Source organism: Nonomuraea terrae (assembly GCF_004348995.1).
Taxonomy (GTDB): Bacteria; Actinomycetota; Actinomycetes; order Streptosporangiales; family Streptosporangiaceae; genus Nonomuraea; species Nonomuraea terrae.
Genome location: NZ_SMKQ01000032.1, coordinates 1 through 55042, shown reverse-complemented (window position 1 = coordinate 55042; position 55042 = coordinate 1). Strand labels below are relative to the sequence as shown.

At 69.6% G+C, this 55042-nt stretch carries 60 protein-coding genes, 1 tRNA gene and 2 pseudogenes; 25 read left to right on the top strand and 38 right to left on the bottom strand.

Features of this window, described 5'->3' with window-relative positions; genetic code table 11:
* Positions 1–2001: 2001 nt before the first annotated feature.
* Positions 2002–2781 carry a Fic family protein gene (locus E1286_RS14110; protein ID WP_132612491.1) on the bottom strand — a complete coding sequence of 260 codons (780 nt, stop codon included), beginning with the start codon at positions 2779–2781 and terminating at the stop codon, positions 2002–2004.
* Between the two features lie 847 nt (positions 2782–3628).
* On the opposite strand from E1286_RS14110, the gene acs reads away from it, so the two are divergent.
* From acs to E1286_RS14090, 4 genes are all read left to right on the top strand, one after another.
* Complete coding sequence (gene acs / locus E1286_RS14105) at positions 3629–5602, top strand: acetate--CoA ligase (RefSeq protein WP_132612489.1); 1974 nt, start codon at positions 3629–3631, stop codon at positions 5600–5602.
* A gap of 320 nt (positions 5603–5922) precedes the next feature.
* Positions 5923–6363: a phage holin family protein gene (locus E1286_RS14100; RefSeq protein ID WP_132612488.1), complete on the top strand. Its 441-nt coding sequence runs from the start codon at positions 5923–5925 to the stop codon at positions 6361–6363.
* Positions 6353–7273 carry an alpha/beta fold hydrolase gene (locus E1286_RS14095; RefSeq protein WP_132612486.1) on the top strand — a complete coding sequence of 307 codons (921 nt, stop codon included), beginning with the start codon at positions 6353–6355 and terminating at the stop codon, positions 7271–7273. The genes E1286_RS14100 and E1286_RS14095 overlap by 11 nt, the downstream gene beginning before the upstream one ends.
* The gene (locus E1286_RS14090) at positions 7270–7713 is read left to right on the top strand and encodes a DUF309 domain-containing protein (RefSeq protein ID WP_132612484.1); all 444 of its coding nucleotides are present in this window, start codon (positions 7270–7272) and stop codon (positions 7711–7713) included. Before E1286_RS14095 ends, E1286_RS14090 begins: the two co-directional genes overlap by 4 nt.
* On the opposite strand, the gene E1286_RS47810 is transcribed toward E1286_RS14090, so the two are convergent.
* From E1286_RS47810 to E1286_RS14075, 3 genes are all read right to left on the bottom strand, one after another.
* Positions 7710–8315, bottom strand: coding sequence for a TetR/AcrR family transcriptional regulator (locus tag E1286_RS47810; protein ID WP_165969726.1), 606 nt, complete (start codon positions 8313–8315; stop codon positions 7710–7712). The two genes, E1286_RS14090 and E1286_RS47810, sit on opposite strands and share 4 nt — an antisense overlap.
* Positions 8316–8324: 9 nt before the next feature.
* Entirely contained in the window at positions 8325–9287 is a 963-nt protein-coding gene (locus tag E1286_RS14080; protein WP_132612482.1) for an aldo/keto reductase, read from the bottom strand.
* An 88-nt stretch (positions 9288–9375) separates the two neighbouring features.
* Entirely contained in the window at positions 9376–10566 is a 1191-nt protein-coding gene (locus E1286_RS14075) for a MarP family serine protease (protein WP_132612480.1), read from the bottom strand.
* An 82-nt stretch (positions 10567–10648) separates the two neighbouring features.
* On the opposite strand from E1286_RS14075, the gene E1286_RS14070 reads away from it, so the two are divergent.
* Positions 10649–11161, top strand: a complete 513-nt coding sequence (locus tag E1286_RS14070; protein ID WP_132612478.1) for a HEAT repeat domain-containing protein — start codon at positions 10649–10651, stop codon at positions 11159–11161.
* Here the strand turns inward: E1286_RS14070 and E1286_RS14065 are convergent.
* Both E1286_RS14065 and nth read right to left on the bottom strand, forming a co-directional pair.
* Positions 11158–11805: an NUDIX hydrolase gene (locus tag E1286_RS14065; protein ID WP_132612476.1), complete on the bottom strand. Its 648-nt coding sequence runs from the start codon at positions 11803–11805 to the stop codon at positions 11158–11160. The genes E1286_RS14070 and E1286_RS14065 overlap by 4 nt on opposite strands.
* Positions 11806–11845: 40 nt before the next feature.
* Positions 11846–12568 (bottom strand): endonuclease III, encoded by a 723-nt coding sequence (gene nth / locus E1286_RS14060; RefSeq protein ID WP_132612474.1) that lies wholly within the window; start codon positions 12566–12568, stop codon positions 11846–11848.
* An 85-nt stretch (positions 12569–12653) separates the two neighbouring features.
* Between nth and E1286_RS14055 the strand changes: the two genes are divergently transcribed.
* Together E1286_RS14055 and E1286_RS14050 are read left to right on the top strand one after the other, a co-directional pair.
* Positions 12654–13073, top strand: a complete 420-nt coding sequence (locus tag E1286_RS14055; RefSeq protein WP_132612472.1) for a hypothetical protein — start codon at positions 12654–12656, stop codon at positions 13071–13073.
* A gap of 169 nt (positions 13074–13242) precedes the next feature.
* The gene (locus E1286_RS14050) at positions 13243–13923 is read left to right on the top strand and encodes a Crp/Fnr family transcriptional regulator (RefSeq protein ID WP_246074851.1); all 681 of its coding nucleotides are present in this window, start codon (positions 13243–13245) and stop codon (positions 13921–13923) included.
* Here E1286_RS14050 and E1286_RS14045 read toward each other — a convergent pair.
* Genes E1286_RS14045 through sp36 form a run of 4 tightly spaced genes read right to left on the bottom strand, consistent with a single transcriptional unit; the run spans position 13905 to position 16162 of the window.
* Entirely contained in the window at positions 13905–14696 is a 792-nt protein-coding gene (locus E1286_RS14045) for an MBL fold metallo-hydrolase (RefSeq protein ID WP_132612468.1), read from the bottom strand. The two genes, E1286_RS14050 and E1286_RS14045, sit on opposite strands and share 19 nt — an antisense overlap.
* Positions 14693–15487, bottom strand: coding sequence for an NUDIX hydrolase (locus E1286_RS14040; protein ID WP_132612501.1), 795 nt, complete (start codon positions 15485–15487; stop codon positions 14693–14695). The genes E1286_RS14045 and E1286_RS14040 overlap by 4 nt, the downstream gene beginning before the upstream one ends.
* A 55-nt stretch (positions 15488–15542) precedes the next feature.
* On the bottom strand, positions 15543–16010 hold the full coding sequence (locus tag E1286_RS14035) for a RidA family protein (protein ID WP_132612466.1): 468 nt from the start codon (positions 16008–16010) through the stop codon (positions 15543–15545).
* On the bottom strand, positions 16007–16162 hold the full coding sequence (gene sp36, locus E1286_RS48845; RefSeq protein ID WP_132612464.1) for a Sp36 family protein: 156 nt from the start codon (positions 16160–16162) through the stop codon (positions 16007–16009). The genes E1286_RS14035 and sp36 overlap by 4 nt, the downstream gene beginning before the upstream one ends.
* A gap of 176 nt (positions 16163–16338) precedes the next feature.
* On the opposite strand from sp36, the gene bagA reads away from it, so the two are divergent.
* Both bagA and bagB read left to right on the top strand, forming a co-directional pair.
* Complete coding sequence (bagA, locus tag E1286_RS14025; protein WP_132612462.1) at positions 16339–17340, top strand: ATPase BagA; 1002 nt, start codon at positions 16339–16341, stop codon at positions 17338–17340.
* Positions 17337–18464 carry an ATPase BagB gene (gene bagB, locus E1286_RS14020; protein WP_132612460.1) on the top strand — a complete coding sequence of 376 codons (1128 nt, stop codon included), beginning with the start codon at positions 17337–17339 and terminating at the stop codon, positions 18462–18464. Before bagA ends, bagB begins: the two co-directional genes overlap by 4 nt.
* A 49-nt stretch (positions 18465–18513) precedes the next feature.
* Here bagB and E1286_RS14015 read toward each other — a convergent pair whose 3' ends face one another.
* Positions 18514–18810 (bottom strand): WhiB family transcriptional regulator, encoded by a 297-nt coding sequence (locus E1286_RS14015; protein WP_090771382.1) that lies wholly within the window; start codon positions 18808–18810, stop codon positions 18514–18516.
* Positions 18811–19052: 242 nt separating this feature from the next.
* Between E1286_RS14015 and E1286_RS14010 the strand changes: the two genes are divergently transcribed.
* Entirely contained in the window at positions 19053–21341 is a 2289-nt protein-coding gene (locus E1286_RS14010; RefSeq protein ID WP_246074849.1) for a transglycosylase domain-containing protein, read from the top strand.
* A gap of 240 nt (positions 21342–21581) precedes the next feature.
* Here E1286_RS14010 and E1286_RS14005 read toward each other — a convergent pair whose 3' ends face one another.
* Complete coding sequence (locus tag E1286_RS14005; protein ID WP_132612456.1) at positions 21582–22040, bottom strand: GatB/YqeY domain-containing protein; 459 nt, start codon at positions 22038–22040, stop codon at positions 21582–21584.
* 69 nt (positions 22041–22109) lie between these two features.
* Here E1286_RS14005 and E1286_RS14000 point away from each other — a divergent pair, with 69 nt between their 5' ends.
* On the top strand, positions 22110–23003 hold the full coding sequence (locus E1286_RS14000; RefSeq protein WP_132612454.1) for a metallophosphoesterase: 894 nt from the start codon (positions 22110–22112) through the stop codon (positions 23001–23003).
* Positions 23004–23068: 65 nt separating this feature from the next.
* Positions 23069–23142, top strand: a tRNA-Pro gene (locus E1286_RS13995).
* A 706-nt stretch (positions 23143–23848) separates the two neighbouring features.
* Here the strand turns inward: E1286_RS13995 and E1286_RS13990 are convergent.
* From E1286_RS13990 to E1286_RS50185, 5 genes and pseudogenes are all read right to left on the bottom strand, one after another.
* Positions 23849–24071, bottom strand: a pseudogene (locus E1286_RS13990) (transposase); the annotation flags it as partial.
* Between the two features lie 66 nt (positions 24072–24137).
* Entirely contained in the window at positions 24138–24356 is a 219-nt protein-coding gene (locus tag E1286_RS13985) for a helix-turn-helix domain-containing protein (protein ID WP_132612452.1), read from the bottom strand.
* The gene (locus E1286_RS51260; protein WP_281282675.1) at positions 24353–24484 is read right to left on the bottom strand and encodes a hypothetical protein; all 132 of its coding nucleotides are present in this window, start codon (positions 24482–24484) and stop codon (positions 24353–24355) included. Before E1286_RS51260 ends, E1286_RS13985 begins: the two co-directional genes overlap by 4 nt.
* Positions 24485–24981: 497 nt before the next feature.
* Positions 24982–25584: a protein-L-isoaspartate(D-aspartate) O-methyltransferase gene (locus tag E1286_RS13980; RefSeq protein ID WP_246074846.1), complete on the bottom strand. Its 603-nt coding sequence runs from the start codon at positions 25582–25584 to the stop codon at positions 24982–24984.
* A gap of 124 nt (positions 25585–25708) precedes the next feature.
* A complete protein-coding gene (locus E1286_RS50185; protein WP_246074844.1) occupies positions 25709–25972 on the bottom strand; it encodes a transporter associated domain-containing protein in 264 nt (87 codons plus the stop codon).
* Between E1286_RS50185 and E1286_RS50180 the strand changes: the two genes are divergently transcribed.
* Positions 25943–26188, top strand: coding sequence for a hypothetical protein (locus E1286_RS50180; RefSeq protein ID WP_246074842.1), 246 nt, complete (start codon positions 25943–25945; stop codon positions 26186–26188). The two genes, E1286_RS50185 and E1286_RS50180, sit on opposite strands and share 30 nt — an antisense overlap.
* Positions 26189–26464: 276 nt before the next feature.
* Here E1286_RS50180 and E1286_RS13970 read toward each other — a convergent pair whose 3' ends face one another.
* From E1286_RS13970 to E1286_RS13935, 8 genes are all read right to left on the bottom strand, one after another.
* Positions 26465–27112: a histidine phosphatase family protein gene (locus E1286_RS13970; protein ID WP_132612446.1), complete on the bottom strand. Its 648-nt coding sequence runs from the start codon at positions 27110–27112 to the stop codon at positions 26465–26467.
* Positions 27109–27852 (bottom strand): phosphotransferase, encoded by a 744-nt coding sequence (locus E1286_RS13965; RefSeq protein ID WP_132612444.1) that lies wholly within the window; start codon positions 27850–27852, stop codon positions 27109–27111. Before E1286_RS13965 ends, E1286_RS13970 begins: the two co-directional genes overlap by 4 nt.
* Before the next feature lie 58 nt (positions 27853–27910).
* The gene (locus tag E1286_RS13960; protein WP_132612442.1) at positions 27911–28423 is read right to left on the bottom strand and encodes a P-loop NTPase family protein; all 513 of its coding nucleotides are present in this window, start codon (positions 28421–28423) and stop codon (positions 27911–27913) included.
* Between the two features lie 62 nt (positions 28424–28485).
* Positions 28486–28839 (bottom strand): hypothetical protein, encoded by a 354-nt coding sequence (locus E1286_RS13955; RefSeq protein ID WP_132612440.1) that lies wholly within the window; start codon positions 28837–28839, stop codon positions 28486–28488.
* Positions 28840–29059: 220 nt separating this feature from the next.
* On the bottom strand, positions 29060–30145 hold the full coding sequence (locus tag E1286_RS13950) for a serine hydrolase domain-containing protein (protein ID WP_132612438.1): 1086 nt from the start codon (positions 30143–30145) through the stop codon (positions 29060–29062).
* Positions 30145–30573, bottom strand: a complete 429-nt coding sequence (locus tag E1286_RS13945; protein ID WP_132612436.1) for a YybH family protein — start codon at positions 30571–30573, stop codon at positions 30145–30147. The genes E1286_RS13950 and E1286_RS13945 overlap by 1 nt, the downstream gene beginning before the upstream one ends.
* Entirely contained in the window at positions 30570–31013 is a 444-nt protein-coding gene (locus E1286_RS13940; RefSeq protein ID WP_132612434.1) for an SRPBCC domain-containing protein, read from the bottom strand. Before E1286_RS13940 ends, E1286_RS13945 begins: the two co-directional genes overlap by 4 nt.
* On the bottom strand, positions 31010–31348 hold the full coding sequence (locus E1286_RS13935) for an ArsR/SmtB family transcription factor (RefSeq protein WP_132612432.1): 339 nt from the start codon (positions 31346–31348) through the stop codon (positions 31010–31012). The genes E1286_RS13940 and E1286_RS13935 overlap by 4 nt, the downstream gene beginning before the upstream one ends.
* Positions 31349–31824: 476 nt before the next feature.
* On the opposite strand from E1286_RS13935, the gene E1286_RS13925 reads away from it, so the two are divergent.
* Positions 31825–32571, top strand: a complete 747-nt coding sequence (locus E1286_RS13925) for a sensor histidine kinase (protein WP_132612428.1) — start codon at positions 31825–31827, stop codon at positions 32569–32571.
* A gap of 753 nt (positions 32572–33324) precedes the next feature.
* Here the strand turns inward: E1286_RS13925 and E1286_RS13920 are convergent.
* Complete coding sequence (locus E1286_RS13920; protein WP_187368161.1) at positions 33325–35943, bottom strand: ATP-binding protein; 2619 nt, start codon at positions 35941–35943, stop codon at positions 33325–33327.
* A gap of 64 nt (positions 35944–36007) precedes the next feature.
* On the opposite strand from E1286_RS13920, the gene E1286_RS13915 reads away from it, so the two are divergent.
* Positions 36008–37129, top strand: coding sequence for an epoxide hydrolase family protein (locus E1286_RS13915; protein WP_223189940.1), 1122 nt, complete (start codon positions 36008–36010; stop codon positions 37127–37129).
* Positions 37130–37630: 501 nt separating this feature from the next.
* On the opposite strand, the gene E1286_RS13910 is transcribed toward E1286_RS13915, so the two are convergent.
* The 3 genes from E1286_RS13910 to E1286_RS13900 all read right to left on the bottom strand — a co-directional run bounded on the left by E1286_RS13910 (position 37631) and on the right by E1286_RS13900 (position 39722).
* On the bottom strand, positions 37631–38371 hold the full coding sequence (locus E1286_RS13910) for an ABC transporter permease (protein WP_132612424.1): 741 nt from the start codon (positions 38369–38371) through the stop codon (positions 37631–37633).
* Complete coding sequence (locus E1286_RS13905; RefSeq protein WP_132612422.1) at positions 38364–39245, bottom strand: ABC transporter ATP-binding protein; 882 nt, start codon at positions 39243–39245, stop codon at positions 38364–38366. Before E1286_RS13905 ends, E1286_RS13910 begins: the two co-directional genes overlap by 8 nt.
* Positions 39246–39344: 99 nt before the next feature.
* Positions 39345–39722 carry a DUF6069 family protein gene (locus tag E1286_RS13900; protein WP_132612420.1) on the bottom strand — a complete coding sequence of 126 codons (378 nt, stop codon included), beginning with the start codon at positions 39720–39722 and terminating at the stop codon, positions 39345–39347.
* Between the two features lie 131 nt (positions 39723–39853).
* Here E1286_RS13900 and E1286_RS13895 point away from each other — a divergent pair, with 131 nt between their 5' ends.
* A complete protein-coding gene (locus tag E1286_RS13895; protein WP_132612418.1) occupies positions 39854–40243 on the top strand; it encodes a hypothetical protein in 390 nt (129 codons plus the stop codon).
* A gap of 54 nt (positions 40244–40297) precedes the next feature.
* Here E1286_RS13895 and E1286_RS13890 read toward each other — a convergent pair whose 3' ends face one another.
* Positions 40298–40657, bottom strand: a complete 360-nt coding sequence (locus E1286_RS13890; RefSeq protein ID WP_132612416.1) for a MerR family transcriptional regulator — start codon at positions 40655–40657, stop codon at positions 40298–40300.
* Positions 40658–40721: 64 nt separating this feature from the next.
* Here E1286_RS13890 and E1286_RS13885 point away from each other — a divergent pair, with 64 nt between their 5' ends.
* Both E1286_RS13885 and E1286_RS50175 read left to right on the top strand, forming a co-directional pair.
* Complete coding sequence (locus tag E1286_RS13885) at positions 40722–41051, top strand: putative quinol monooxygenase (protein ID WP_132612415.1); 330 nt, start codon at positions 40722–40724, stop codon at positions 41049–41051.
* A 185-nt stretch (positions 41052–41236) separates the two neighbouring features.
* A complete protein-coding gene (locus tag E1286_RS50175; RefSeq protein WP_223189944.1) occupies positions 41237–41554 on the top strand; it encodes an alpha/beta fold hydrolase in 318 nt (105 codons plus the stop codon).
* A 344-nt stretch (positions 41555–41898) separates the two neighbouring features.
* Here the strand turns inward: E1286_RS50175 and E1286_RS13875 are convergent, their stop codons facing one another.
* On the bottom strand, positions 41899–42732 hold the full coding sequence (locus E1286_RS13875) for an SDR family oxidoreductase (RefSeq protein ID WP_132612413.1): 834 nt from the start codon (positions 42730–42732) through the stop codon (positions 41899–41901).
* An 84-nt stretch (positions 42733–42816) separates the two neighbouring features.
* On the opposite strand from E1286_RS13875, the gene E1286_RS13870 reads away from it, so the two are divergent.
* Together E1286_RS13870 and E1286_RS13865 are read left to right on the top strand one after the other, a co-directional pair.
* Entirely contained in the window at positions 42817–43413 is a 597-nt protein-coding gene (locus tag E1286_RS13870) for a TetR/AcrR family transcriptional regulator (protein ID WP_132612412.1), read from the top strand.
* Between the two features lie 333 nt (positions 43414–43746).
* Positions 43747–43965: a pentapeptide repeat-containing protein gene (locus E1286_RS13865; protein WP_165969724.1), complete on the top strand. Its 219-nt coding sequence runs from the start codon at positions 43747–43749 to the stop codon at positions 43963–43965.
* On the opposite strand, the gene E1286_RS13860 is transcribed toward E1286_RS13865, so the two are convergent.
* Both E1286_RS13860 and E1286_RS13855 read right to left on the bottom strand, forming a co-directional pair.
* Positions 43937–45466, bottom strand: coding sequence for an aldehyde dehydrogenase (locus E1286_RS13860; RefSeq protein ID WP_187368160.1), 1530 nt, complete (start codon positions 45464–45466; stop codon positions 43937–43939). The genes E1286_RS13865 and E1286_RS13860 overlap by 29 nt on opposite strands.
* 8 nt (positions 45467–45474) lie before the next feature.
* On the bottom strand, positions 45475–46794 hold the full coding sequence (locus E1286_RS13855) for an O-acetylhomoserine aminocarboxypropyltransferase/cysteine synthase family protein (RefSeq protein ID WP_246074840.1): 1320 nt from the start codon (positions 46792–46794) through the stop codon (positions 45475–45477).
* A 108-nt stretch (positions 46795–46902) separates the two neighbouring features.
* On the opposite strand from E1286_RS13855, the gene E1286_RS13850 reads away from it, so the two are divergent.
* Complete coding sequence (locus E1286_RS13850) at positions 46903–47463, top strand: Lrp/AsnC family transcriptional regulator (protein WP_246074838.1); 561 nt, start codon at positions 46903–46905, stop codon at positions 47461–47463.
* Between the two features lie 95 nt (positions 47464–47558).
* Here E1286_RS13850 and E1286_RS13845 read toward each other — a convergent pair whose 3' ends face one another.
* A complete protein-coding gene (locus E1286_RS13845) occupies positions 47559–48149 on the bottom strand; it encodes a TetR/AcrR family transcriptional regulator (RefSeq protein ID WP_165969723.1) in 591 nt (196 codons plus the stop codon).
* A gap of 51 nt (positions 48150–48200) precedes the next feature.
* Here E1286_RS13845 and E1286_RS13840 point away from each other — a divergent pair, with 51 nt between their 5' ends.
* Positions 48201–48743 (top strand): GNAT family N-acetyltransferase, encoded by a 543-nt coding sequence (locus E1286_RS13840; RefSeq protein ID WP_132612404.1) that lies wholly within the window; start codon positions 48201–48203, stop codon positions 48741–48743.
* A 282-nt stretch (positions 48744–49025) separates the two neighbouring features.
* Here E1286_RS13840 and E1286_RS52030 read toward each other — a convergent pair.
* Both E1286_RS52030 and E1286_RS13825 read right to left on the bottom strand, forming a co-directional pair.
* Positions 49026–49160, bottom strand: a pseudogene (locus E1286_RS52030) (hypothetical protein); the annotation flags it as partial.
* A 326-nt stretch (positions 49161–49486) separates the two neighbouring features.
* A complete protein-coding gene (locus E1286_RS13825; RefSeq protein WP_132612402.1) occupies positions 49487–50437 on the bottom strand; it encodes a LysR family transcriptional regulator in 951 nt (316 codons plus the stop codon).
* A 71-nt stretch (positions 50438–50508) separates the two neighbouring features.
* Here E1286_RS13825 and E1286_RS13820 point away from each other — a divergent pair, with 71 nt between their 5' ends.
* On the top strand, positions 50509–51441 hold the full coding sequence (locus tag E1286_RS13820; RefSeq protein ID WP_132612400.1) for a DMT family transporter: 933 nt from the start codon (positions 50509–50511) through the stop codon (positions 51439–51441).
* Here E1286_RS13820 and E1286_RS13815 read toward each other — a convergent pair.
* The gene (locus E1286_RS13815) at positions 51381–51905 is read right to left on the bottom strand and encodes a TetR/AcrR family transcriptional regulator (protein WP_223189938.1); all 525 of its coding nucleotides are present in this window, start codon (positions 51903–51905) and stop codon (positions 51381–51383) included. The two genes, E1286_RS13820 and E1286_RS13815, sit on opposite strands and share 61 nt — an antisense overlap.
* A 98-nt stretch (positions 51906–52003) precedes the next feature.
* Entirely contained in the window at positions 52004–52903 is a 900-nt protein-coding gene (locus tag E1286_RS13810) for a LysR family transcriptional regulator (protein ID WP_132612398.1), read from the bottom strand.
* 119 nt (positions 52904–53022) lie between these two features.
* Here E1286_RS13810 and E1286_RS13805 point away from each other — a divergent pair, with 119 nt between their 5' ends.
* Together E1286_RS13805 and E1286_RS13800 are read left to right on the top strand one after the other, a co-directional pair.
* Positions 53023–54171: an FAD-dependent monooxygenase gene (locus E1286_RS13805; RefSeq protein ID WP_132612396.1), complete on the top strand. Its 1149-nt coding sequence runs from the start codon at positions 53023–53025 to the stop codon at positions 54169–54171.
* 135 nt (positions 54172–54306) lie between these two features.
* Positions 54307–55042 (top strand): serine hydrolase domain-containing protein (locus E1286_RS13800; protein WP_132612394.1); only part of this gene is annotated, 736 nt, incomplete at its 3' end.

The following is a 55042-nucleotide window of genomic DNA, read 5'->3' as shown; positions in this document are numbered from 1 at the left end:
CAGCTGTGGACGACGGGTCTTCGCCGACGCATGGCCGATGGTCCCTGTTGGCCCGCAGGCCCTGGACCAGGTCACGTCCACGGCTCGCGGGCCCCAACCCCGGTCCGCGAGTGAAGCGCCGGGCAGACGCACAGACCTGCCGCTGGATGGCGTCCGTGGCAGTAGGTCCTCGTCCTTGTGCGAACGACCTCGGCCGCGAAAGAAGGCTGGGGCACGCGATCGGCAAGCGCAAGCGAAGCACGATCTTCGACCCGGACGGCAGATCAGCATGCGGGTCCACTGCTTAGGAATCACGGCGTGCGCAACCGGATGTGGCCGGAGAAGGGCGGCGGCAGCATGAAGGCGGGTGCGCTGGACGGCGCTGTCAGCCGCGGGTCATGAAGAACGGTGAGACGCAGGCGCACAGCCTCGGTCATGGGTGGCACACAGGTTCACGGCACGCATGGGTTGTGGCAAGCAGACGTCCGTGCAGGCGTGCAGGCGTGCAGGCGGCGGCCACGACCGGCTCGCCTGGTGGACTCTCCGCCACCCGGCCCGCCCATGGCGGTGATCCGGAGGGTGCGGGCGGAGAGAATCTTGAGCGATCCGCGCCGAGGACTCGTTCGGCGGCAGGGTGCTGAACCCGAGACCGCTGGAGCGCGGTGAGCCGCAGAGGCATGGCCCTGGGATGTGGTTCGCGGGCGGCGAACGGATGTGGAGTGGCCGCTGCGTGAGGCGGGAGGCTTGCCCTGGAAAAAGGGCGACCCCCGCCGGGGGGGAGAGCGGGGGTCGCCTGCCGGTCCGGCTCCGGGGGGGTAGAGCCGGTCCCGTTTCAGAAGAAAGCTTTCATCACCTAACCGGAACCTGGCAAGGGAGTTGCAAAGCAATCCCGTGCGCGTCGCTCCAGTTTCAGGCGATACCAACGTATGCTGCCCGATCGACTCGAGTTACGTCGAGGAGCAATCTCGCTTTTTCGCCAAGTTTTTTTCGTCGACTCATAACGATCACATAAAGCTGATCACCCTCTGTGATCGGTGACCATCGCGGATCCACGACTCCTCGTTCCGGATCGCCATAACGCGCGACGGCCCGGTGCACACTCGGGTAAAGGTCTTGGCCGGAGGGGTTCCCATCAGGGCGGATCGGACGTAGAAAGTAGATACGGACTCCGGTCCGGGTGCATCAGTCGGGTACCCACGCGCGACCAGCCGCGGGAGGCGCGTCGAGACGGGCTTGACCCGGTCCGACGGATACAGGTGCACGCTTGGTAACCCGGCGTGGTGCGCAAAGCGACGGCGTCTCAGGATTGAGACGCCGTCCGCTATGTCGGGAAATATCCGTATCGCCAGCCCGTGGGAGGCTCGGGAGGGCTCGGATCACGAGCTTTGAACAGCGGCACGGCCACGGTTCATGAAAGGTCCGGGCGGTGACACGGCCCAAGATCTTGAGGGTTCGGGCAGTAGCACGGCCGAGAGTCGCCGAAAGCCACGACCTCAGCGCACGGCGCAGGATTCCAGAGAGCTTCGCTGCGAAAGGTCCTCAGCTACGGGACCGTCAAGCACGGGTCCCGAACTACCGCACCGCCGCAAGTCCCGGGCTATCGCGCCGCCACAGGTCTTGAGCTGCGGCGGCACCATGGCCGCCCGGGTCAGGGCCGCAATGGGCACCGGAACAGCCACGTCGCGAAATGCCCCCCAACGCGCCGTAGGAACCGCCGCGCCTCCGCAGGTCCCTGACTGCCGCACCGCCGCAGGTGGCAGCGCCCACACCACGAAACCCAGGGACAGCCGTACCGAGAAAGAACCTTACGAAACGCACCCCCGAAAGACACCGAACCACCGCAGGTCCCTCAACTGCCGCATCACCGCAGGTACAGGCGTCGTCCCGGTGACGAAGGCCCCGGAACGGCCGTACCGCGAGCGGGTCGTATCGCGGATGGTGCTGAACGGCCCGGCCACCGAGGCGGCGGGACTGGCACGACGCCAAGGGTTCGAAGGCCGGTAAGGGCCGGCGAAGTGGGGGTCAGCCTCGTTGCATGGCCTCGCAGATCGCCGTGGTTTCGCGTACGCCGAGGGTTACCGCGGAGGCGCAGTGTTGTATCCACTGCGCCACCCCCTCCGGGCTCCCGCTCAGGTACGCCCGCAACGCCTCCGCGTACGGCAGCTCCTGATGCCCCACCTCCACCGCCACCAGCGACTTCGGATCGAGCCCGTACTCGACCAGTGTCAACCGCCCGGCCGAGCGCGCGACGACGCCGTCGGCCGTGCCGAACGGGCGCAGTACCGCCAGCTCCGCGTGCACCACGGCGGAAAGGATGATCGCGGGCGCCTTCGCCGACTGTTCCAGCAGGTCGAACAGGCTCTCCATGCGTACGGACGTGTCGGCCGCGGCGGGCGCGGGGCCGAGGCCGAGCGGGTCGGGGGCGTCGTCGGAGTCGCGGGGACGGCCCAGCGCCGCCTCCGGGGCGAGCCCGGCCGCCGCCACGGCGTGCAGCCGGGCCAGCACCTGCCTGGGCGCCTTGCGCCAGGTCGGGCCCAGCCGTCCCATCTCGGCCGACGCGCGCAGCGCACCCTGTACGACGGGATCGTGGATCTCGTCCCTGCGCAGGGCGTCGAGGGGTACGTCCACACCCTCGATGGCGGCCGAGGCTCGGGCGCCGCGCAGGGACGACTCCGTCGAGACCGCGGGGCTGGCCCGGCGCAGGACGCGGTGACGGTACAGCCGGTCGACGGCCTGCCGGGCCTCGTCCACCGCCTCCGCGACGCCGGGGAACTGGGCGATGACGGCCAAGGGGTCACTCACGTGACCTGACCTTACCTGCGGGTAGCGGTCAAGCGGTCCCAGGGGCGTCGGGCCAGGAAACACGGTGCGGGTAGCGATCACCCCCGCGCATGGAAAGAAGTCCGGTGCGGACAGCAACCCGCCGCAGCCGCAGACGAAAGGCCCTGCACAAGCAGCGGCCGACCCGCCACCGGACGCCGGCCAAGACGTCCAGTCCGGGTAGCGGTCGATCCGCCACAGAGGCGCTCGCCAGGAGGCCGGTGCGGGTAAAGGTCAATCCGGCCGCGCCGACCAGGAAGCACAGCGTGGATGGCGGTCAATCCGCCGCTGGGCGCCGGCCGAGAAGACCAAGACGGTAGGCCGCCAACCCACCGCAGCCGACGAAGCAGCCCACCGCAGGGCACCGGCCGAGAAGACCAGCACGGGTAGCGGCCAACCCGCCGCAGGACACAGAGCGAGAAGACCAGGACGGACAAGCCACCGCAGCCGACGAAGTAGCCGGGTCCGAGTCGGCCGATCGGTCGTAGGCGCGGACGGAGAGGGCCGAGCGCCGAACATGACCCTCGGTAACACGCCGCCGTTCCGCCCCGCCGCGAGGCCTCAATGCACCCTGGGACGCTCCCCGTACCGCGAGAAAGGACCGTGGAGGGGGCCCATAAAGCGCTGGGAACCCGCCTCCTGCCCCACCCACACATTCCCCTTATTTCAGGATGACAACATTTCAATAGCGTTTGTCATGCGAAGTGATAAGACGCACCCCGCCTTCGACCCCGAGGTACAGACCTGTCTAGACCTCTTGTGTACGGAGGTCCTGAGCTGGTGAAGTGGGACACGACCTATCCAAATCTGGCCATAGAAGGAGCACGAGGTGGCCCCGGAGACCGCTGGTAACGAAACCCAGGCGCTGTCCAACCTGCTGCAGGAGAACCGCCGGTTCGAGCCGCCGGCTGACCTGGCGGCGGCCGCTAACGTGACCGCGGCCGCTTACGACGAGGCCGCCGCCGATCGCCTCGCCTTCTGGGAGCGCGCCGCCGAGCGGCTGACCTGGGCCAAGCGGTGGGACACGACGCTCGAGTGGAACCCCCCGTTCGCGAAGTGGTTCGTCGGCGGTGAGCTCAACGTCGCCTACAACTGCGTCGACCGTCACGTCGAGGAGGGGCGCGGCGACAAGGTCGCCTACTACTGGGAGGGCGAGCCCGAGGGCGACTCCCGCGTCCTCACCTACAACGACCTGAAGACCGAGGTCTCCAAGGCCGCCAACGCGCTGCAGGAGCTGGGCGTCGGCAGGGGCGACCGGGTGGCCATCTACATGCCGATGATCCCCGAGCTGCCGATCGCGATGCTGGCCTGCGCCCGCATCGGGGCGATCCACTCGGTGGTGTTCGGCGGGTTCTCGACGCAGGCGCTGAAGAGCCGGATCGAGGACGCCGACGCCAGGCTGGTGATCACCGCCGACGGCGGCTACCGCAGGGGCAAGCCCAACGCGCTCAAGCCGACCGTCGACGAGGCCGTCGCCGAGTGCCCGCAGGTGGAGCACGTCCTGGTCGTACGGCGTACCGGCGGGGACGTCACGATCGGCGAGAAGGACGTCTGGTGGCACGACGTGGTCGACCGCCAGAGCGACGAGCACACCGCGGAGCCGCACGACGCGGAAGACCCGCTCTACATCCTCTACACCAGCGGCACCACCGGTAAGCCGAAGGGCATTCTGCACACCAGGGGCGGCTACCTCACCCAGACGGCCTGGACCCACGACGCGGTCTTCGACCTCAAGCCAGAGACCGACATCTACTGGTGCACGGCCGACATCGGCTGGGTGACCGGCCACTCCTACATCGTGTACGGCCCCCTGGCCAACGGCGCGACCAGCGTCATCTACGAGGGCACCCCCGACACGCCGCACCGTGGCCGGTTCTGGGAGATCGTGCAGAAGTACAAGGTCACGCTGCTCTACACGGCGCCCACGACCATCCGGACGTTCATGAAGTGGGGCGACGACATCCCCGCCAAGTACGACATGTCCAGCCTGCGCATCCTGGGTTCCGTCGGCGAGCCGATCAACCCCGAGGCGTACGTCTGGTACCGCGAGCACATCGGCGACGACCGCTGCCCCGTCGTCGACACCTGGTGGCAGACGGAGACCGGCGCCGTCATGATCAGCCCGCTGCCCGGCGTGACCGCGGGCAAGCCGGGCGCCGCGATGCGCCCGCTGCCCGGCATCGTCGCCGACGTGGTGGACGACCAGGGCAACAGCGTCCCCAACGGGGGCGGCGGCTTCCTCGTCGTACGCGAGCCGTGGCCGGCGATGCTCCGCACGATCTGGGGCGACGACCAGCGCTACATCGACACCTACTGGAGCCGCTTCGAGGGGATGTACTTCCCCGGCGACGGCGCCAAGAAGGACGAGGACGGCGACCTGTGGCTGCTCGGCCGCGTGGACGACGTCATGCTCGTCTCCGGCCACAACATCTCCACCACGGAGGTGGAGAGCGCTCTGGTCAGCCACCCGAAGGTGGCCGAGGCGGCGGTCGTCGGCGCCACCGACCCGTTGACCGGCCAGGGCATCGTGGCGTTCGTGATCCTGCGCGGCTCGGCGGAGGAGAACGACGACATCGCCACCGACCTGCGCAACCACGTGGCCAGGACGCTCGGCCCGATCGCCAAGCCGCGCCAGATCCTCGTGGTGCCCGAGCTGCCGAAGACCCGTTCCGGCAAGATCATGCGCCGCCTGCTGCGTGACGTGGCCGAGAACCGCAGCATCGGCGACGTCACCACGCTGGCCGACAGCACGGTGATGAACCTGATCTCGGAGAAGCTCCCGTCCGCCAAGCAGGAGGACTAGACCCGACACGAGAGCGCATGCCCGGAGATTTCCGGGCATGCGCTCTCGCTGTTCGGGGAGAGGGGAACCAAGACGTTCGGGGATCACACCCGGGCGCTATCTTGTCCGATCGGGTAGTTCTGGAACGGGACCCGTGCTCGCCAGGAAACTCCCCGGCGTGTTCGGCGGAGCCTGGCCGTCATCACGGCCCGGCCTGGCGAGACTGTCGGACATCGCACCCGCCCCGGGGATCGGGCGGTGCCGGCACACGGGTACGCAGGCGTCGCCAGGGCGCTGGATGATGTTTGACACGGCCACCCGGCCCCGATAGGAGACGTTTCATGCCGCAGACTCCCGAGGAAGACTCCCTGGGCTCGCTGGTCGCCGAGGCGACCAGCCACATCTCGTCCCTGGTCCGCTCCGAGATCGAGCTGGCCAAGGCCGAGTTCAGGTTCGACGCCAAACGGGTCGGCACGGCGGCCGGGATGTTCGCCGCCGCCGCGTTCATGGCCCACCTGTGCCTGATCCTCGCCTCGTTCGCGATCGCGTACGCGCTGGCCCAGGTGATGCCCCACTGGCTGGCCTTCCTCATCGTGACGGTCATCTACCTGCTGGCCGCGGGTCTGGCGGTGTTCCTCGGGGTGCGGCGGCTGAAGGGCCTGGCCGGGATGAAGCGCACCGCCCGGTCGATCAAGGGGTTGAAGGAGATCGCCGCCCCTGACGGTGAGGTCGTGCCCGCGCGCGGCCCAGACCGCGAGCCGGTGACCCGTGATGGCGCCTGACGAGTCCGTCGTCCAGGTCGAGGGCCCTTGGACGCACCGCGCGGTGCACGCCGGCGGCACCCGCTTCCACGTCGTCGAGGCCGGCGAGGGCCCGCTGGTGCTGCTGCTGCACGGGTTCCCGCAGTTCTGGTGGACCTGGCGCCACCAGCTGACGTCCCTGGCCGGGGCCGGATACCGGGCGGTGGCGGCCGACCTGCGCGGCTACGGCGGCAGTGACAAGCCGCCGCGCGGCTACGACCTGCCCACGCTGGCCGCCGACGCGACCGGGCTGATCAGGGCGCTGGGCGAGACGTGCGCGACCGTCGTGGGGCACGACTGGGGCGGCCTGCTGGCCTGGACGATGGCCGTGCTCGACCCCAAGTGCGTCCACCGGCTGGTCGTCGTGTCGGCCCCGCATCCGCTGCGGGTGCGCAGGTCGCTGGTGGCCGACCCGTTCGGGCAGCTGAAGGCGAGCCGCCGGGCGATCGGGTTCCAGCTCCCCCTGCTGCCCGAACACCGCCTCACCCGCCACGACGCGGCCCTGGTCGGCAGGCTGCTGGACGAACGTTCCCGGCCCGGCTGGCCCGCGCCCGACGAGTCGCGCACCTACCGCGAGGCGTTCCGCATCCCTGCCGTGGCGCACTCGGCGCTGGAATACCACCGCTGGTTCGGCCGTTCTCAGCTTCGACCCGACGGCCGGCGCTACGCCAGGGCGATGCGCACACCGGTCGAGGCTCCGACCCTGCAGGTGCACGGGGCGCTCGACCCGGTGGTCCTGCCGCGCACGGCTATCGGTTCGAGCCGTCATGTGGCGGCCCCGTACCGGTGGAGGCTGATGGAGGGGGCCGGCCACTTCCCGCACGAGGAGGTTGCCGACGTGTTCGACACCGAGCTGCTCGGCTGGCTGAACGATCCGGAGCCCGACCGATGAGAGACCGCGACCCCGAGGGCAGGCCGCGCAACGCCCGGCCCCGCGACACCTTCGGCCGCCCGCTCCCGTACGGCTCCCCCGGCGTCGCCCGCGTCCCCGACGACTACGCGCCGACCACCGAGCAGGCTCTCGCCGACGGCCGCCGGTTCCTCGGCGATGGCCTGCCCTTCAACGCCCACGAGGTGTTCGAGGGCCGCTGGAAATGCGCCCCCGACGACGAGCGCGAGCTGTGGCAGGGTCTCGCGCAGATCTGCGTCGGCCTGACCCACCTGCAGCGCGGCAACGGGCGCGGGGCCGTGACCCTCTTCAGCCGCGGCGCCGCCAAGGCCCAGTCGTACGGCGGAGCATACGACGCCGTCGGCAAGGCGGCCTCGACGCTCACCCAGGACACCGATCCCGGCGAGGCCATCGCCCTGATCCTGGCCAAGCTTCCCGGTTAGCTCAGCGCCGACCGGCCCGCGATCAGCGCCCGGGTGGCGGCTTCGGCCCGCGCCACCGCCAGCTCCACGGCGTCGTCTCCCGCTCCGAGCATGCCCAGGTTGAGCAGCCCGGCGTACCCGTGCGCGACGGCGGCCACGGCGGACCCCAGCAACTCGGCGGCCACCGGGTCGCCGCCCGCCAGGGCGGTCGCGGCCGTCTGGAAGACCCCCTTCACCGGCTGGGTGGCGCGCTCGAACTCCGGCTCGCCCGCCGGCATCAGCGTGCCGAACAGTGCCTCGAACAACGCCCGGCGCCGGGCGGCGAAGCGGACGTATCCCCTGGCCACCGCCACCAGCCGGGCCTCGTGGGAGTCGCCGCCGATCTCGGCCGAGACGGCCGTGGCGAGCAGCTCGCCCGCGCGTACGCCGACCGCGAGCAGCAGCTCGTCGCGGTCGGCGAAGTGGCGGTAGGGGGCGCTGACGGCGACCCCGAGCCGCCTGCTCGCCTCCGCCAGCGAGAAGCCCTGCACCCCCTGCTCGGCGATCAGCTCCATCGCGGTGTCGATGAGCGCGGCCCGCAGGTCGCCGTGGTGGTAGCGGTCGCGTCTGGTGGTCCGGGGCACGGCCTCAGGTTAGCGTGACAGCTCGTCGAGCTTTCCGGCCTCCGCCTCGGTGAGCGTGAAGCCCATCGCGCCCGCCGCCTCGGCCGCCTGGCGGGGCTTGGAGGCGCCGGGGATGGCCACGACCGTGTCGCCGTAGCGGGTGACGACCCAGTTGAGCGCCACCTGCCCGACCGTGACGCCGTAGCCGGAGGCGATCCGCCGCATGGCGTCGATCAGCGGCGCCGTGCGCGCGAGGCCGCGCGCGCTCAGGTCGCGGCGGCCGAAGACCCTGCGCATCACCGGCGCCGTACGGGCGAGCTTGGGGTCGTCGTGGTAGCGCCCGGTGAGCAGCCCGCCGTCGAGCGGCGAGTACGCGATCAGCGTGACGCCCAGCCGGCGGGCGGTCTCCAGGACGCCGTCGCGCTCGATGTCGCGGTGCAGCAGGCTGATCCTGACCTGATTGGCGGCCAGCGCGACGCCCTCGGCGGCGAGCACCCGGTGGGCGAGCAGCATCTGGCGGGCGGAGAAGTTGCTCACCCCGACCGCCCTGACCTTGCCCGCCCTGGCCAGCGCGGCCATGGCCCGCAGCTGGGCGGTCAGGCTCGACAGCGAGCCCGTCGGCATGTGGATCTGGTGCAGGTCGACGGGGTAGCCGCCGAGGTGGGCGAGGCGGTCGCCGATGGTGCGGGTGATGCTGGCGGCCGTGCGCCCCAGCGGGGCCCACTTGGTGGCGACGGCGACCTGGCCCGGCGCGACGCCGCACTTCTTGAGCGCGGCGGCCAGGACTTCCTCCGAGTTGCCCGCGCCGTACATCTCGGCGGTGTCGAACCAGGTGACGCCGCCGTCGAGCGCGGCCCGCACCACCGCGGCGGCGTCCTCGTCGATGGGCCTGATCATCAGCCGTGCCACGTTCCTGGTGCCGGAGAACTGCATGCATCCCAGCCCGACGGGGCTGATCTCGATGTCGGTGGTGCCGAGTCTGCGCGCCTTCATGGCCACTCCTCCATGTGATGACCTATCACATTGTGAGAAGCTATCACATTGAAGCGAGCGAAACGAGGCTCGTCGCTCTGGGGAGCCGTCAGTCGCAGTCCTGCGTGCTGGCCGGCGTGGTGTCGTTGCGGCCCGCGGCGGCGTCGGGGGCGACCTCGTCGGCCGTCAGGACGTAGCCGGTCTGCTCCTCGTTGATCGCGGCGGCGAAGATCACGCCGTAGACCCGGCCGTCGACGGTGAGCAGCGGGCCGCCGGAGTTGCCGGGCAGCACCTCGCCGCGGATCGCGTAGACCTCGCGCCGGACGGTGTTCGCGCGGTAGATGTCGGGGCCCTCGGCGGTGAGCTGGCCGCCGATGCGGGCGGGCGCGGCAGTGAACCCCCGGCCCTTGGGGAAGCCGGCCACGATCGCGTTGTCACCGCGCTCGGCCTCGTCGTCGAACGGCAACTGCGGCAGGTCGAGCCCAGGCACGTACAGGACGGCGATGTCGCGCCGCGGATTGTAGCGCACCACCACGGCCGAGTGGCGGGTGTTGGTGGAGTCGATGACCTGCAGGTCGCGGTTGACGCCCGCGACCACGTGGGCGTTGGTCATGATGCGGCCGGGCGCGTAGACGAAGCCGGTGCCCTCGATGTGCTTGTTGCAGCTGTCGGCGTTGCCCTGCACCTTGACGATGCCGCGCCGGGCGCGGGCCAGCTTGGCCCCCTGCAGCACGCTCTGGTCGGGCGGCGGCACGTCGATGAGGTGACCGGCCCCGATCGCGTCGAAGACCGGCGGGAACTCCGAGCGGTCGATGAACTTCTTGAACGGCTGCTGCCAGTTGCGGGCGGCCTGCGGCAGGGCCTCGTCGACCGTCGTGAGCAGCGCGGAGTTCTTCACCTGGTCGACGAGCGGGGTGAAGGTGCTGGAGACGACCAGCGAGCCGATCAGCCACGCGATCACCAGCACCGACAGCGCGCTGGCGAACGTGCCGCCGATCGCGTCGGCCACCTTGGCCGGCTCCCACGTGACGTGGCTGCGCACCACCGCCCCGAGCGTCGAGGAGGCGAACTGGCCGACCGTCGCGGACAGGAAGACGATCACGATGGCGAGCAGCGCCTGGGGTGTGTCGCCCTCGACGACGGCGTTCGTGATCGGGGGCGCGATGAACACCCCCAGCACGGCCCCGCCGACGAACCCCACGAAGCTCATCACCCCGATGATGAAGCCCTGCCGATATCCGGAGATGCCGAAGGCGATCACCAGGGCGATCAGAATGAGGTCAAGCAGATCACCGCGCACGCTTCAAAGGTAGCCAGCGATAGAGTCAAGCGTGCACGTCTTCGATCAGGACGGCGTCACCCGCCTGACTATCTTGGGCGGTATGCCGGGGGCCGAGGGAACAGTGCGCGAACTCATCCGGGCGGCTCTGAGCGACACCGACCCCGACGGGCCGCTGCGCTGGCACGTGATCTCCATGCTGCGCCAGCGCGGCGATCTCGAGTCGTTCATCGAGGCCCGCCGGCTCTGCGCCGCAGAAACCGTCGCGGAGCGGCTGCTCGGCGTCGACATCATGGGCATGCTCCACGCCTTCTCCGACCGTACGCTGCCGGTGCTGCGCTACCTGGCCGCCAGCGAGGACGACGCGATGGTGCTCTACTCGGTGCTGATCGCGTTCGGCCACCTGGCCGACCCGCGCTCGCTGCCGTCGGTGATCGACCTGGCCGGCCACGACGACCCCAGAGTCCGGTACGGCGCCGCGTACGCGTTGCAGCACGTGCTGGGCGATCCGCCCGACCGGGCGGGCCTGGAGACGCTGCGCGCGCTGGCGGCCGACGCCGACGCCGACGTGGCGGGCTGGGCCTCGCTCGGCGTGGCGCTGTGGGCCGCCCGCTAGGAGCGGGAGGCCAGCCCGAGTATGTCGGGCGGCAACTGCTCGACCCTGGCGGTGTCCCACGGGCGTTCCAGCCCGGCCGCGCGCAGCACCGAGTCGAGCACCATCGCCGTGAACCCCCACACCACCATCCCGCGCACCCGGAACGCCGGGCCCGCCATGCCGCTCGGGTGGCGCAGCATGATGCGGTTGCCGGGATCGACCAGCTCGGCAATCGGCACCCGCTCGACGGAGTCGACCTCGTCGGGCGAGGCCGCGTGCACCGCCGACGGGACGCGCCACCAGGCCACCACGGGCGTGACGCGGTTGTCGCTGTGGTTGAGGTAGAGCTCCGGCATCGTGCAGAGGACGTGGACGCCGGTCGGATCGACCCCGGTCTCCTCCTCCGCCTCGCGCAGCGCGGCGCCGACCGGCCCGCCGTCGCCGGGATCGACGCCGCCTCCCGGGAAGGCCGGCTGCCCCGGGTGGCGACGTCCGCGCGTGCTGCGCTGGATCAGCAGCACGTCAGGCCCTAACGGGCCCTCGCCGAACAACATCAGCACCGCCGCCTCCCTGCCGCCGTCGGCGGGGGGAAGCAGGTAGCGGGGGACCTTGGCCTGTTGCGCCTGCGCCGCCAGACGTTCGAGCCAGTCGGGCACTTGGGTCACGAAACCTCCAACACGACGAGTGCTCGATCACTTCCCGGCATCAGGAGAAGGGCCCGGACCTGACGAGCTTGGCGGCCTGCCCGGGGTCGGTCGGGCCGGCGCCGTACGAGGGGCACAGGGCGGCCAGCGGGCACACGCCGCACGCGGGCCTGCGGGCGTGGCAGATGCGGCGGCCGTGCCAGATGACCCGATGGGAGAAGATCGTCCACTCGCGCCGGGGCAGCAGCTCCCCCACGACGTGCTCGATCTTGACGGGGTCGGTCTCCTCGGTCCAGCCGAAACGGCGTACGAGGCGCTGGAAGTGGGTGTCGACGGTCAGGCCGGGGACGTCGAAGGCGTTGCCCAGCACCACGTTGGCCGTCTTGCGGCCCACGCCGGGCAGGCTGACCAGGTCTTTCAGCTTGCCTGGCACCTCGCCGCCGTAGCGCTCGCAGATCGCCTGCGCCATGCCGATGATGCTGTTGGTCTTCGCGCGGAAGAAGCCGGTCGAGCGGATGATCTCTTCCATCTCGGACCGGTCGGCGCTCGCGTAGTCCTCGACCGTCGGATATTTCGCGAACAGGATCGGGGTCACCATGTTGACCCGTTTGTCGGTGCACTGGGCCGAGAGGATGGTCGCGACCAGCAGCTCCAGCGGGTTGCCGAAGTCGAGCTCGCAATGGGCGTCCGGGTAGGTCTCCGCGAGGACGCGGTTCATCTTGCGGGCCCGTCGCACCAGTGCGAGCCGGGTCTCCTGCCGGCCCCCCGCCGCTTTCGTCGCCATGCCGCCAGCGTAGAAGCTTCCGCGAACGGTTGAACCCTGGACGGCCTGGTCCGCGTACAACCTGACACCACCGAAGGGGGTTGTCATGGGAAGTTCGACGCTGGCGGAGTTCGTCCGGGTGGGCGGACCGCTGCGCGGCCCGGCGCTGCACCGGGTGGCCGTGCGGTGCGCGGCGGCCATGGTCCACACGACCTCGGGGGTACGGCTCCGCCCCGACGAGGTGGCGCTCGGGCCCGGCGGCCAGGTGCTCGTCGGCTGCGCGTCCGCCGGTGAGCCCGCGGACGACGTACGGGCCTGGGCCGATCTGGTGGTCTTCGCGGCCACGGGCGCCGCGGACGGCGACGTGCGGGTGCTGCCGCCCGTGCTGCGGATCGCCGTGGAGCGCTGCCGCCACCCCGGCGCCGCGTCCCGTCCGAGGGCCGCTGACCTGGTGCGCGTCCTGCTCGGCCGGTCGGTCGCGGCGGCGATGGCCTCGGTGGACGACCTGCTGTCCCGCGCGGGCTGAGCTTCCAGGGGACCGCGGACGGAACAAACCGCCGCATCAGGTACCTTTCCCCATGGACTTCACGCACCTCAGCGTGCCTGGACAAGACCAGACCACTCCGGCATTCCCATAATCTGTTTGTGTGCCGCCCGGAGTGGGGTGAGTCACAATGGGCAGCAGAGGAGGCAGAGTGAACACCGAAGACGTGCTGGGCAAGGCCCCCCTGTTCGCCGCGCTCGACCGCGAGAGCGCCGCGGCGCTGCGGACGAGCATCACCGAGGTCCAGCTGTCCAAGGGGCAGACGCTCTTCCACGAGAACGAGACGGGCGACCGCCTCTACGTCGTGCTGGAGGGCAAGATCAAGCTGTCCCGCACCTCCCCCGACGGGCGCGAGAACCTCCTCAGCGTGCTCGGGCCGAGCGAGATGTTCGGCGAGCTGTCGCTGTTCGACCCGCGACCGCGTACGGCGACGGCCACGGCCCTGACCGAGGTGCGCCTGGCCGGGCTCGGCCACGACGACCTGCGGCCGTGGCTCACCGGCCGCCCCGAGGTCGCACTCCACCTGCTGCGCGCGCTCGCCCAGCGCCTGCGCCGCACCAACGACGTGCTGGCCGACCTGGTGTTCACCGACGTGCCCGGCCGGGTCGCCAAGCAGCTGCTCGACCTCGCCGAGCGCTTCGGCACCAAGACCGACGACGGCCTGCGGGTCCACCACGACCTCACCCAGGAGGAGCTGGCGCAGCTCGTCGGCGCCTCCCGCGAGACGGTCAACAAGGCGCTGGCCGACTTCGCCCAGCGCGGCTGGCTGCGCATCGAGGCCAAGGCCGTGGTCATCCTCGACATCGACCGGCTCTACAACCGGTCCAGGTAGTCGAGCTGGGCCGCCACCGACATCTCGGCGGCCGGCCAGAGCGAGCGGTCGACGTCGGCGTACACCATCTTGACGATCTCGCGCGGCGTGCGCGCGCCCTTGGCGCGGGCGGCCCTGATCTGGTCGAGGCGCTCGCGCCGGTGGGCGATGTAGCCGTCGAGCGCGCCGATCGGGTCGGGCAGCACCGGGCCGTGTCCTGGCAGCAGCGCCCGCGCCTCCAGGCTCTCCGCCGCCGCCCTGAGCCGGTCGAGGCTGCGCAGGTAGTCGGCCAGGCCGCCGTCGCGGGCGACGATCGTGGTACCCCTGCCGAGCACGGTGTCGCCGGTCAGCATCGCCCGGTCCTGCGGGATCCAGAAGCACAACGAGTCGAACGAGTGGCCCGGCGTCGCGTACACGTGCAGCTCCAGGCCGCCCGCGCTCACCACGTCGCCGTCGCCCAGCCCCTCGCCGCCCAGCCGGTGGCGCGGGTCGAGAGCGCGGACGGGCGCCTTCACCAGCTCGGCGAAACGCCGGGCGCCGCCGCTGTGGTCGATGTGGCCGTGGGTGAGCAGGACCTCGGTGACGCGGCGCTCACCGAGATGGTCGCGTACGCGCAGCAGGTGAGACTCGTCGTCGGGCCCCGGATCGACCACGACGACCTCGTCACCGGCGCCGATCACCCACGTGTTGGTGCCGTCGAGGGTCATCACGGAGGGGTTCGGCGCGAGCAGGTTCTCGGCGTGGTCGGTACGCGACCCGTCCGGCGTGCCGACGGGGATGTACAGGCCGCTCATGCCGTCACCAGCCGCATCTCGCCCTCGATCTCCACCGCGCGCGGCATGATCGTGACGATCTCGCGCGGTGCGGCCAGGACCCCGCCCACGCCGTCGTACTGCGACAGCTCGCTCAGCGTGCGGTGGGTCGGCGGCATGAGGAAGATCTCCCCCCGGCGGGCCAGCCCCAGCGCCTCGGCCGGGCGCTGCCAGACCACCCGGTCGGCCTCCCCGCCCACGTCGCGGGTGCGCTGGCCCTCGGGCAGCACGGCGACGAAGAAGCGCGTGTCGAAGCGCCTGGTCTCGATCTCCGGCGTGATCCAGTGCGCCCAGGGCTTGAGCAGGTCGGCGCGGAGCACGAGCCCGCGCCTGGCCAGGAAGTCGGCGAAGGCGAGGCTCCGGTCGATCAGCGCCAGCCGGTCGGCCTCCCAGTCGTCGCCCGTCGTGTCGGCCACCACCGAGTCGGGCCCCGGCCCGGCCAGCAGCACGCCGGACTCCTCGAACGTCTCGCGTACGGCCGCGCACACCAGGCCCCGGGCGAGCCGCTCATCGGTGTTGAAGGCCGCGCCCCACTCCGCGGGCGACGGCCCGGCCCAGGCGACCGCCTGGTCGGCGTCGCGCACGTCGACAGAGCCGCCGGGGAAGACGTACGCGCCCGCGGCGAAGGCCATCGTGGACTTGCGCCGGAGCAAATAGACCTGAGGGCCCGGGCGCAACAGCACCACCGTGGCGGCGTTGCGCGCGGGCACCGGCTGGACGCGTCCGGCGAGGACGTCCCGGGCCCGCGCGGCGAGCTCGGCTGGAAGTGGCAGACCAGTCACATGACCTCCTCTAGAACATCACTCGGTCATGGTGACATATGCCCGTTCAGTCGACTTCGGCGATCAGTTCCACTTCGACGGGCGCGTCCAGCGGCAGGGAGGCCACACCCACGGCGCTGCGCGCGTGCTTGCCCACCACGTCGCCCAGCGCCTGGACGAGCAACTCGCTGGCGCCGTTGCCGACCTTCGGCTGGTCGGTGAAGGCGGGGTCGCCGGCCACGAACACCACGACCTTGACGACGCGCACGACCCTCGCCAGATCGCCGACCTCGGCCTTGACCGCGGCCAGCGCGTTGAGCGCGCAGACGCGGGCCAGCTCGGCGCCCTGCTCGGTGGTCACCTCGGCGCCCAGCTTGCCGGTCAGCGCCAGCTTGCCCTCCACCATGGGCAGCTGGCCCGAGGTGTAGACGAGGTCGCCGGTGCGCACGGCCGGCACGTAGGCCGCCAGCGGGGCCACCACCTCGGGCAGCGTCAGGCCGAGCTCCGTGAGCCTCTCTTCAGGGGTGGTGGTCACTGCTTCTCCCGCTTGAAGTAGGCGACGAGCTGCTCGGGCGTGGCGCCCTGCACGATCTGCACGAGCTCCCAGCCGTCTGCGCCGAAGTTGTCCAGGATCATCTTCGTGTTGTGGATCAGCAGCGGGGCGGTGAGGTACTCCCATTTCTTCATGGGGATCACGATAGGCGCTGAGACCCGCAGCCTGTGCTGCACCGCTGAACGCGCCGCACCATAGGCGCTGAACCCGCAGCCTGTCGGCCGCCGCCATGCGTGGCGCATCAGAGTGTGAGCAATCTCAATGGGTGGTCGTCGGCTTTCGGCAAGTGACGCTTCGGTAGCCTCGAAGCGTGGACTCTCCGGACACGGATTGGGCCGACGTACGACTGCACGTCGTCACCGGCAAGGGCGGCACCGGCAAGACGACGGTCGCCGCCGCCCTGGCCCTTGCGCTGGCCTCGGGCGGCCGCAAGGTGCTGCTGGTGGAGGTGGAAGGCCGGCAGGGCATCGCGCAGATCTTCGACCTGCCGCCGCTGCCGTACGAAGAGCGCAAGATCGCGGTGGCCCCGTCGGGCGGTGACGTGTACGCGCTGGCCATCGATCCCGAGGAGGCCATGCTCGAGTACATGGAGATGTTCTACGGGATGCGCCGCGCGGGTCGCGCGCTGACCAAGATGGGCGTCGTCGACTTCGCCACCACCGTCGCGCCCGGCTTCCGCGACGTGCTCGTCACCGGCAAGACGACTGAGGCCGTACGCCGGCGCGGCAGGAACGGCCGCAGGGTCTACGACGCGGTCGTCCTCGACGCCCCGCCCACGGGCCGCATCACCCGTTTCCTGAACGTCACCAAGGAAGTGGCGGGCCTGGCCAAGGTCGGCCCGATCAAGAACCACTCCGACCTGGTCAGCGGCGTCGTGAAATCGCCGGAGACCGCCGTGCACTTCGTCACCCTGCTGGAGGAGATGCCGGTGCAGGAGACGCTCGACGGCGTCACCGAATTGCGCGCTGCCGGTCTTCCCGCCGGTGGCATATTCATCAACATGGTGCGCGAATCCCTCCTTCCCCAGGCCGCACTTGACTCGGCTGTCAAAGGCCGGCTCGACGTCGCGGAGCTCACTCTCGGCCTCAAGGCGGCAGGAGTGATCGACGGCGCCCAGGCCACTTCAATGGCCGAGGCGCTCGCCGAAGAGATCGTGGAACACGCCCGCCGCACCCGCCTCGAAAGCACCGAACGCGAATCGCTGGCCGAAGCGGGCCTGACGACGTACGAGCTGCCGTTGCTGGCCGACGGCGTCGACCTGGCCGGCCTGTACGAGCTGGCCGAGTCCATGCGCACCCAGGGAGCAGCGTGAAGAAGCCCGCCGTACTCGACATCGACGCGATCCTCGACGATCGGGGCACCCGCATCATCGTGTGCTGCGGCTCCGGCGGCGTCGGCAAGACCACGACCGCCGCGGCGCTCGGCCTGCGGGCCGCCGAGCGCGGCCGGTGCGCGGTCGTGCTGACCGTCGACCCGGCGCGGCGCCTGGCCCAGTCGATGGGCCTGACGGAGCTCGACAACACCCCGCGCCTGGTCGGCTCGCCCGACGGCGACGGCCGACTCTACGCGATGATGCTCGACATGAAGCGCACGTTCGACGAGATCATCGAGGCGCACGCCGACCCGGAGCGGGCCCGGCAGATCCTGTCGAACCCCTTCTACCAGTCCCTTTCGTCGAGCTTCTCCGGCACGCAGGAGTACATGGCCATGGAGAAGCTCGGCCAGCTGCGCCGCTCCGACGAGTGGGACCTGATCATCGTGGACACGCCGCCCTCGCGCTCGGCGCTCGACTTCCTCGACGCTCCCGAGCGGCTCGGACGCTTCCTCGACGGCAGGTTCATCAGGCTGCTGACCGCCCCGGCCAAGGCCGGTGGGCGCAGCGCGTTCCGGCTGCTCAACGCCGGGTTCGGGTTGATGGCCGGGGCGATGACGAAGCTGCTCGGCGCGCAGGTCATCAAGGACCTGCAGACGTTCGTGTCCGCGCTCGACGCGGTGTTCGGCGGGTTCCGGCAGCGGGCCGAGGCGACGTACCGGCTGCTGCAGGCGCCCGGCACGGCCTTCCTCGTGGTGGCCGCGCCCGAGCGGGACGCGATGCGCGAGGCGTCCTACTTCGTGGAACGCCTGGCCGAGGAGCGTATGCCGTTGGCCGGCCTGGTGGTCAACCGCGTGCACACCTCTCCGGCCTCGGCGCTGTCGGCCGCCCGCAGCGCCGCCGCCGCGGAAGACCTGGAATCGAGGGGCGAGCACGAGCTCACCGCCGCCGTGCTGCGGCTGCACGCCGGGCGGATGCAGCTCGCGGCCCGTGAGAGCCGCGAACAGGAGCATTTCGTCTCGGCCCACCCCACGGTGCCCGTGGTGCAGGTCCGCGCCATGTCCGAGGACGTCCACGATCTGGCGGGGCTGCGCCGGATCGGGAACCTGCTGGCGACCGCATAGAGGTACGGCCGGCGGGCGGCGCCGGCCGTACGCGGTCGCCGATCCGGGATCAGCCCGCGATCAGCTCGTTGGTCCGTTCGTACTCTTCCTTGGCCGACTCGAGCAGGTCGCGCCACGAGTCCACGTCGGGCCGTCTGCGCAGCAGCGCACGCCTTTCGCGTTCGGTCATACCGCCCCACACCCCGAACTCGATGCGGTTGTCCAGCGCATCGGCGAGGCACTCGGTACGGACCGGGCAACCCCGGCAGATGAGTTTCGCTCTGTTCTGCGCGGCGCCCTGCACGAACAGGGCATCCGGATCCGCACCCTTGCAGGCGGCACGGGAGGTCCAATCCGTGATCCACATTTTTCGACCCCACTCCCCTTAGGTGGTCAGTCGTCATTTGGGGCCGACGGGCGCGGGCGCCGAGCCTCCGTATTCAGTTGCCGCAGGGAGAACGTACGCAACCGACCCTTCGGGCCGACAGACCCCAGAGGACCAATTTCTCGCGGCAGTCTTGACCGGGAATGACTAGTCACCCCCGCCAGTCAAGGCGAAATGGTGTCGTGCTACCGATTAGGTCAGTCTTTCGACGTACCCTTAGGGGTGTGCAAGCCCAGGGCAAAGACCGCTCCAACCCGGTACTCAACATCCTGCGCCTGATCACCGCGGGAGCAGCGGCCGGCGTGCTCACCGCCGCCGTGGCGCTGCCCGCGATCGGTGGAGCGGGGATCTCCACGAAGAGCGCCGTCGAAGGGCTCAACCTCAAGCCCGAGGAGCTGGAGGAGCCTCCGCTGTCGGAGGTCACCCGGCTCTACGACGCCAACGGCGACCAGATCGGCCAGTTCTACTTCGAGAACCGGCAGTCGGTCACGCTGGACAAGGTCGCCCCCATCATGCGCACAGCCCTGATCGCCATCGAGGACTACCGTTTCTACCAGCACGGGCCCATCGATGTGGAAGGAACGGCAAGAGCGCTCGTCAAGAATCTGACGAGCGGCGGCGTCACGCAGGGCGGTTCCTCGATCACCCAGCAGTACGTCAAGCAGGTCCTGCTCAACAAGGCCAAGACGCCGGAGGAGCAGGCCGCGGCGATCGCGCCCACGGTCTCGCGCAAGCTGTCGGAGCTGCGCCACGCCATGGCGGTCGAGAAGAAGTACACCAAGGACCAGATCCTCGAGAAATATCTGAACATCGCCTACTTCGGCGCGGGCGCGCACGGCATCCAGGCGGCGGCCAAGCGCTTCTTCGACAAGCCGGCCTCCGAGCTCAACCTCGTCGAGGCCGCCACGCTCGCCGGCGCCGTCCAGAACCCCGCCCGCACCGACCCCAACGTCGGCCCTGACTCGCGTGAGCGGCTGCTGGAGCGACGCAACGTCGTGCTCGACCGCATGGCCGAGCTCAAGATGATCAAGCCGCAGGAGGCGGCCGAAGCCAAGACGAAGAAGCTCGGCTTCAAGGACATCGAGGCTCCCGGCGGGTGCGAGGAGAGCGAATATCCGTACTTCTGCCTCTACGTCCAGTACGAGATCCTCAACAACGAGGACTTCGGCAAGAACCAGGAGGAGCGCAGGGAGCTCCTGGAGCGGGGCGGTCTGAGGATCAAGACCACGATCGAGCCCAAGATGCAGGCCGCCGCCGAGCAGGCGATCAGGAAGTACGTCAGCGCCAAGGACAAGCCCGTGGCCTCGCAGGCCATGGTCGTTCCCGGCACCGGTGAGATCAAGGCCATGGCCGCCTCCCGGAAGTACGGCCGGAGCAAGAGCAAGAACGAGATGAGCTACAACATCGTGGCCGACGGCGCGCACGGCGGCGGCCGCGGGTTCCAGCAGGGCTCGACGGCCAAGGTGTACACACTGGCCGCCGCGCTCGAAGAGGGCTTGAAGTACGGCGACGGCTTCCCCTCCCCCGCTGGTTACAAGGCCAGCGGCTACAGCGCGTTCAAGAACTGCAAGGGCCAGAACGTCGGCGACCCGTCCCACACCGTGCGCAACTCCAGCGAGGGCGGCGGCGGCTTCAAGACGCTCGAGACCGGCACCTGGGGCTCGGTAAACACCTTCTTCGTCAAGCTGCAGGAGGAGGTCGGGCTCTGCGACGTCGTCAAGATGGCCAAGAAGCTCGGCGTCAAGCGGGCCGACGGGCAGAAGCTGTCGGAGGTCGAGACCTTCACGCTCGGCGTCAACGAGGTCGACCCCGTCACGATCGCCAGCTCATACGCGGTATTCGCCGCCCGCGGTGAATACTGCAAGCCGCTGGCCATCACCGAGATCACCGACCGCTACGGCAAGGTCAAGCAGTACAAGCCGAAGTGCTCCCAGGTGCTGGACGAGAAGGTCGCCGACGCCGTCAACGGCATCCTGTCCGGGGTGTTCACCAAGGGCACCATGACCGAGGTCGGCGGGATCGGGCGTGACGCGGCCGGCAAGACCGGCACGACCGACAACTACATGTCCGCCTGGTTCGCCGGTTACACGCCGAACCTGGCGTCGGCCGTGAGCCTGGGCGACCCGCGCGGCACCTCGGCCCACAAGCTGATCGGGGTCACGATCGGCGGGCGGTACTACTCGTACGTGTACGGGGCGTCGATCTCGGGGCGCATCTGGAAGGACTCCATGCTGGACGCCCTCAAGGGGGTCGAGCCGACGGACTTCACGCCGGTCGACCGGTCGCGCTTCGGCGGCTGCACCGACAACTGCGCGCCCAAGCCGCCCAAGGAGCGGCGCGACGACGGGCCGCGCGATCCGTTCGACTGGTTCGACCGCGACGACGACGGCGGCGGCGACGACCGGGGCGACTGGGGCGATTGGGGCAACGGGCGCGGTGGCGATGGCCCGGGCAACGGCCGCGGCAACGGTCGCGGGGCCGGTGACGCCGGCCCCGCCGGCAACGACGACTGACCCTCCAGGGGCCTCTGCGGGCCTGCGGGCGCTTGTGGGCCTTCCGGGAGTCCGGTGGACCGGCCGGGCCCTCTCCCGCGCCTTCGCGGCCCGGAGACGGGCCCGTGAAGCGCTGAGGCCCCCGCCCACCAGGTGCGGAGGCCTCGGAGGCCCGGATCGGCGGAACCCGCACAGAGACCCGCCCGATCACGGCCCGCCGGTCAAAGCTGCGGCGTGAGCCGGGGAGGCGGCCGGTCGGTGTTACTTGGCCGCGAGGCGGGCGCGTACGGCGGCGGCGACGCGGCCACCCTCGGCGCGACCGGCGACCTTCGGGTTGACGGCCTTCATGACCTGACCCATGGCCTGCGGGCCCGAGGCCCCGGTCTCGGCGATGGCGGCGTCGACCAGCACGGCCAGCTCCTCGTCGGACAGCTGCGCCGGCAGGTACTCCTCCAGCACCTTCTGCTCGTCGAGCTCGGCCTGCGCCTGCTCGGCGCGCCCCGCGTTGCCGAACGCCTCCGCCGCCTCGCGCCGCTTCTTGGCCTCCTTGGTGAGGACCTTGATGACCTCGTCGTCGGTCAGCTCCCTGGCCTCCTTGCCGGCGACCTCTTCGACGTTCACCGCGGCCAGTGCCATCCGGATGGTCCGGAGGCGTACCTCGTCCCGGCTCTTCAGCGAGGCCGTCAGATCGGCCTTCAGCTTGTCCTTCAATGCGCTCATGCGGTCCATCTTGCCGCCTGTGCGGACCGCCACGGTCGTCTCCCGCCCGATGTCGGGCATCATGAAGGGGTGAGGAAAGCCGTCGCAGTGCCCCTGTCCGTGTTCGGCCTCGGCCTGGCCGGGCTGACCTACGCCTCCGTGGTGGAGCGCAACTGGTTCCGCCTGCGCCGCTTCGACGTACCCGTGCTGGAGCGCGGGCAGCGTCCCGTGCGCATCCTCCACCTGTCCGACCTGCATCTGACGCCGGGCCGTTCGATGCTGATCAACTGGGTGCGTTCCCTGGGCTCCCTGGAGCCCGACTTGGTGGTCAACACCGGCGACTCGATCGCCCACCCGGACGCCGTCCCGTCGCTCCTGCACGCCCTGGAGCCCTTGCTGTCGCGTCCCGGCCTGTTCGTGTACGGCTCCAACGACCTCTACGCCCCCAAGCCGAAGAACCCGGCCCGCTACCTGTGGCGTACGTCCAAGAACGAGCGCCGCCAGCACGTGCCGTCCCTGCCGTGGGAGGAGCTCGGGGCGGGCATGGCGGCCGAGGGCTGGCTCGACATGAACAACACCACCGCCCGCATCAAGGTGGGCGACCTCGACGTCGCCGTGGCGGGCATCCACGACTCCCACATCTCCCGTGACCGCTACGACCTCGTGGCGGGCCCGGCGCCCTCCGACGCCGACCTGCGGCTGGGCGTCATGCACTCGCCCGAGCCGCGCAACATGTCCCTCTTCGCGGCCGACGGCTACGAGCTCCTGCTCGCCGGCCACACCCACGGCGGCCAGCTCTGCGTCCCCTTCTACGGCGCCCTGGTGACCAACTGCGGCATCGACCGGGCCAGGGTGAAGGGCCTGAGCCGCCACGACGGCGCCTGGCTGCACGTCTCGGCCGGCCTCGGCACCTCCCCGTACGCCCCGGCCCGCTTCGCCTGCTTCCCGGAGGCGACTTTGCTGACCCTGGTTCCCCGGCGCTGAAGGCGGTCACAACCATCCCGGAAGTGGGCTAGACTTCTTCAAGCACGCACACGACGGGCGTGCGCCGGGGTGTAGCGCAGCTTGGCAGCGCGCTTCGTTCGGGACGAAGAGGTCGTGGGTTCAAATCCCGCCACCCCGACACTGTAGTTGCAGGTCAAGGGCCTGATCGCTGGCGACAGCGGTCAAGCCCTTGATCGTTCGTTAGCGTGGCGTTAGTGGTTTGAACCCGATCATGTGACTACCGCTAACCCCAGACGGCACTAGAAAGCACCTGATCTCGTGTCCGATTGAACGTGGCTTCCACCAGGCGCTGCTGGCTGGCATCGCGACCCAGTCCTTGATCGACACGCACGTCCCCCTAGCCTAGCGACGGTCCTGCCGTCGATCTCTGGCTGAATAGGCCCGTGCCAGCCAACGGGCGCCTTGCTAGGCGAGCATGTGAGCGACCCTCGAAGGCTCAGCGTCTTCGCCACAGTGAGGGTGCGGGACCTGGTCGACCACACACGCCGGACGCCCTCAACGCCGTTGTAGGCCGCTGCGCCGACCAACTGCGTCTGCGCGGCGCGATGCCACCACTCCGAGGGCCGCGAGCCGGCGATTGGTTACGCCTGGTTTCACGGCCCGTGGTGGGTAAACAGCGGGAAGGCTCCGCAAGCCGGGCCGGTGTCGATGTGGGCCCAGGGCCCGGGGCGTAGAGGCGGTGTACCTTGGCGTCGGCCCTGGCGCCTGTAGTGGTGCCAGTGCCGGTCTGCCACCATTCGCGTGACCTGGGCGACCTGCTTAATCCCGTCCAGGACGAGGGTGCGATGGGCGGTGATGGCCAGTACGCAGCCGGCATGTGCGGGGATGCCGGCCTGCGCGCAGCGAGCGGAGTCTGCCGGCCAGAAATGTTCAGGCAGGTAGAGCCGACGGTCAATGAGCGCTCTGCCAGCGGGGTGGCATAGGCCACAAGGACGCCGATCTGGCAGTTCTCGGTCTTGCCGGTGGTGCCGGAGTGCTGGCATTGCACTCCGGCCGAGGTGTCCTTCTTTTCGAAGCCTGTTCGTCGACGATCGGCACGCCGCCGGGCCGAGTTGCTCGATGGTGTAGGCGTGGACGGCGTCGGCGTCCTAGGGTGCAACGCGATTACGAAGGTCAGCTCACTCTCTCGTCCGTTTCCACCCCGAGGACCTTCATGAGGTCAGCGGTGCAGACCCGATAGAGATCACCGATGCGGATGATCCGAAAGGGGAACTCGCCGTCACGGGCGAGTTGGTACGCCTTGGACCGGCCGATTCCAAGGACACGGGCAGCGGTCATCAGGTCGATGGTGGGTGGCAGATCCTGCAGATCGCGAAATGTCATAGCCTTCATGCCGCCGCTCCAGGACGGCTCGCGCAGTCTGCCGAGCCTGCAAGCATCTTGGGCAGCACGTGCTGCGCGTCGCCGTGGTAGATGGCCGCCTGGCTGTCGTGCCAGTACGGCTGCCTCAATACGGTCATCGGCAGCCTCCGACCGTCCGCGCCACCCACAGTTCGGTTCAATTCAATTCAATCCCGAACCGGAGCCCAGATCAACGACATTCGGCGAGTCTTTACTATTAAGTCGCGCCAAAATAGCGGTCAGTCCAGCACATCAAATACAAGGAAAGAAGCGAAATGGTGGTACCCATATCGGCCAACCAAGAGATGCGGAGAAAATAAGTCGGAGAGCACAGATAAATGCGGCACTAGATAATTGACTAATAGAGCTCGAGAATAAGGCCGCCCAATCCCTCTCCTAGATGCTGAGCTAGCCAGCACAGTCGGCGCAGCGACTGGCCGCCCCTATTCAGCTTTGACCTGGAGCTATGTCATCGCCCCGGTCGGCCGCTCTCAAGTGGCCGGCCACTGGTCCACGACTGGTCATCCGAGTGGCCAAGGCGGACGGCGTTTTCTAAGTTCGCGCGATGCCGGCAGTACGGGCCTCTGGAGCCGTGAGGTCAGAGCCTGATCAGCGCTCAGGCGTACGTGCCGATAAGGGGGACGAAGTTGGCGGCCACGAGTGACCGCCGCCGCAGCAAGCGGCCGCCTCTCTTGCCGTACACGGTGACCATGTCGGCCAGTGCCGTGGTGATCGGCATGACCAGCCGGCCACCTTCGGCGAGCTGCTCGGCCAGCGGATCGGGCACTCTGGTGGCCGCTGCGGACACGATGATCGCATCGAAGGGAGCAAGGTCTGGTAGGCCTGCCGTGCCGTCACCCACCACCACCTCGGCGTTGGCGACGCCCAGGGCGGAAAGATTCGCCCGTGCGTGGTCGGCCAGGTCAGCGTGGCGTTCCACGGTGTAGACCGTGCCGGCCAGACGCGCCAGTAGGGCGGTCTGGTAGCCGTACCCCGTGCCGATCTCCAGGACGGTCTCCCCGCCCGACAATCGCAGCGCATCGACCATCTCGGCGACCAGCGACGGCTGAGTGGTGGGCTGCCCATGGCCGATCGGAATGGGCTCGTCCAGCCCGGCGCGCGCGGCGTGAGGCGGCGGCACGAACCGCTCGCGCGGCGTAGCGGCGACGGCGGCCAGCAGCCGAGGGTCGGTCACCCCCTTGGCCCGGATAGCCTCCATCAGCGATGGGCCATCCATGCCTGTCCGCTTCCCGCCGCCCGAGGAGCGACACCCGTTCTTCCCGCCACGCGGAACAGAGCCCTGCCTCTAACCTCCGCGCGGGCGTGCCAGGGACGTGCTGAGGTCAGGCGGTTCGGCTGGCCTCGGCTTCGTGCTCGACCCCGCCGGGACCGGCTGCCGCGTCGTCTCGGATGGGAGTTAGGCGGACCTGCGTAATGGCGTGGCCTTCGACGGCCTGAACCCGCAGCTGCCAGGCTCCGGCAGTGACGGTTTCGCCATGGGTGTCGGGCACGTGGCCGAGCATGGTCAGGATGAGGCCCGCGATGGTGGTGTAGTCACTCTCGGGCTGCTCCTCCAGATGGACGTCGAGGTCAGGCAGGTCGTGCACGGGGAAGGTGCCGGGCAGCAGCAGGCCGCCGTCGGGCTCGCGGACCGCGTTTACGACGTCGCGGTCGGTTTCGTCGTAGATCTCGCCGACGACCTCTTCCAGGAGGTCCTCGAGTGTGACGATGCCGTCGACCGAGCCGCGTTCGTCGATGATGAGGGTGACCCGCGTCGCGGTGAGCCTGCTGTTCGGCGGGGGAACCCTCGATCAGTTGCGTAGCGCGTTGCCCCGGCATGACGGTCAGCAGTAACGAGAGGCTGTCCGGATCGGCGTGGATCAGGGTCGGGGCGTGTTCACCGAGGGACGGGACCCAGGTGGAGTAGGCGTGGGCCTCCGCGTGGAACCGTTCGTGTGCGGTGTGGCGCTTGAGCATGTAGCGCTGTCCGTCGTCCGCGGCGAGGAGCCGGAGGTGCGACGGCAGGTCGGGACACGGAAGCGGCCTGACAGGGCCGAGATGGTGGCGGGCCAGAGCCAGCGGGTCGCTATCGGTGCTGCTCATGAGCCGGCCGACTCATGCAGGTGGGCGGTGTCGTTGTGGCAGAGCAGCATCCATCGCTCGACACCGAACCGGCTGCGGTGCAGCTGCCAACGGGTGATCGAGGCATGGTCGACGGTGAAGCTGCTCGTCAGGCCGGGACGTAGATCGAGCAGGAGAGCGTGCGCGGCGAGTACGGTTTCACCGTGGGCGGCGAACAGGACGCGTTCTCCCTGATGGTTTCGGATGAGATCGGCCAGGACCGCGCCGGCGCGTTTGAGATAGCCGTTCCAGGTGTCGGAGCCCGGCGCCCACGATTGATCAGGATGAGCGTGCGGGCCTCCCTGGAACGCGGTCTTCACCTCGTGCCAGGGTTTGCCGTCGGCATCGCCGTGGACGGGGCCGTCCAGCGCATGACTGGTGATCAGCGGCAGGTCGACGGCGTCGGCCAGGATGCAGCCGCTCTCCCGAAGCCGCTGGCGAGGTCCGGCGTACACCCGGGTGAACGGGTTCGTCTCGTGTTCGAAGAGGAGGCGGGCGGCGGTCAGCGTCATCTGCGTGCGGCCGAGGTCGGTCAGTCCCGTGCAGGTACGCGGGCCGCCGACGACGCCGTCCACATTGCATCGCGCCTCTCCGTGGCGGATGAAGATCAGTTCGGTGGAGATCACTTCAGGTCCTCCAGGAGGGGACGGACGCCCGGCCACGGATACCGGTAACCGCCCTTACCGAGATAGGGCAGGGTGAGCAGGTGATGCATTTCCGCGTGAGCGCGGAACTGGTCGATGAGGACCGGCGGCAGGCCGGCAACCATGAGCGGCTCGTTGTAACGAGCCAGGTAGGTCGTGAAGATCTCGGGCGGGAGAGGGCCGTACGTCATGGCCAGGGTGACCAGCAGCTTGGCAAGGTCGTAGCCGAACGGCGCCAGAGTCAGACTGTCGAAGTCCACCATGACGGGGCCTTCAGCGGTGATGAGGACGTTGCGCGGATTGGTGTCCTTGTAGAAGGCGACCGGGGTGGCACGGTTGATCGCCAGGGGCGACTGCACGTCAGACACCTGTTGGGCGCTGATCAGCCCAGCATCACGGTGTCTGCGGAGAGCTGCGATGCGCGGAGCGACGAAGTCGGACAGCTTCCGGCCACCGGCCAGCGGATGTGCGGCGGTCAGGATCGCACGGTGCAGATCGCTCTTCCAGGCTGCGGCATGGGCACAGCCGAGGTCGGTGGCCACGGCCGGAGCGTCGGCGACGAGGGCGTGGCGGCCCTCGACCAGGACGAAGTCGATGTGGTCCCAGTGAACGGTCACGATCGACGGGAGCCGCAGCGGTCCGGCGTGCTCCTTGAGCCATGCGTGGTGGGCGACGGTCTGTTCGAGCGCCTCGCGGGTGGCGTACGGCTTGCTGAAGATCACGGCCGGTCACCTCCTCCGGCGGCCGGCGTCGCCGCACGGCCGGCGCCGCCCCTGGGGGTCAGCGGCCGGCGGCCACCCGCTCCAGCCAGCGGCGCGTCTCTGCGCGGCTGGTCAGGTACACCACCTGCTTGCCCGCGGCGAGCTCGTTGATCTTCGCCAGCACCTTGGGCCGCATGCGTCGCCGGTAGGTCGCCACGTACGAGACCACGCCCCAGTGGATGCGGTTGTAGACGCCGGAGCCGTGCTGGCCGGCACCGTGCCGGAGCTGGCGGGAGAAGATGCCCCACAGGGCGGCCCACGTGGGGACGTCCATCATCACCACGGTGTCGCACGCCGCCAGCCGGATGTGCAGCGAGGAGTTGTGGTTGCCGTCGATCACCCAGCGCGGCTCCGCCACCAACTCCCGCTGGGCGGCCTCGAACTTCTCCGGCGGAAGCGGGTTCCACTCGTCGTCGTAGTAGACCGCGTCCAGATGGACGACCGGCACCTGCAGCAACCGGCCGAGCTCGCGCGCCACGTGGGACTTGCCGCTTCCACCGGATCCGACGACGACCACCCGGTTCATCTGCATGGCGCTCCACGATAGTCGGAAAGGACGAGGTCAGAGGGCCCCGAGGCCCTGTGCGGTCGCGTTCATCGGCAGCTCCGGAGCGCACCGAACTCGCCCAGAATCGCCTCCAGCATCTGCAGCTGACGGCTGAGTCGGAAGACGTCGAGTTTGGCCAGGCAGGCCGCGATCAGGTCGGAGTGTTCAACCGTTCCGGCGAGGAACATCAGCCGATGCACCGCGATGATCACGTCGCTCGCGTCGTTGACGATCAGCTCATCGGGGACGAACTGGTCGACGTGCGCGATGGTGGACGGTGCCAGCGGCACACAACCGGCCAGGACGGCTTCGAAGATCCGCTGAGTCATCTGGCCCGTGGCCGCGTAACGGTTGGGGAGCAGCAGGATCGTGGCCAGGCTTTCGCCGTAGATCTGACCCACCCTGCCGAACGGCACCCTCCCGATGAGGCTCACCCAGGGCCAGCGTCGGGTGTTGTGCCACTTTCCGGCCGCTTGGTGCCGCGCATGGGCCGCTGCAGGGGGCCAAAGGCGGAGAGTTCGACTTGGCATAGCGCAATGGCATTACGGCCATATTGGGATGCTGGGCTTAACTGGCTCTTCACAGACGAGGGTGTAGGCGATTCGGCCCGCGCGGCCGGTATCAGGCGGGCGGGCCGATCTCGGCGGTCACGACGTCCGAGAGGCGTTGTGCGGTGCCGAAATCTGGGGTGAGGCGGTTCTTGGTAACCGCGAACGACGTCCCCGTGGCGGGGTTGGCGTAGGCGTAGCTGCCCCCTCCGCCGGGCCAGCCGAACGTGGTCGGTGCCTTGTCCGCTGGGGCGCCGACGAGACCAAGCGGGTAGCCCAGGCCCAGCCGCGCGGAGTTGCCGAAGACCTGGTCGATTCCCTCGAAGGCGACAGTCGACAGCTCCGCCATCTGGTCCGCGGCGAGCAGCCGGCCGTCCAGGATCGCCGCGTACACGGTCGCGATCCCCCGTGCAGTGAAGGTGCCCACTGACGGGACGTCGGCCTGGAGGAAGTCGGGGCTGTTGCCCATCGACGCCCGGGGTTGCCGTTCCCACGGCGCCAGGATGCTGTCGTGCCCCGGCGGTTCGGCCAGATGTGGCTCGGTGTCCTCCAGCCGGGCGAGCCGGGCGAGCTCGGTCGGGGGCACACCGAAGTACAGCTCACCGACGATCCCGAGGGGCGCGGCGACCCAGTCCTGCAACAGCTGCCGCACCGGCTGCCCGGTGACCCGGCGCGCGATCTCGCCGACCAGGAAGCCGAAGGTGAAGGAGTGGTAGCCGGTCCGGGTGCCGGGTCGCCACCGGGGTTCCGCGCCGGCGATCGCCGCGCAGACCCGTGGCCAGTCGGCCAGGTCGGTGGGGCCGAGTCCGCCGGGCATCGCCGGCACTCCCACTGTGTGCGTCAGCACCTGGCGCAGCGTCGCGGTTTCCTTGCCGTGCATCCCGAACTCCGGCCACACCTCCGCCACCGGCGTGTCGTAGTCGACCAGGCCGCTCCTGACCAGCAGGTGGGCGATCAACGCGGCCACGCCCTTGGCGGTGGAGAAGCTGAAGAACAAGGTCTCCGGGGTTACCGGCCGTCCGGTCCTACTGTCGGCAACGCCGGCGACGGCGTCGACGACCCGATGGCCCTGGTGGTGGACGGCGACCTGCATGCCGGTTTCGGCCCCCTTGGCGACAAGTTCGTCCAGGACGTCCTGGACCCGGCGCTGGAGGGTCATCAGAGCTCACCGCGCAGCACGGCGTGGCCGGTGTCGGCGTCGAAGGGCACTGACGCGTGCTCGTGAACGATCGTCCAGGCGCTGCCCTGCCGGCGGAGGCAACTCGTCGCTCGCACCCACATGGCGACCTCGGTGCCGTCCCGCATCGTGCCGCTGATCCGGACAAGGAAGTGGCAGAACGCGAGATCGGCTCCGGCGGTGATCTCCAGGTCGCGGATCTCGTGCCCGATCCCGGTGCGGTACGACGCGATCCATCTCTCCACCCGCCCGGTCGGGTCCTCGCCACGGCGAACGAACGGGCCGACCGCGTCGTACAGCACGAGGTCGTCGTCGTAGTCGGCGGTCGCGGCGGCGGCGTCCCGGCGGTCGAACGCCCGGGTGCGGGTCTCCAGCAGCTCGCGGATCTGCTGTTCGCTGTCCGCCGTCATCGCTGGGCCACCTGACGGCCGAGAGCGTCCAGCCAGTCGCCGGTGCCCCGCTCGCGCCACTCGGGCTGTTCCTGGTCGTTCAGGAAGGTGCCCTGTTCGGTGAGCACCAGGCGGGTCCCGTCGCCGTCGCGGTCGAACCGCACGGTGGTAAGCGACACGGTCGACAAGACGCCCCCGGTGAACAGGGCCGTGGTGTAGACGATGCGCTGGTCGGGGAGGATGTCGTGGTATTCGCTCCTGGCGACGAGATCGACCCCGTCGCCGCCGTGCACGGCCTCGGTGCCGCCGACCCGGAAGTCCAGCGAGTAGCGGGTGTCCTCGGCCGCGAACCACTTCGCCTTCGTGTCGCGGTCGGACCAGGCCGCGAAGACCGTGGCCGGCGAGGCGGCGTAGGTCCGCTCCAGTGTGAACGTGCTGTGTTTCACCGAGTGGTCGGTCATGATCCTGACTCCTCCGTCTGGTCGTCGAGAACCGCGCCGAGGCGGTCCAGGCGGTGCTCCCACGCCGTGCGCTGACGCTGCAACCACGCCTCGGCGTTGCGGAGGCCGGCCGGATCGATCTGGCAAGTGCGGACCCGACCGACCTTCTCCGACCGCACCAGCTCGTTGTCCTGCAGCACCTGGAGGTGCTGGACCGTCGCGGCGACGGTCACCCCGAGCTGGGCCGCCAGCTCGCTCACGGTGGCCGGGCCGCGGGTCAGGCGTTCGATAACGGCTCGCCGGTTGGCATCCGCGAGCGCGTGGAACACTCCGTCCGCTGCCTCACGCTTAAGCATGCACTTAACCTTAACCGCCGGACCTGGAAAGTCAAGTGGTGGCTTAAGTGTCTTTCAGGCTCCAGGGTGCAGTCGGGGTCAACCCGCCGGTCCCGAGCAGGAGTCTGGCGATGTAGTTGATGAGGTGCTACCCCCTTGGCGACGTCTCCCTCGGTGATCGTGGCGTTCCAGGTGGCCTCGGTCAGTGTTCGGGAGGCGACGTACTTCGGCAGGGCGTTCATCGCGGCGGCATCCTGGTCGCCTGCCGCCTCCATCGCGGGGCCGAGCCGGTCTGCACCGACGCCCGCGGCTGATGACGCACCAGGGTGCTCGCCAAGCACCTGACCCAGCAACTCGCTGGCGCGGCGACAGGCCGGCCTGCACACCGCGTCCGCCGCACGACTGCAGCAGTTCGACACGGGCGCCGGTTAAGCTGATGGTGGTTGTTGCAGTGGATCTTGCAGGCGCACACACGATGGCTGAAGGAGGGAGTCCGCATGAAGCCGCTCAACGATCTGCGTGAAAGCCTGAACGAGCTCGACGAGATCGAGAGCCACGTCGCCATCATGCGCCGGAAACTGGACCAGGCGATCGACTGGCAGCGACGGTTCGAGGCAGCTGCAGCACACGAATTGCGCACTCCCATAGCGGGGCTCCGCGTGAAGCTGGAGGCCGCCCGACTGCACCCTGGTGAGATCGACATCGAAGAGATGCTCGAACGCGCGCTCCAGGACGTGGGCCGACTGCAGGGGATCGTCGACGATCTGCATCTGCTGGCCCAGATGCAGGCCGCCAACTTGGCCACCGAACGGACGCCGGTCGATCTTTCCGAACTTGTCCGCGAGGAGGTCTCCCGGCAGGCCGAGCACGGGTTCAAGGTCCACGTGGACGAGAAGCTCGTGGTCGACGCCTTCGCACCCAAGCTGCGTCGCCTGCTCACCGAACTGCTCGACAACGCCCGGCGGCACGCCCGGCAGACGGTACATGTGCAGGTTCGCCGGAACGGCGGCCAGGCAGAGCTGATCGTCGCCGACGACGGTGAGGGAATCGCCGAATCCGACAGAGAACGGATCTTCGAACGGTTCGCCAGGCTGGACGAGGCCCGTTCCCGCGACCGTGGAGGCACAGGCCTCGGCCTGACCATCGTGCACAACATCGCGACCGCCCACGACGGAACGGTGCACGTCGAGGACTCTCCCGTTGGCGGCGCGTCCTTCGTGGTCCGGCTTCCGCTCGCCGCCTGAACCTCCCGGCCGGCGAGCCAGGTAACAGCTGGGCGGTGCTCGTGATTGCGATCTGAACCTTACTGGTGTCGCCTCGTGCCAGGGTGAAGGGCTCACCGCTCGGATCGGCCCGATGGACGCAATGTGGCTCTACGCGACTGCAGTCACTTTCGTGTCCCCAAAAAGGTTTTTGCACGTAGACGATCGAGCGCCTGGGCAAGGCGTGCGCGGGCTGCCTGGTGGCCTGGTGCAGAAGGGCAACGACGGACGGCCCTCGCTGCTGGCCTCGCTGCTGGCCTCGCTGCTGGCCTCGCTGAAGCGAGACCGGGCGCGGCGGGCTGGACTCGCTGCCGACGGAGATCGCCGATGCTTCTGCTGGTCGCTCTGGTCACAAGATCAATGCCCGTGAGGAGCGGCGGGTGGAGCGGCAGCTAACGGCGGAGCCGAAGAAGGTCCGTGGCAAGGAGGCATCCTCTTCCGGTTGGCGGACGCGGCAATGGGTCACCCGGAGGAGACTGTGCGCGCGGCGCTATTCCCGGTGGTCGGGGAGTACGCTGCGCGACCTGGTGGCGGAGGCGACGGCAAACAGCCATACGTCGGGGCCGTGCACGTTCAGGCAACGTGCGGGTTGTTGCGCACCTGGCGCGTCTGGTCACCCCGCCATGTCGACGATCCTGTACGGGGGGACCCGGCCGCGTGGATCGTCAGGATCTCCACGACGGCCGACCGGCTCCGGGTGCAGGCGGCCCGCGCTCGCCTGTCCGTGAACGGCTGTCAGCTGCTGAGGGTAAGGTCGGCGAGCTGGGCGCGTGCGGTGACGCCGAGCTTCGGGAAGGCCTTGTAGAGGTGCTGCCCCACGGTTCTGGGGCTCAGGAACAGGTGCGCGGCGATGTCCTTGTTCGACAGCCCTTGGGCGGCCAGGTGGACGATCTGTCGTTCCTGCGGGGTGAGCTGGGCGAAGCGGTCGCCGGTGTTGCGCTGGGTGCTCCAGCCGGTCGCGCCCAGCTCCGTGCGTGCCCGGTCGGCCCAGGGGCGCGCGCCGAGCCACTCGAACGTCTCCAGCGCTGCCCGCAGGTGCTCCTGCGCGTCGCTGGTCCGGCGGCTCCTGCGCAGCCATTCGCCGTACAGCAGTTCGGTGCGGGCGCGGTCGAAGGGCCGTTCATGGGCGGCGAGCGCGGCACGGAAGTGCGCGTCGGCATCCGGGGTGGTGGACAGCAGGGCGCGGCAGCGGGAGACCAGGGCGTCGGTCCACCCCTGCCGCAACACGCCGGCCCAGGATTCCAGGCGGGCGAACGGCTCGGCCGCGCGGGCGCTCCTGCCGCTGCGCAAGGCGGCCTCGACCAGGTCGGGCACCAGGTGCATGGCGGAGGTTCGGTTGCGTGCCTTGCCGTACACGAGCGCCTCCAGGCCGAGCAGGGCCTGCTCCGGACGGCCCTGGCCGAGGTCGAGGAGCCCGAGCGCGGCCGGATTGGCGGTCGCGGGATCGAGCGGGTCTCCGTGGACGGCGGCGAGCTGGTCCAGGAGCGCGGTGGCCAGGCGTGACCAGGCGGGCTGTCCGGTATCCGCGGCGATGCTCACGGCCTCCTCGGCGAAGCCGCGCGCGTCGGCGTAGCGGCCGCGGACGTACTCGACGCGGGCCAGGAAGGTCAGCGCCTGCGGCAGCAGCCCGACCCGGCCCTCGGCCCGCAGCGTGGCGGTGGCCGCCAGGGCGAGCTGGTGGGTGCGGGCGTCGTAGTCGGCCAGGCCGAGCCCACCGATCAGCAGCAGCCCGCGGCGGTCAGGTCCGGCCTGGGCCCGAGCGGACTCGACCACATCGGCCAGCGGCGGCAGGCCGGAGGAGGGGCGTCCGAGGGCGAGCGCGACGAACCAGCGGCAGAGCTGGTGGACCGCGACGACATCGGCGTCGGGCGGCACCCGCAGCGCGTCGAGCTGCTCGGCCGTGCGGTGGGCCATGTCGCGGTCGCCGTCGAGCCAGATCATGGAGGCGGCGTCGAGCAGCAGCCAGACGGCCGAGCTCGGGTCGGCGGCGGCCAGGTGGTCCACGCCGACTGACAGCATCGCGTGCGCGCCCTGCAGGTGCCCCTCGCCGTAGTCGCAGCAGGCTCGCACCCGGATCAGCCGGGAGGTCAGCTCCGCGCCGGGGTTCCCGGCGCCGAGCGCCAGGGTTCTGGCCCGGTCGAAACGGCCGCTGAACTCGGTGGCCTCGGCCGCCAGGGTGAGCCTGCGGGCGCGTTCGCCGGCCGAGGGGCTCAGCGCGGCGGCACGTTCGTAGGCCGAGGCGGCCGAGGCGTAACCGCCGCGGGCGTGGGCGCGGGCGGCGGTCGCCTCCAGCCGCGCCGCCACCTGCTCATCAGCCGTCAGCGTGGCGGCAGCCATGTGCCAGGCGCTGCGGTCGGCGTCCGCCGTGCCTTCCAGGACTTGGCTGAGGGCGTGATGGACGGCCAGCCGCCGGGCAAGCGGCGTCCGCTGCCAGACGGCCGCCCTGACCAGCGGATGCCGGAACTCCAGCCGCGATCCATCGGCCGTATGGATCAGACCGGCCCCGCTGATCTCTTCCAGGTGTTCCGGGGCGCAGCCCAGCGCGCGCCCGGCCGCCAGCACGATCGCGGACTCCGCGGTGGCGTCGGCTGTGGCGACCTGGAGCAAGGCGCGGGCCGCTGCGGACAGCCCGTCCACCTGGTGGGCGAAGGCCTCCTCCAGCCGGGCGGTGAGCGAGAGCTCCCCCTGGCTTTCACCGGATTTCGGCAGTTCCAGGAGCGCGAGCGGGTTTCCGGCGGCCTCGGCGAGAATCCGCTGCCGGAACTCGGCGGACAGCGGGCGGGCGGCGGAGTCGAGTACCTCACCCGAGGTCGTCTCATCCAGGCCCGCCAGCTCCAGCACCGGCAGGCCCGGCGCCTGGAACCCGGTGCGGGCGGCCAGCAGCATCGCCACCCCTTCGGCGGCCAGCCGCCTGGCCGCGATGACCAGCGCGTCCGCCGAGGCCCGGTCGAGCCACTGCGCGTCGTCGACCAGGCACAGCACCGGGCCTTCCTCTGCCAGCTCCGCGAGCAGCGACAGGACGGCCAGCCCGATCAGGAACCGGTCGCCCGTACCGGCCGGGCCGAGCCCGAAGGCGCCGCGCAGCGCGGCGGCCTGCCGCTCGGGGATGCTGTCCAGACGGCCGAGCGCCGACCTGAACAGCAGGTGGAGCGAGGCGAACGGCAACTCCGCCTCCGCCTCGATGCCGGTCGTCCGCAGGACATGCAGGTCGCCGGCCACCGCGGCGTGATCCAGCAGGGCCGTCTTGCCGATGCCCGGCTCGCCGAGAATGACCAGGGCGCCGCTGACACCCGCCCGCGCGTCACCAAGCAACCCGTCAATGGTGCGCGACTCGCGCTCTCGCCCCCGAAGCATGTGCCGGATATTACCTATGTGACGACTCATGCTGCTGTGCCCGGTTCTGCCTAATGTCGTGGACATGAAGCCATTCAGCGTGAACATTGCCCAGGCCGACCTGGATGACTTGCACGAACGGCTTCGCCGCACCCGATGGACCCGCGAGATCGCGGGACAGGGCTGGAGCCGGGGCGTGCCGCTCGACTACCTCAAGGGACTGGTCGACTACTGGCTCGCCGACTTCGACTGGCGGGCGGCTGAGGCCGAGTACAACACGTACCCGCAGTTCGTCACCGAGATCGATGGGCAGTCCATCCACTTCTTTCACATCCGCTCCAGCTCCGAGGCCGCCCTGCCGCTGCTGCTCCTGCACGACAACCCAGGCGGCGTGATCGGATTCCTCGACGTCCTCGAACCGCTGTCGCGCCACTTCCACCTGGTCGTGCCGTCCTGCCCGGGCGTCGGCTTCTCCGGCTACCTCGCCTCGCCGGGCTGGACGGTCCCCCGTACGGCTGCCGCCTTCGCCGAGCTGATGTCCAGGCTCGGCTACGAGCGGTACGGCACGCAGGGCGGCGGTGGAGGCGCCAACCTGGGGCTGGAGCTGGCCCGCCAAGTGCCCGAGCGGCTGATCGGCGTGCACGTCAACGCCTACGTCGCCTTCCCCTCCCCGGACCAGACCGAGTTCACCGCCGACGAGCAGCGGCGCCTGGGCGCCATGCAGACCTTCATGCAGGACGGCCTCGGCTTCAACCAGATCATGTCCACCCGGCCGCAGACCATCGCCTACGGCCTGACCGACTCGCCGGTCGCGCAGCTCGCGTGGATCGTCGAGAAGTTCAAGGAATGGACCGACTCGGCGGCCGAACTGCCCGAGGACGCCTTCTCCCGCGACCGGATCCTGACCGACGTGAGCGTCATGTGGTTCACCGCCACCGCCGGCTCGGTGGCCAACCTCTACTACGAGGTAGGCCACGACCCGGGTGCCTACGCGCCCAAGCCGCGGGTGACGGTTCCCACCGGGGTGCTCGTGGCCAGGGAAGACGTCACGATCCGCCGCTTCGCCGCGCGTGACGCCGACGTCGTGCGATGGACCGAACTGGCCGGGGGCGGCGCGTATCTGGCGCTCGAGTCGCCGGAACTGCTGGTCGAGGACGTGCGGGCTTTCTACGCCACCCTCACCACCACCGGCGACGCCGGGGAGTAGCAGTCCGAGCGATCACCATGCCCCGGACGTGGCGGGGACTCGGCCGAGCATGATCCTTGCGACCTGGCCGAACCGCTCGCGCCGATCTCCGTCACCCTGTACGGCCCGGCGGCTGATCGAGTTCATCACCCTGACGTGTTACACGCGGTGGTGTGGGCGAGGCCTCATCGGCAGCGCGTCGAACCGTGCGAAAGAAGGGCAGTAGCCGGTCGATCTCGAGGTCGACCGCTTGCTGTTCGACAACCTCGTGGACCGCTTCGGCGCCCTCATCGGCCCGGCCTGGCCCGCGGGCGACGACCGCACATTCCGTCCCGGAGCCTCGCAGTCTGCTCGCTCCCCGAACCAGCAGCTGACCGCCCTCGACTCCGTCAACCAAGATCACGATTGTGGCTTTGGCCGTACCTGGGCTACATCCCTCGTTGGCTACGGCCGAGGACCGATGTGTGACGAACGACCTCAACACCTTTCGCACCGCACTGTACGTGGCTGCTGAGAAACGGATCAGGAGAAGCGGCGGCCCTCGTCGCGGCGGTAGGCCCAGGTGGCGGCGGCCGCGGCGAGAATGATCCAGGCGGCGAAGGCCGCGAGCGAGACGGGGGAGGGGGTGCGGCCCGCCACCGCGGCCCACATGAGTTCGATGGCGCCCCGGCTGGGCACGAACGGCGCCAGGGATTGCACGAAACTCGGCATGACCTCCAGCGGCATCAGGAGCCCGCCCAGCGCCGCGATCGGGAAGTACGTCACCTGCGACACCGCGATCGCCGCCTTGGGGGACACCGCGTATCCGATGAACAAACCCATCAGCATGAACGGGACGGAGCCCACCAGCAGTGCGCCGATGCCCAGTGCCAGGCGGAGCGGGGAGACGGCGGCGGCGGTGAGGAAGGCGGAGATGAGCAGGACCGGCACCACCGACAGCAGCATGCTGGCCATTGTGGTCACGATGCGGCCGCCGAAGCGGGGCAGCGGGCCGGCGGGCAGCGTGCGCAGGTAGGGATCCCAGGGCTGCTCACGGTCCTGTGCCACGCTGATACTCAGCCCGATCAACGCCGCCGACATGGCGCCGAACAGCATCATCCCGGCCGTCGCCTGCGTGGCGCTCGCCGGGTCGGCGCCGGCGAAGGGCACCACGAACGCCAGCATCGCGGCCGCGGGGAAGAACGCGCTGGCCACCAGCGCGATCGGGACGCGCAGCTGCTCCAGGAACTGGTAGCGGGTGTGGGTGAGGATCAGGTTAGGCACGTGCCTCCTCCTTGGAGGTGATGGTGATGAAGGCCTCTTCCAGAGAGGTCGGCCTTACCTCGAGGTCGGCGAAGGCCGTCCCGGCGCGCACCAGCTCGGTGACCAGCAGGTCGGAGTCGGTGGTGAGCAGGTGCACCCGGCCGTCCTCGACCGAGCTCCGCATGATGCTGGGCAGATCTGGTACGGCCGGCGCTGCGAAGGAGACCCGGCGCACGCCCACCACGTCGCGCACGGCCTGCACGGTGCCGTCGGCCAGCACCCGGCCCAGGCCGATCACCACCACCCGCTGCGCCAGCGCCTCGATCTCCTCCAGGTAGTGGCTGGTCAGCACCACGGTGCCGCCGTCGGCGTGGAAGCTCCTGATGCCCTCCCACAGGGTTCGCCTGGCCTCCACGTCCAGCCCGGTGGTGGGCTCGTCGAGGAACACCAGCCGCGGCCGGCCCGCGAAGGCCAGCGCCACCGCCAGACGGCGCTTCTGCCCGCCGGACAGTCCCCCGACCTGCCGCTTGACCAGGTCACCGAGGCCGAACCTGGCCAGCAGCTCCGCCGTACCGTAGCGCTCGGGAAAGTGCGCGGAGACGAAGTCGACGATCTCGCCGACACGCAGCGACTCCGGCAGCCCGGTCTCCTGGGGGGTCACGCCGATGCTCCGCCGTACGGCAGGGTCGGAAGGCGAGCCGCCGAGCAGTTCCATCGTGCCCGACGTCGGCCGGCGCAGCCCTACGAAGAGGTTGATGAGGGTGGACTTGCCGGCGCCGTTCGGGCCCAGCAGCCCGATCAGCTCGCCCGCCCTGATGTCGAGGGAGACGCGGTCGAGCGCGAGCACGTCACCGTAGCGGCGGGTGGCATCGATCGCTCTGGCGAGGACGGTCATGTCATGTCTCCTGTGCCGTGTCAGCGTTGTCCAGCGGGGTGCGAATGGTCGAGGGCGCGCCGCCCGCGCCTGGTTGGCGGATGACGGGCCCGGACGGGTTCATCGCCGTGCCAGCCCCAGGACGAGCACGGTGCCGACGACCAGGTGCATCAGGACCAGCACCAGCATCGTGGCGATACCGACGGCACTGCCGAGCGGCCCGAGCAGGGACAGGATGAGTACGGCCAGGGCGACGATCGTCCAGATCCGGGCGGGCCGGGGCGCGAACCGCTCCAGGACCGCCAGCAGCGCCCAGCCTGCCAGCCCGACCAGCAGGCTCACCACCAGGACCAATCCCGGTTCGATCGCCTGCGTGCCGACGCCCATGCGCACGGTCAGAGTGGTTCCGGCGACCGGCACGGCCAGGGCCCAGACGGCCAGGGCGGCCGCGGGGGCGCCGGCGACGGTGAGGAGGATTCGCTTGGCTGAGGTGTTCATGCTCGTCAGCTTCGCCTGCTCGCCCGATCCGCCACATCGGGCGAGCGGTCGCTCTGTGTTCTCCCCCGGTGGGGTACGGGTCCTCCTTTGGTAGGTGACGGCGCCTGCGACCTGGCGATCACCCTGACTCGGTGAGCAAGATCCGACCTTCGTACCCGATCGCGATGGCCGGCGTGGTCCTCGGAATGGGTGGCCTGAGCGCCCTGACGCTGTGGAGCCTGGTCGGCGGGCCCATGTGGGGGCTGGACGTCGTCGTTGCGGCGGTGAGCTTGGTCGCGGCGCTCGCCCAGCTGTGGTGGCCGGCCTCGGGGGCACTGGCTGCGACCCTCCTGGCCACCATCTCTCCCGTGGCCACTGCGGCGGCGACGATGGGGGCGCTGCAGGTGGCCCAGCGCAGGCGCTTCCCCGTCGCCGCGGCGGTGGCGGCCGGGGGCATCGCGGCCCACGTGGTCCAGGGGCTGTGGCGGCCGAACTCCGGCATCTCCCAGCAATGGTGGTTGATCATCTGTTCTGTAGGTTGATCACCGGTGTTTGACGCAGGCTCGGTCACGGCTTCCCGACGCGTGACGGCCGGTTCAGATGCGGGTGAGTGCTCGGGCGGAGGCTTCGAGGATGTCGCCCAGAGCGGTGCGGGCTTGGGTGAGGTCGGCTATGCGGGAGTCAAGCTCGGCGTACTGGGTTCTGAGGTGATCGAGAACGCATGCCTGGAGCTCGGTGCCGTCGCCGACGAAGCAGGGCATAAGATCGCGGATGACCTTGGTAGGGAGCCCGGCGGCGAGCAGGGTACGGATGCGGGCGACGGTGGCGGGGGCCTCGGGATCGTAATGGCGGTGGCCGCCCTCGCTGCGGCGGGAGGTGAGCAGCCCCTGAGCCTCGTAGTAGCGCAGGAGACGTACGGCCACGCCTGTTTCGCGGGACAGCTCCCCGATCTTCATGTGACCCACCTCATAGGACAGCGGCTTGAATCTGACACCGGTGTCACATCCTAACGTTGCTCACATGACGACGACTTCAACTGCACCGGCGCCCGTTTCGCTCTACGGATTCCTGACCCCCAAGCCCGGACACGCCGACGAGTTCAGGAAGCTCCTGATGGACCTCGTCGAGCCGTCTCGAGGGCACGAGGGCAACCTTCAGTACCACCTCCACGAGCAGGAGGACGGCCGCTTCTTCCTCTATGAGGTCTGGAGTTCGCAGGAGGACCTCGACCGGCACAACGCGACCCCACTGCTGCGCGCCTTCATGGACGCCCTGCCTGAGCACATCGAAGGAGCGCCCGAGGCCTACTTCGGCGCGATGAGGAGTCCCTATCCGGCCATCGTGGCCTGACCGGAGGGCTTGCAGCAGACTCGAAGAGTTCCTGACGGAGTCAGAGTTTGGCCAGTCGACGCCGGCAGATACGTCCGCCTCGCCTACGTCGACAGCGAAGGCACCGGCCACCCGATACTCGCCCTCCACGGCGCCTTCGGGCGCGGACGCGTATGGATGACCCTCGCCGAACACCTCGGCCCTGACTGGCGCGTCATCGGACTCGATCAGCGTGGTCATGGCCTGTCGGACGAGCCCGGAGACTACGGACGAGAGGCATTCCTCGCCGACACCACAAACGTCATCGAGACGCTCGGATCGGCCCTGCGATCCTCATCGGCCATTCCCTGGGTGCAATCAACGCCTACCAGCTCGCCGCCCGCCGGCCCGACCTGGTGCGGGCCTTCGTCGCCGTCGACTTCCCCGTCGAGGCCGGCGACTTCACCAACCCCTGGCTCGACCAGTTTCCCGAGCGGTTGCCGACGCTGGAGCCCTCCGCTCCGCCATCGGCGAGCAGGTGTTGAGCTTCGGGTCAATCGACCATTTTCAAGAGAACGCCTTCGAGGACGAGCGCGGCCGGGGCTTCATCGATGACGTGGAAGGCAGCTCCGAAGCCATTACCCAGCTCGGTCCGGCCCGGCAAGGGGTCGGAGTTCGGCAGAGAGCAGCGGCTCAGCGCCCGCAGGACAACCGGGAGCGAACGAGGACCGGGTTTCCGCCCCCCTGGCAGCCGCGTCCGGGCTGTGGCCGCCGGAACACTGCCCCCAGTCCTCTCATCGTGACGCCATCGCGCATGAAGTCGTGGCCGCCACGCCTTTGAAATCACCTGGAAAAGGTCCCGACTCAAGCGCTCGACAGGGCCATGGCATCAGCGGAAGGCCGCGGCGTTGCGCTTGGCCCAGTCGGCGAAGGTGGCGGGAGCACGGCCGAGGATCTTTTGGACATCAGGGCTGACGGTCTGTTCGCGGACGGTGGGGGTGCCGAGAATGTCAAGGGTGGTGTCGGCCACCGGAGCGGGCATGAACGTGAGCATCTGGGCGTGGGCCTCTTCCCGGGTCTGGTCGATGAAGGTGACAGGCTCGCCGATGGCGTCTCCGATGGCGGCCGCGCGCTGGCGTGGGGTGGTTGGCATGGGGCCGGTCAGTTCGTAGATCGCGTTCGTGTGGCCCGGCTGAGTCAGGGTGGCGGCGGCCACGGCGGCGATGTCGCCGGGGTCGATGACGGGGAGGCCCACCTCGCCGAAGGGCGCGGCGATCGTGCGGGTCGCCTTGATGGCCGAGGCCCAGGCGTAGGCGTTGGAGGCGAAGCCGCCGGGGCGCAGGATGGTCCAGTCGGTGCCGGAATCCATGACGACCTGTTCGAAAGCGGCGAAGGCCCGCCCGTGTGACAAGGAGTCCGGGCGGGTGGCCACTCCCTGGGAAGAGAGCAGGACGATCTTTCCGGAACCGGCGAACGGGGCGACGACCCGAGCGGGGTCGCCGGCCATCATCAAGTCCCCGCCGACGAGCAGGAAGACCGCGTCCGCCGCGGAGGGCACGTCGGCGGACGGCCGGGAGAGGTCGGCGGCGACCGCGCGGACGCCGGGCGGCACGTCGCCATCGGTGACGCGGCGGGAGGCGGCGGTCACCTCGTGCCCCTGCTCGGCGAGGATGCGGACCAACGTGCGGCCGACATTTCCTGTGGCTCCCGTGACAACGATCATGACGAATTCCTCGATTCGCGAGTAGTTAGTTAGTCGACTGACTGACTGAGACCTAGCATGGACGGGAGTCGTATAGTTAGTCAGATGACTGACTTGAAAGGGTCCGCCCGAGTCCGGGCGGCCGGCGCCAAGCGGGAGCGGCTCATGAGGGCCGCGGCCGAAGTCGTGCACCAGCAGGGCGCCGAGCGCACCACCATCGCTGACATCGCGCGGATGGCCGAGGTCCCCGTGGGCAACGTGTACTACTACTTCAAGACCAAAGCCGAGCTCGTCGCCGCCGCACTGTCGGAGCACGCACGGCAACTGGACCTGCTCACCGGCCGCCTGGACCAGCTCCCCGACCCCCGCGAGCGCCTGAAAGGCCTGATCAACGCCTGGGTGAGCCAGCGCGACCTCGCCGCCCGCTACGGCTGCCCGACCGGAACACTCGCCGTCGAGCTGGACAAACGCAAGGAGGGCGGCTTGGACGTCGAAGCAGGCAAGGTCATCCGGCTTTTGCTCACCTGGGTAGAGCGCCAATTCCGGGAGCTGGGCCAGCCGGACCCCGAAGGCCTGGCGCTCACCCTGGTGGGCGCCTACCAGGGCATGTCCCTGCTGACCAACGCCCTGCGGGACCCGGGGATCATGCAACGCGAGGGTGATCGCCTACTCGCCTGGCTCGACTCCCTTGAAACCAACTGAGTCCGCCGCGCCGTGGCCCAGGACGAGCAGAAGATGATCCCTCGCCGCTGCGCGGGGGCGATTTCCGACATCATCACAGCCCGCCGCCTGGCCATGGCCAGCTGCGCGACGAGCGCCGGAACGCCGGCGACCAGCACCAGGCCGGCCATCATCGGTGGGATCACCAGGCCCGAGGCGAGGAAGCCACCGAGCGTCAGGACGGTTCTGCCAAGATCGACGTCGCTGTTGACGAAGGTGCGACCAGACTAAACCTGCTGCATCCGCGACGCTGCGCCGCGTCGAGGCGAGGGGCCCCTCGACCATGGCGTGCGCCTCCGACGCCGAGCAGGCCAGTTGCCGGCTGTAGACGGCCATGGAGCCGCCCGTCGCCACTGGCCCGACATCCGCCTCGACCTCGACGGCGCCACCCTCATCCGCTTCGACCTGACCGGCTGCCGTTTCTGCGAAGCCGGGTTCGACAGGGCGACCTTCACCGGCACCGCCTTGGGTATGGTCGCCCTGCAGATCGGACCGCTCAGCGATCTCAGACCCTGGCCTGGCGGTTGTGTCTGATGCTGATCCAGGTGGTCTTCAGCTCCGTGTATTTGTCCAGCGCATGGAGCGACTTGTCGCGGCCGATGCCGGACTGCTGAAATCCGCCCCACGGTGTGGTGATGTCACTGTCGTCGAAGTTGTTGATCCAGACGGTCCCGCTCCGCAGTCGCCGGGCGGCGTTGAGCGCCACGTCGATGTCCTGCGTCCAGACCGCGGCGGCAAGGCCGTAGGTCGAGGCGTTGGCGAGCTCGATCGCCTGCTCGGGGCCGTCGAAGTCGATGACGGCCAGCACCGGGCCGAACACCTCTTCCTGGGCGAGCCGGGTGCCGTTGCCGACCTGATCGACGATGGTGGGTTCGACGTAGGCGCCACCGGTCTCCACGCGGGCGGCGCCGCCGCCGAGCACCAGGCGCCCGCCGGCGTCCTGGGCCTCGCGCACCCGAGCGAGGATGCCGTCCCTGCTGTCGTGGTCAATGACGGCGCCGAGCTCGGTCGCCGGGTCGAGAGGGTCGCCGAGCCGGATGGCGCGGGCCTGGGCGGTGATGTGCTCGAGCAATCCATGCTTGACGCGCCGGTCGACCAGGAGGCGGGATCCGGCGTTGCACACCTGGCCGGCGTTGAAAAAGATTCCCCACGTCACGGCTCGCGCGATGGTCTGGAGGTCCTGGACGTCCGCCATGACGATGTGCGGTGTCTTGCCACCGCATTCGAGGCTGACTCGTTTCATGTTGCTCTCCCCGGAGTAGCGCAGGAAGAGCTTGCCGACCTGGGTGGAGCCGGTGAAGGCGAGAGCGTCCACGCCGGGGTGACGGCCGAGGGCCTGCCCGGCGGTCTCGCCGAGCCCAGGGACGACGTTGAGCACGCCGGCCGGTAGGCCGGCCTCGACGGCGAGCTCGGCGGCGCGCAGCGCGCTGAGGGGTGACTGCTCGGCGGGCTTGAGCACGACGGAGCAGCCGGCCGCCAGGGCAGGCCCGAGCTTCAGGCAGGCCATGTACAGGGGGAAGTTCCAGGGGGTCACGCATCCGACCACCCCGATCGGCTCGCGTGTGACGGTCGCCAGTACGTCGCCGCCGGTGGGCGCGGTCTCGCCGTACACCTTGTCGATCGCCTCGGCGTACCAGCGGACGGCCCGGATGGCGGCCGGAACGTCGACCGTACGGGCGTCGGTGATGGGCTTGCCCACATCCAGCGACTCGGTCAGCGCGAGTTCGTCGGCGTGTGCCTCGAGGAGGTCGGCCCAGGCGAGGAGCACGCGCTTGCGCGCCCCCGGCGGCTGGTCGCGCCAGCGGCCGTCGTCGAAGGCCCGCCGGGCAGCTCGCACGGCGACGTCGACGTCCGCGGCGTCGCAGGCGCTGACCTCAAGCAGAATCCGGCCGTCGATCGGGCTGTGGTCGGCGAAGGTGGCTCCGTCCTTGGAGGACGTGCGCACACCGTCGATGAAGGGCGTGCCGCGCAGACTGATCGACGCGAGTGCCGCGTCCATCGTGTCTGTCGGCTCGGTGTATGCGTGGTCGGTCATGGGGCCGGTCATGGCTGCTCCGGGAGGGTGGTGGAGTTGAGCGCCTGGGTGAGGTCGTGGATCAGATCGGCCGGGTCCTCGAGTCCGACCGACAGCCGTACATAGCCTGGGGAGATGCCCAGCGAGGCCAGTTCCTCGGCGCCGAGCTGGGAATGCGTGGTGCCGGCCGGGTGGGTGATCAGGGTTCGGACGTCACCGAGGTTGACCACGTGGCGCACTATCCGCAGGCGTGACACGAAGTCGGCGGCCGCTGCATAGCCACCGGCGAGTTCGAGGCCGATCAGCCCGCCCCGGCCGCCGAGATAGCGCCGGGCACGCCGGGCGTCGTCACCGCTGTGCAAAGACGGGTGGTTGACGCGGCGCAGCGCCGGATGGCCGTGCAGGTGCGAGGCGATCACACGGGCGGTGTCACAGTGGCGGGCCATTCTCAGCGGCAACGTCTGGATGCCCTGCACCAGCCGGCTCGCCGCCGAGGCGGCGAGAGCGGGCCCGAGATCGCGCATGAGCGTCCGTCGCAGTCGCACCAGGTACGCGCTGGAGTTTCGGGCGCCGGCGAGCGTGGTCCACACCTGCCCTCGGTAGGCGGGATCGGGTTCGGTGAGCAGCGGCAACCGAGTGCCGGCGGCGCCCCAGGCGAAACGGCCCGTGTCGACGATGACCCCGCCGAGGGCGGTGCCGTGACCGCCGATGTACTTGGTGGCCGAATGGACCACCACGGCAGCGCCGTGCCGTCCGGGGCGGCACAGCACCGGCGCGCACGTGTTGTCCACGATCAGCGGTACGCCGATCCGGTCGGCGACGTCGGCGACCTGCCGGATCGGGAATGTGCGCAGGGACGGGTTCGGCATCGTCTCGCCGTACAGCGCACGGGTGGTGTGGTCCGCGGCGCGCGCGAACGCCTGCGGATCGCATCCGTCGACGAATCGGGTCTCGATGCCCCATCGGCGCAGGGTGTGGGCGAACAGCGCATGGGTGCTGCCGTACACGTCCGAGGAGCAGACCAGGCTGTCGCCAGCCTGACACAGGTTGAGAACGCTCAGCGCGATCGCGGCCATGCCGGAGCCGGTCGCGACCGCGCCCACGCCCTCTTCCAGGGTGCTGACCCGCCGCTCCAGCTCGGCACAGGTGGGATTGGCGTAACGGCTGTAGGTGAACGCCTCGCCGAGCGCGTCCTCGCCGTAGAGCACTCCCGCCTCGGCGACGCCTGGCAGTTCGAAAGAGGCCGTCTCGTACACCGGCCAGGCCACCGGCCGGATCTCGGGCCCCGTTCGGCCGGACGTGCCGCCGGCCAGCAACCGCGTCTGCACGTTCCAGTCACTGTCCTTCACGAGGGAGACCATAGCGGGATAAAAGCCTCCGTGTCACAGTCACAATTGCTATGATGCCTACGAAACGATGGCGATTACAGCAACTGGCCGCCGAACGGAAGGACAGACATGGAGATGGGAGACAGTGCCGCCCTGGATGCGATCGACCTCGCGCTGCTGGCCCGGCTTGCCAAGGACGGCCGCGCGAGCCTGACCGATCTCGCGCGGGAGGTCGGCCTCAGCCGTCCCTCCGTCGCCGAGCGCCTCCGCAAGCTCGAGAGCACCGGCGTGATCACCGGCTACGCGGCTCGCATCGATCCGACCCGCCTCGGCCTTCCACTGCGCGCGCATGTGCGGCTGCGCCCCCACCAGCCCAACGCCCGCGCTCACGGGCTTCGCGAGAAGTTGCTCGCCCTCGGCCATGTGCTCAGTTGCGTGCATGTCACCGGCGACGACTGCTACGTCATCGAGGTGGCCGCCCGGAGCCCGTCTCATCTCGAAGAGATGATCGACAGCCTCACCGGGATCGGACGCACCACGACCCTCCTCGTCCTGTCCGATGTGGTAAGCCTGTCCGACGTCGATATCAAAGCCCTCCTGCGCGCCCCCGATCCGGAGTCGGACCTTCTGCTCCAACCGGAGTCCGTCCCATCGAGCCACACATCGCCGCTCCTACCGGGCGAACAGTGACAGGCGGGTCCTCGGCAGTGCCGAGGCGGGGCAGGCGGGGAGAGCGCCGGAGTCGAACGAGCAACCGGCGGCACGCGCCGAGTGATCCACGTTGATCAGTGCGAGGCGGTCAGGGTGGCCAGGTAGTCGTCCAGGAGCTCGACTTGTCGCTGTGGCGGGAACGCTACCGGGTCGAACAGGGCCTGGACCACCAGTCCGAGAATGAAGGATTGAGCGCCGACTGCGATGTGGAGGGGGTCACCAGGGGGCAGTTCGCCGAGTTCCTGGGCTGCGGCCACCCGCTCGCTCAGCCGGTCCCGGCTCTGGGCGTACTTGCGGGCGTAGCCGGTGCTCAGGTCGGGGTCGGAGAGTGCGGCGTCCCAGGAGGAGACCCAGATGCGGTTGCTGTCGGTGGCCTCGGGGGTCAGCGGCAGGATGTCCAGAAGTGCGTCCCTGAGGGCGGCCAGACCTTTGCCCGCGTGGCGGCGAGGGCGGGAGGCTGTGCGCTGTTCGAGCAGGTCAAGGGCGTACTCCACCAAGGCCTGCTTGGTGGGGAAGTAGTGCGTGAGCAGGCCGGTGGTCGCGCCGAGTTCGGCGGCGACGGCGCGCAGGGTCAGGCCGGCGAAGCCGCGTGTGGCCATTACCTGCCAGACCGCTGCGGAGACGTCGCGCCGGCGAGCCTCGTGATCTCCCTTGGTGCGTGCCATGCTGCTACGGTACATTTCCGTAACGCCTGTTATGTGAATGGAGGGCTTTTCATGTTCTCGCTGCCGCTGCGCGACGGTGCTCGTCTCGGGCCGCTGGAGGTCTGGCATGCCGAGGAGTTCGCCGACCATCTGGACCGGGCCCGCGAGCACATTCGTCCCTGGGTCGGCCCTTCGTTCGTCACCGACGACGTGGAGGCGGCGCGGGCCACGCTCAAGCGGTACGCCGAACGCCAGGCCGGCGACGGTGCGCGCCTGTATGGCATCTGGCGGGATGGGGTGCTGGTCGGCGGTGTGATGTTCACGGATTTCGATGCCGCTCTCGGCTCGTGTGAGATCGGTTGCTGGCTGGAGCCGTCCGCTGAGGGCCACGGACTGATCACTCAGGCGTGTGGCACGTTGTTGGACTGGGCGTTCACGTCCCGAGGGCTGCACCGGGCCGAGTGGCACTGCCGGGCCGACAACGAACGCAGCTCAGCTGTGGCCAAGCGGCTCGGCATGACGCTGGAGGGTGTGCGACGCGAGGCATGGCCGTACGAGGGCGTGCGCTACGACAAGCAGATCTGGGCGGTCCTTGCTTCCGAATGGCGGGCATGAGCCGGTGACCGGCCGTGCTCGGAGCGGTCGAGCTGGAGGCCCTGCTGAGCCATGGTGCGCATCACGAAACCGTCCTGGCCGGTCACTCCGGACTCGTCTGCGAGCGCATAGGACTGCAGGTAGTAGCGCTGAGCCAGGCCCTGCTGGCCAGCGTCGTAGGCTTTCGCCCGGCCAGGTGCACCGCCCGGGCGGCGGCCGGGAGCATCTGCTGGCGTACCTGCTCGGCCGGTGGCGCAGCAGCTGGCTGATCTCCGACAGTGACGCCCCGGCCCGCCGCATCGCGGTCGCGGCGGCGTGGCGCAACTGGTGCGCGCTGGCCGGCTCCAGCCCGGCTCGCAGGCAGGCGCGTTTCACGGCATGGCCGACCGCCGATGACGTGACCGGCCTGTATGGGGCACGGGCGCGGAGGAACAGCATCCCGCTGGCAGCGTCCTGCCGGCGAACATAACGGCAGTAGTCCACGCCGAGCCAGAGCTGCTGGCCACCGATCGACATGTTGCCCGACGCAGGCACGACCGGTCGACCTCGATCGCCTGGTGCGACAGCGGATCGACCGTGCTCGTCAGGGTGGGCTCGGGCACCTACTGCCGCGACATCGGCCCGCCACATCGGTGACCTTCGCCCCGACAACACCTCAATCACCGCGTGATAGCGCTGCTCCAGACGCTCAGCTCCACCGATGCCATCCCGGCCTCCCCGAAGCGTCGATACACCGCGAGCAGGCACAGAAGACGATCAAGGTGTCAAGCACCGAGCGAGACAGGACACGTTTCTCCATGGGATGCAGGGAAACGTTCAGCACTGGTGGTCAAGGCGTCCAGGACACAGTTGACCAGAGGGTGCTGGCGAGTGCCCTGACGGATGGCGGCATAGAGCGTGCGGTGTATGCCCGGCTGATGGACACCGAGCAGTTTGACACCGGTGGCGTCCCCCGACGTGGGAGGCGTGGCGATGGCAGGCAGGAGGGTAATGCCATGACCCGCACTGACCAGCGCCGCGGCCACCGTGAAGTCCCCGCTATGCGCCACGACGTGCGGCTCGAAGCCGGCCAGGGCGCAGATACGCTGCAGCATGGTCTCGCAGGAACTCCCGGCGGCCGGGGCGATCCAGCGCTCGTCACGCAGTTGCGCTAGATCAACATCAGGTCCCCGGAGGGGGTGATCGCAGGCTACCGCGATCAGTAATGGCTCGGTGAACAGGTCGATGCGGTCGATGTGCGCTTGCGGTCGCTGTGGTGTCAGGCCATACTCGCCGGCCAACACAACGTCGAGATCGCCGCGCGCGAGGGCGGGAAGGCTGTCTTCCGGTTCGCATTCTTCGATGCGCAGATCCACGTCGGGCGCCGTGGTGCGCAGTGTGGTCAGCGCGGCGGGTAGCAGCGTCCGGCCTAGCGTGGCGATGGTGCCCACGGCGAGTGTCCCGCGTAGGTCCCCGTCGAGGGAAGCGAGGTCCGCCTCGGCGGCCTCCAGGCCCGCTAGGACCTGACGCGCGTGACCGGCCAATCGATGCCCTGCGGCGGTCAGTCGAGCGGTACGCCCGCTGCGGTCGACCAGAAGCATGCCGACCTGCCGCTCGAGGGCGGCGATGTGCTGCGATACGGCGGGCGGTGTGAACGTCAACGCTCGTGCGGCGGCGGCGATGCCGCCGTGTTCGGCTACCGCGAGCAACACCCGTAGGCGACGCACATCCAGCATAAAGTGATGCTACATGGGTGCCGAAAAAGTCGTTACTAGCGCTTACGCACCCGCCACGGCAGGCTTGGGTCATGTTCAGTGATCGACGGGTGGCCGCCGCCGTGGCCGTCACCGTGCTGTTGTGGTCTGCGGCATTCGTGGCCATCCGAGTGGCTTTACCTAGCTTCGGCGTGGCAGGCCTGTCGGTGGGCCGGCTTCTGGTGGCTTCTCTGGTCCTCGCGGCAGTCGCCCCGCTGCTGCGCGTACGCCGGCCTGCCCGCGCCGACCTACCCCGCATCATCGGCTGCGGACTGACCGGGATGACCGCTTACCAGCTGCTGCTCAACGCCGGTGAACGCAGCGTGCCCGCCGGTACCGCGAGCTTGCTGGTCAACACGGCTCCCATCGCTGCCGCCGTGCTCGCCCTCATCGTGCTGCGCGAACCATTGAACCGGCGAAGCATCGCCGGCCTGACTCTCGGGTTCGCAGGCGCCGTCGTCATCACCTTGGTGCAAGGCGGCGGCCTCACTCCAAGCCCGGACGCAGGCCTCATACTCGGCGCGGCCATCGCGCAGGCATCGTTCTTCGTGCTCCAGAAGCCTCTGCTGGCCCGTTACAGCGGAGTGGAGATCACGTCTTACGCGATGTGGTCGGGTACTGCCTTGTTGTTGCCGCTGCTGCCCGCCCTGATCAGCGAGGTGCCGCACGCTTCCGGCGAAGCGCTTGTGGCCCTGCTCTTTCTCGGAACCGCGCCCAGCGCACTCGGCTTCATCACCTGGGCCTACGCCCAAGCCCGCCTACCGGTGGCCACTGCCGCCAACACGCTCTACCTCGTGCCGTTCCTGGCGATCGGCATCGCCTGGGCGACCCTCAACGAAAGCGTTCATTCAGCCGCGCTGCTCGGCGGCCTAATGATCCTCGTCGGTGTTTTCATCAGCCGAAAGCCCAGCTCGACCAGCCCTGGTCAGATCAACAACCCGTCTGGAAGATCATTGCCGCGCCCCACGCAGACCGCGGCCGACTGAGCCACGGGATCCGACGAACTGCTTGGCCGTAGGCGCATGTTCGGGGTCGGTGATTGCGCGGCGAGCAGCGCGAAGTAGCGGGAGTCGGCCGCCTGAACCTCGTCCGGATCACTGCCGGGGCCGAGGCCGGCGAACGCCCGCGCCAGCGAGGCCCGCGCTACCTCCTGCCCACTCGCGATCATCTTCCGAATCTCGCCATCCTGCCGGGATGATGCGACCGATTCGAAGTTCACGAACCAGAGCGACCGGTTGGCCTGGATCGAGTCGATGATCCGGCCCCACAGGGCCTCCTCGTCATCGGGCTCCTCGAGGACCGCGAACAGCAGCTCGCCCCACTCCGTGTTGAGGTCACGCAAGGACCGTGTGAGCAGCTGCTCCTTGGATCCGAAGTGGTAGTTGATCGACGCCTGGTTCGCTCCCGACGCCGCGACCAGGTCTCGCAGTGGTGTGCGCGCTCGCTCCACCCGTGCTCCGTATCCGCGACCTGCGCTGCGAGTACCCGGGAGAGGCCGGGCCGGTCCACGCCCTACGCGGCATTCGACACCGCTCCGCAGACGCCACCTCAAGGGGCAGGGGCCGACGGGAGAGGGCCCAGGTCGCGGATGATCCCGGCCAGGGCCCGGATGGGCTCGCTCTCCGCCTCGCTCCGCCACACCAGCGCGTACGGCAGCGGATCCAGATCGGTGACCGGCAGATAGGCGATGTCCGGCCGTGCCCAGTAGCGTGTGACGTGGGCAGGGAAGAGCACGACGAGCCCGTCCATGCTGGCGAGGGTCATGGCCTCTTCCGCGTCTCGCACCACGGGGCCGCGCTCGATCTGACGGCCCCGCCGGGTGAGGCGCGGGGCGTAGGCGTCGTACCAGTAGCCGGGCCCGGTGTCGGCGTGCGGGTGCTGGAAGTCGGAGATCATCTCCAGCGAGACCGACGCGCGCGGGGCGAGCTGGTGGTCGGCGGCGACGGCCAGCACGCGCTGCTCGGCGAACACGACCGGCCCCACCGTGAGGTCAGGTTCGTCGATGGGGAGCCAGCTCACCAGGACGTCGATGTCTCCGCGGCGCAGCGCGGGAAAGGCTTGGCCCAGCTGTGCGCTGTGGATGCGCAGCTTCCACTGCGGGTGGCGGAGGCGGAAGACGTCCCAGTAGGGGCGCATGTCGTAGGCGTTGAGCGGCAGCATGCCGACGCGCAGCGTGCCGGTGATGCCCTGGCCGGCGAGCTGGGCGCGTTCCATACTGTCCTGCAGCCCGGCGTAGAGCGGCCGGAGGTCGTCCCGGAGCTGCCGTCCGACCGGTGTCAGCCGGACCGTGCGGTTGTTGCGCTCGAACAGCGGAGCGCCGACCTGCCGTTCCTGCTTCTGGATCGCCTGGGTGACGCGAGCGGGCGACAGGCACAGCCGGGTGGCGGTCCGGCCGAAGTGCAGTTCCTCGGCCAGGGTCAGGAAGATCTCGATGTCCCGCAGTTCCACGCCTGACCTGCTCCGTTCACTCCCGCTGAAGGTGATCTTTCGGAGTTCGTCGTTGTTCCGGGTGTTCACCGTACTTGATCCTCGATGCGTACGATTCGCCTGGTCGAGGGAGCACGTGGATGGACGTCCTTGTTTGCGGTGCCGGCGTCGCCGGGGCCGCCCTGGCGTACTGGCTGCGCCACCACGGGTTCACTGCGACCGTGGTGGAACGCACGCCGCGGGTGCGCGCGGGCGGGTACGCGGCGGGCCTGCGCGGCGAGGCGCTGGACGTGCTGGACCGGATGGCCCTGCTGGAGCAGGCTGAAGCGCTGGACCTGCGTCTGGGTGATGCGGCGATGGCGGACGAGTACGCCGCGATGCCCGTGGCGATCTGCGCGGGCGACCTGGAGATCCTCAGGGACGACCTGGCCGGCCTGCTGTACCAGGCCACCCGCCGGGAGGTCGAGTACGTCTTCGGCGACTCGATCGCCACCCTGGAGCAGACCGCCGACGACGTGCGGGCCACCTTCGACCGCGGCCGGCCACGCCGCTTCGACCTGGTGGTCGGCGCCGACGGGCTGCACTCGCGCACCCGCTCGCTGGCCTTCGGGCCGCACGAGCGCTTCGTCCGGCACCTGGGCCTCTACACGGCGGTCTTCGGCTTACCCGGCCACCTCGGCGCCGAAGACGGCAGCCGGGTCCACCGCGTACCGGGCAAGGCGGCCGCGGTGCTCAGCACCCGCGACGGCGCCCGAGCGCGTGCGGCGCTGCACTTCGCCTCCGGGCCGCTGGCCTACGACCGCGATGACTCCGGGCAGCACAAGCGCATCGTGGCCGAGCGGTTCGCCGGCGAAGGCCGGCTGGTCCGGCGCCTGCTGGAGGAGATGTGGGGAGCGGATGACCTCTTCTTCGAGGCGAACGCCCAGGTTGAGATGGACCGCTGGTTCTCGGGCCGGGTGGTGCTGCTCGGGGACGCCGGTTACTGTGCGGCGCCGGCCTCGGGTCGCGGCGCCTCCCAGGCGTTGATCGGCGCCTACATCCTGGCCGGCGAGCTGGCCGCCGGCGGCGGCCACGCGCAGGCGTTCGCCGCCTACGAGCGGGAAATGCGCGGCTTTGTCGCCGAGCATCAGCACATGGGGCGCGAAGGCGCCGACCAGTTCTTCCTGGGCACGCCTCTGCAGGAGAGGCTCGACCGCACGACGGCGGCCCGCCCGCACCTCGTGCGGCTCAAAAACTACGCTCCCGGCTTCGCCGCAGAGCGGCCGTCACCTGGCCGGACTGCCCGCTGACCTGGCGCTGCCGTGTCAACGGCGGCGTCAGGGCGGCGACGGCCCGATGTCAGGCCCCTCCGCGAGGGTGAACGCACGAACGCCGGATCGGAACGGAACCGGCGGACCAATCATGACGACAAGGAGATATGGATCATGGCAATCGGCAGGAACGGCTTCTCCGAGCAGGGTCTGCGCAGGCTGCGTGAGGTGCTGGCCAGGCATGTCGACTCCGGGAAGATCCCCGGGCTGGTGGCCCTGGTCAGCCGCGGTGGCCAGACGCACGTGGAGACGCTGGGCACGATGCAGCACGGCGGTGGCGCGCCGATGCAGCGGGACACGATCTTCCGGATGGCCTCCACCTCCAAGCCGGTCTCGATCGCCGCGGCGATGGTGCTGCTGGACGAGTGCCGGCTGCGGCTGGACGACGTAATCGACCCGTGGCTGCCCGAGCTGGCCGGCCGCCAGGTGCTCAAGCGCATCGACAGCCCGCTGGACGACACCGTGCCGGCCCACCGCCCGATCACCGTACGGGACGTGCTCACCTCCACCTTCGGCCTCGGCATGGACATGACCGCGCTGGGCACCCCGATCCTGAACGCCATCTTCGAGCGGGGGCTGACCCCGAACCTGCCGACCGAGGTGCCCGAGCAGGACGAGTGGATGCGCCGCCTGGGCGAGCTGCCGCTGATGCACCAGCCCGGCGAGCAGTGGCAGTACCAGATCAGCAGCGACCTGGTCGGCGTGCTCGTCTCGCGGGTCAGTGGCCAGTCGTTCGAGGAGTTCCTGCGCGAGCGCATCTTCGAGCCTCTCGGCATGACCGACACCGGCTTCCACGTGCCCGCCGAGAAGATCGACCGGCTGCCCACCCTGTACGCCCCCGACCCGCAGA

Coding starts and splice junctions, on each gene's coding strand:
- E1286_RS13900 (WP_132612420.1), bottom strand. CDS start 39,722: ATGAACACCTCAGCCAAGCGAATCCTCCTCACCGTCGCCGGCGCCCCC.
- E1286_RS13840 (WP_132612404.1), top strand. CDS start 48,201: ATGTTCTCGCTGCCGCTGCGCGACGGTGCTCGTCTCGGGCCGCTGGAG.
- E1286_RS13980 (WP_246074846.1), bottom strand. CDS start 25,584: ATGGAGGCTATCCGGGCCAAGGGGGTGACCGACCCTCGGCTGCTGGCC.
- E1286_RS14090 (WP_132612484.1), top strand. CDS start 7,270: ATGAGAGACCGCGACCCCGAGGGCAGGCCGCGCAACGCCCGGCCCCGC.
- E1286_RS13890 (WP_132612416.1), bottom strand. CDS start 40,657: ATGAAGATCGGGGAGCTGTCCCGCGAAACAGGCGTGGCCGTACGTCTC.
- nth (WP_132612474.1), bottom strand. CDS start 12,568: ATGGCGACGAAAGCGGCGGGGGGCCGGCAGGAGACCCGGCTCGCACTG.
- E1286_RS13945 (WP_132612436.1), bottom strand. CDS start 30,573: ATGACGGCGGACAGCGAACAGCAGATCCGCGAGCTGCTGGAGACCCGC.
- E1286_RS13940 (WP_132612434.1), bottom strand. CDS start 31,013: ATGACCGACCACTCGGTGAAACACAGCACGTTCACACTGGAGCGGACC.
- E1286_RS13850 (WP_246074838.1), top strand. CDS start 46,903: ATGGAGATGGGAGACAGTGCCGCCCTGGATGCGATCGACCTCGCGCTG.
- E1286_RS13960 (WP_132612442.1), bottom strand. CDS start 28,423: ATGCAGATGAACCGGGTGGTCGTCGTCGGATCCGGTGGAAGCGGCAAG.
- E1286_RS13885 (WP_132612415.1), top strand. CDS start 40,722: ATGACGACGACTTCAACTGCACCGGCGCCCGTTTCGCTCTACGGATTC.
- E1286_RS13805 (WP_132612396.1), top strand. CDS start 53,023: ATGGACGTCCTTGTTTGCGGTGCCGGCGTCGCCGGGGCCGCCCTGGCG.
- E1286_RS13845 (WP_165969723.1), bottom strand. CDS start 48,149: ATGGCACGCACCAAGGGAGATCACGAGGCTCGCCGGCGCGACGTCTCC.
- E1286_RS14055 (WP_132612472.1), top strand. CDS start 12,654: ATGGGAAGTTCGACGCTGGCGGAGTTCGTCCGGGTGGGCGGACCGCTG.
- sp36 (WP_132612464.1), bottom strand. CDS start 16,162: ATGAAGAAATGGGAGTACCTCACCGCCCCGCTGCTGATCCACAACACG.
- E1286_RS13985 (WP_132612452.1), bottom strand. CDS start 24,356: ATGAAGGCTATGACATTTCGCGATCTGCAGGATCTGCCACCCACCATC.
- E1286_RS13905 (WP_132612422.1), bottom strand. CDS start 39,245: ATGACCGTCCTCGCCAGAGCGATCGATGCCACCCGCCGCTACGGTGAC.
- E1286_RS13825 (WP_132612402.1), bottom strand. CDS start 50,437: ATGCTGGATGTGCGTCGCCTACGGGTGTTGCTCGCGGTAGCCGAACAC.
- E1286_RS13860 (WP_187368160.1), bottom strand. CDS start 45,466: ATGACCGACCACGCATACACCGAGCCGACAGACACGATGGACGCGGCA.
- E1286_RS14070 (WP_132612478.1), top strand. CDS start 10,649: ATGCCGGGGGCCGAGGGAACAGTGCGCGAACTCATCCGGGCGGCTCTG.
- E1286_RS50180 (WP_246074842.1), top strand. CDS start 25,943: ATGGACGTCGAGGTCAGGCAGGTCGTGCACGGGGAAGGTGCCGGGCAG.
- E1286_RS13820 (WP_132612400.1), top strand. CDS start 50,509: ATGTTCAGTGATCGACGGGTGGCCGCCGCCGTGGCCGTCACCGTGCTG.
- E1286_RS13925 (WP_132612428.1), top strand. CDS start 31,825: ATGAAGCCGCTCAACGATCTGCGTGAAAGCCTGAACGAGCTCGACGAG.
- E1286_RS14045 (WP_132612468.1), bottom strand. CDS start 14,696: ATGAGCGGCCTGTACATCCCCGTCGGCACGCCGGACGGGTCGCGTACC.
- E1286_RS13950 (WP_132612438.1), bottom strand. CDS start 30,145: ATGACCCTCCAGCGCCGGGTCCAGGACGTCCTGGACGAACTTGTCGCC.
- E1286_RS13935 (WP_132612432.1), bottom strand. CDS start 31,348: ATGCTTAAGCGTGAGGCAGCGGACGGAGTGTTCCACGCGCTCGCGGAT.
- E1286_RS13870 (WP_132612412.1), top strand. CDS start 42,817: ATGACTGACTTGAAAGGGTCCGCCCGAGTCCGGGCGGCCGGCGCCAAG.
- E1286_RS13915 (WP_223189940.1), top strand. CDS start 36,008: ATGAAGCCATTCAGCGTGAACATTGCCCAGGCCGACCTGGATGACTTG.
- E1286_RS14080 (WP_132612482.1), bottom strand. CDS start 9,287: ATGAAGGCGCGCAGACTCGGCACCACCGACATCGAGATCAGCCCCGTC.
- E1286_RS14005 (WP_132612456.1), bottom strand. CDS start 22,040: ATGAGCGCATTGAAGGACAAGCTGAAGGCCGATCTGACGGCCTCGCTG.
- E1286_RS14100 (WP_132612488.1), top strand. CDS start 5,923: ATGCCGCAGACTCCCGAGGAAGACTCCCTGGGCTCGCTGGTCGCCGAG.
- E1286_RS13875 (WP_132612413.1), bottom strand. CDS start 42,732: ATGATCGTTGTCACGGGAGCCACAGGAAATGTCGGCCGCACGTTGGTC.
- E1286_RS51260 (WP_281282675.1), bottom strand. CDS start 24,484: ATGACCGTATTGAGGCAGCCGTACTGGCACGACAGCCAGGCGGCCATC.
- E1286_RS13920 (WP_187368161.1), bottom strand. CDS start 35,943: ATGCTTCGGGGGCGAGAGCGCGAGTCGCGCACCATTGACGGGTTGCTT.
- E1286_RS14095 (WP_132612486.1), top strand. CDS start 6,353: ATGGCGCCTGACGAGTCCGTCGTCCAGGTCGAGGGCCCTTGGACGCAC.
- E1286_RS14015 (WP_090771382.1), bottom strand. CDS start 18,810: ATGTGGATCACGGATTGGACCTCCCGTGCCGCCTGCAAGGGTGCGGAT.